The sequence below is a fragment of the Acinetobacter sp. ANC_7511 genome (genome assembly GCF_056779975.1).
Genome location: NZ_JBWYIY010000003.1, coordinates 115,343 through 173,013, shown reverse-complemented (window position 1 = coordinate 173,013; position 57,671 = coordinate 115,343). Strand labels below are relative to the sequence as shown.

Below are 57,671 nucleotides of genomic sequence, written 5' to 3'. Positions count from 1 at the left end.
AAAAGACTTTAATATGCGTTGGGTTGCCTGCATGGTTGGTGATATCCACCGTATTCTTTGCCGTAGTGGGATCTTCTTATACCCTTACGATACCAAAGATCCTAAGAAAGCAGGTCGTCTACGTCTTATGTATGAAGCAAATCCAATGAGTATGCTCATGGAACAAGCAGGTGGTGCTTCGACAACAGGTCGCGTGCGTATTATGGAAATCCAACCGACTGAACTTCACCAACGTGTACCAGTCGTTATTGGTTCAAAAAATGAAGTTGAGCTTGTTACTGCTTATCATCAATAATTTTACAATTGAGAGCCTATTGATTTAGGCTCTCATGGAAGTCAAACTGAATGGCCATTATCTTTTTAGAATCTAAAGACAACCCGAAAATTAAACATTTACGTGGTTTAATTGATCAAAATAGCTACCGTAAAAAGCAAGGCCAAACTGTTCTAGAAGGCACACATTTGTGCTTAGCTTGGTTAGAAAAAAATCGTAAATTGAATTCGATTTTTACCACTGAAAAAGCAATGGAACACGCCGATTTTGACGAAATCGCGCAACACTATACAGGCTCAGTGTTTGTTATTAGTGAATCACTCTATAAAGACATTAGCACGCTAGGAACTACCTTAGCATGTTTAGCGATTGTAGATTTACCAACTCAACGTGATGCTCTAGATTATACTCAAGACACTTTAATTCTTGAAAATGTTCAAGATCCAGGCAATGTGGGTACATTACTTCGTTCAGCTGCGGCTGCAGGTATTGAACAAATTGTTTGCACCAAAGGTTCAGCATCTTTGTGGTCTCCTCGCGTATTACGAGCAGGAATGGGTGCGCACTTTTCATTAAAAACCTATGAAAATGTTGCGCTTGAAGATGTGCTGTCTCAATTCAGAATTCCCGTGTATGTCACGAGCTCACATGAATCAGAAAGTTTATATGCAAAAGACTTAACTCAAGCTTGCGTATGGGTACTGGGCAATGAAGGTCAAGGCGTTTCGGAATATGCCCTAGCGCATGCTTCAGCAATTACCATTCCCCAACCGGGTGGTCAAGAATCATTAAACGTTGCAGTTGCCGGATCGATTTGTTTCTTTGAAATGGTACGCCAACGGATATGATTCGTTAAAATATATTAACGGAATCACTGAAAATAAAAAAATCTATTAAACTGCTAAAAAATAGTTGCTTAGATTGTCAACCTACCATTATGTTTTGACGTTATATAAGTAACGATTAGAAAATAATGGTGGGTACCCAATGACGGGATTTTCCATCTCTATGGATTTAGCACCAAAAAAAGTCAAGCCTGAAGATTCGAGTGTTCTTTTGAATACGGCTGAACAACGTCTTAAATATTTTATGCAAGACGTCACTGGGCGTGCATTGGTGATGATGGAAAGCGCAACTCAAGGACACAATGGCATTGCTATGGATTTAGTCCAAGAAGCTTTTATATCTTTGCATAAATCATATGCTGATAAATCCACTGCAGAGTGGTATCCCCTTTTCTATACCATTTTAAATAACAAACTTCAAGATTGGCGTCGTAAAGAATCACGACGGGCTTTTCCATTCTCGTTATTTAAAAAAAATAACCACGATGAAGATGATGACGAAACCATCAATATTGTGGATGAATCAACACCTAATCCGCTGCAATTTCTTGCACAAGAGATGGCTGTTGAGGAGATTCAAAATGCAATTTCTAAGTTACCTGTTCGCCAACAACAAGCATTTATGTTGAGAGCATGGGAAGGGTTTGATACACAAACCACAGCCGAAATCATGAATTGTTCAGAAGGCAGTGTAAAGACCCATTACCATCGAGCTATACAGGGCTTAAGATCTGCTTTGTCTCACTTAAACCCAAATGACGGGGGATCATCGGATGAATCATGATGAATTTACGAAACAAGTGACTGAAAAATTGAATGTACTGGCATCACAACATCGCAATAAAGCGGTCGTGATGGAGCATGTACTTGATGAGATTAAAGACAAACCCTTATTTTCTCAGTTTATGACTTGGAAAGTTACTGGTTTTGCATTAGCAGCCGCGATCACAGGATTTGTGGTACTTCCAAATGCGTTTGATTTGGAAGAAGCTCCAAGCTCACAACAAGTGATTGTCACCCCTAAACTTTCTCCGCAAATGATGGAAGATCTAGAAATGTTATCTGTTTTTGGTGAGGATAAATCAGCTCATGGCAGCTAAAGGCTTAGCGATTGCACTCTGCACATTAGGTTTTTTACAAACCAGTTTTGCAGGCTATGAACGTTTTTGGATCTTCTCGAAAGACAATAATTCTGAACTTAATGAATCTTGGGAATCGCTTTCTGAAGATGAACAAAAAGCACTGATTAAACGCTATCAAAATTTGAAAGAAATTCCTGAAGAGCAAAGTGTTGTTCTACAACAAAGAATGGATTGGTTTACTAAACTGCCTGAACAAGAAAAAATACAAATGCGCGAAACTTGGCAACAGATGAGCTCAAGTGAACGAAATGATTTGCGTAAAAAAATGATGAACGCGACGACTGCCGAGCAGCGCAAAGAAATACGCGAAACTTATTTAAATAAATATATGCAACAAACCACGATGAAATAATAAACTTTAAAGCCTCCACAAGAGGCTTTATTTTTTAGTTAAAGATATATACCCTCACGTTCAGGCTGATAGAGCACTTTATCAATTTTCACTTTCATTGTTTGCCCATCAGGCTGAGGCCATTCAATTTCTTGTCCTTCAGCCAAACCTAGGATTGCTGCACCAATAGGTGCAATCACATTAACCTGCCCCTTTTCACCTTTAAAGTCATGGGGATATACCAGCACAATCTCTGTAGATTCAGTGGACGGTGCAACCGTTATCAGTACTCTAGCATTCATCGTCACTACATTGGCAGGGATATCTTTAGGCTGTACGACTTCAGCACGAGCCAACTCATTTTCTAAATGCTCCATCGTTGGAGTTACCTGCTTCTGATGTTCCAACATGGTTTCTAAACGATTTAAATCCTGTTCAGAAATAATAATATTTGGATGACTCATTTTCTGCTCCAATTCAAATGTATAACGACAATTGAATAATTAATAGATACATCAGTTATATCAGAACTATCTAAAAATGACAGATTTGACATTTCAACATTCAATAAAAAAGCCCCCTTGAGGGGGCTTTTCTCAAGTCGAAGATTATTTTGCGTAAACTGGGAATTTAGCGCATACAGTCTCAACTTTAGCTTTCACTGCGTTAATGACAGTTTCATCACCTTTAGAATCTAAGATATCCGCGATCCAACCTGCAAGTTCACGTACTTCTGCTTCACCGAAACCACGAGTTGTTACAGCTGGAGTACCGATACGGATACCAGAAGTTACGAATGGAGAACGTGGATCGTTTGGCACAGAGTTTTTGTTCACAGTGATGTGAGCCGCACCTAACCAAGCATCAGCATCTTTACCTGTAATGTCTTGTTTGATGAGAGACAACAAGAACAAGTGGTTTTTAGTTCCACCTGAAACAACATCATAACCGCGTTCGATTAACACTTCAGCCATTGCTTGCGCGTTTTTCACAACTTGTTGTTGATATGCTTTGTATTCAGGAGCCATTGCTTCTTTGAAGCAGATTGCTTTAGCCGCTACAGCATGAACTAAAGGACCACCTTGGTTACCTGGGAATACAGCAGATTGAAGTTTTTTCTCAATCTCTTCGTTTGCTTTCGCAAGGATTAAACCAGAACGTGGGCCACGAAGTGTTTTGTGAGTCGTCGTAGTAGTTACGTCAGCAATTTGAACTGGGCTTGGATAAACACCAGCAGCAACAAGACCAGCAACGTGAGCCATATCAACGAATAGATAAGCGCCTACTTTGTCTGCGATTTCACGGAAACGCTGCCAATCAACGATTTGGCTATAAGCAGAGAAACCTGCAACAATCATACGTGGCTTGTGTTCTACAGCTAAACGTTCTACTTCTTCGTAATCGATTTCACCCGTTTCTGGATTTAAACCGTATTGGATCGCATTATATGTTTTACCAGAGAAGCTAACTTTAGCACCGTGAGTCAAATGACCACCGTGAGCTAAGCTCATACCTAAAACAGTATCGCCTGGGTTAAGAAGCGCTAGATAAACTGCAGAGTTTGCTTGAGAACCAGCATGAGGCTGAACGTTCGCGTAATCAGCACCAAAGAGTTCTTTAGCACGGTCAATTGCCAATTGTTCAATCACGTCTACATATTCACAACCGCCATAGTAGCGTTTGCCTGGGTAGCCTTCTGCATATTTGTTAGTGAGTTTTGAACCTTGAGCTTCCATTACTGCTGGAGAGCAATAGTTTTCTGAAGCGATTAACTCAATATGAGCTTCCTGACGAGCATCTTCACTCGTAATAGCTTGAGCTAATTCTGGATCAAAGTCAGCAATAGAGATATTGGCAAACATTAGCGAGGTCCTATTAATGTAGGGCTTTTAAGCCGTGCTAAGATTGGCGCGTATTGTAACATGAACTTGTTAAATTTCGAGAATGAAGTTTAAAGAGTTTGCAATTAAATTTGATTAATTCTTGTGTGTTTACTCTATTACTATTAAAAACAAATATCTGAATTATGACTATTCTTTTTAAATTTATTCATTTTTAAAAATTATTTTTAACAACCTACAGTCTAAACTTGCAGCGTCAATATCATAGAAAACGAAATTTCTTTAAATGAGCACCTTATCTAAATAATTCCCATAATTTGTTCAATTCAGCATAATTTATACAATTCATTGACTTTATTACTGTGAGCTCAGATTTGAAAATGTTAAATTAATTACATCTTTATCATTTACTTGGACATTTGCATGCAAGCCATTATCTTGGATACTGAAACCCATACATTAAACGGTTTGCCCATAGAAATTGCATATGCTCCTATTCAGATTGAACAAGGCAAATTAAGTCTTGATCGCGAAAAAATCTTTGACCAACTATATAGCATTGGTGACGAAAAAATTTCCTATGCTGCAATGGCGGTTCATCATATTCTTGAAAGCGATTTAGTAGATCAACCCAACTTCAGAACCTTCGAGTTACCTCAAGAAACGACGTATATTATTGGTCATAATATTGATTATGATATTCGAGCTATTCAGCAATGCGGCGTTGAAACAAGTCATATTAAAGCCATCTGTACACTCGCTCTTTCTCGACTAGTTTGGCCTCATGCAGAAGCACACAACATTTCTGCTTTAATTTATATGATTAGTAAAGGCAGTAGCAAAGCTAGAGAGATGTTAAAAGGTGCCCATCGAGCTGACGCAGATATTATTTTGACTGCAAATATCTTAATGCACATTATTCATCATTTGGGTATTCAAAATATTGAAGAACTCTATGAAGTATCTGAAGATGCACGTATTCCTCGTACAATTAACTTCGGTAAACATCGTGGGACAGCCATTGTAGATCTTCCAAGTGATTATGTTTCATGGTTACTAAGACAAGAAGACTTGGATCCCTATTTGAAAAAAGCCTTAGAAAAAACTTTAATTGATACGCTTTAAGCAATATTTCATGACTCTCACTTTGAACCTAAACCTCAAAGTGAGAAATTAACTATTTTTTAATACTTTTAAACGATTAAACTAAAATTTACACCAATAATTAAAATAATATAATCACATGATAATTAAATATTTTTTATTATTTTTATTCATTCAACACTGCCCACCTCATCCGCTATTAGACTAAGGCGAAGTAGAACATCTTTGTCATAAATATATTAATACGATCATACAACAACGGTATAAATAGGTGCCTTATGTCTAAACTCAGCCAAATTCTAGAATTTGATCCTTTAGATAATCCTATGTATCTTAAAAAAGTCGGAAATTGGGTACTCACCTTCTTGCATGCCCATGACCAGGTGGAGAAAATCCAGCTCGCCATTACCAATGTTATTCCGCGTCAAGCAGATGGCTCGTTGCAGCCTCGACGTATTATCATTGAGCAAGCTGATCAAGAACATCAATGGCAAATCAATCACATAGAATGCTTTGATAGCCTTGAAAATAAAGAAGTCCTGCTCAATGCTTCAGAACAAACGGGTGGATCGATCATTCAAGAACTGCTCAGTGAATTTCGAAAATATGATGTTGAGGTCATGTTTAAAGCATAATTCCGATATGAAAAAGCCCGCTTTACGCGGGCTTTATGTTGGAAGGCTAGTGTTAGATTTATTGTTCAACTGAACTCAACTAACTGTCATTAATCCGTCCAACTCGTCAGTAGCGTTGAATATTTACAACCTACTGTGATTTTTAATTTAATACTTTCAATATGTGATGTGAAGTCACTTTAACACTTTTCAACAACTGTATTAAAAAAATACAATTGAACTTTTTTATTTATAGATAAGAATAGGTTTCGCGAATACAGACAAAAACCATATTAAAAAAGTCGACCCTAATGGGTCAACTTTTATTTCTAAATTTAAGCTCAGAATTAAGCCAAATAACGTGAACGATTATTTGAATGATTTACACCGAAACGTCCAGCAAAAATCGTCACAATCAATCCAATCAATAAACCAATGAATGACCATAAAGCAGCTTTTGCAGCAGCTTTAGTCGCATTAGCTGCTTTTTCACGTGCTTGATCTTTTAATTCAGCATATTTTAATTTAGCAGATTGAATATTCGCCTCTAAATCATTAAAGAATTTATCCTGCTGTATAAGGAAATTATTGACAGCTTGATTCACTTCTTGCGGAGTTAGAGATGAATTTTTCGCTAAAGCAGCACTGACTTCAATCTTATTAATAATAGCAGTCACAGATTGTGCACGAGTTTTAATTGTTCTGATAACTTTTGAATAATAGCATCACTGTTATCTGGATGAATCATCAAATCTTTTGCGGCAACCTTAATTTGCTCCTTTGCCCATTCACCCTGCGCTTTTAAGAATTCGGGTTGCAATTCCTCGATCCCTGTTTTGCGTAATGCTTCAGACATCTTTTCATCACTATTTTCAAGCTTTGGTAAAGGAACTAATTCCTCAAAAGCTTGAACTCCGATCTGAGTTAAATTAACGCCACCTTGACCAATTCCTGATGCTACACTACCCGCAGCACTACTGACTGAACTAATCGCACTACCAGTAATTTTTGCTGCGCCGCTAATGGTCATTGCACCAAACCAGATACCTAACAGCAATGAAAGTGACCAGACAATAAAGCCATGGATTGCACCATCAGCTTGAGCAAAGTGACCTGCAACAAATCCACCAATAGCCAACGATACTAACAATGAAATAATTGTCCAAACGCTTAGTGCTATCCCTGAGCCATTTGTAATATCAGTGGTAGATTGTGGATCTAGGAGCGCAAATCCTAATGCAACGCCAAGTAATGAGATTAAAATTGAAATAGCTAATACAACAATAACGCCAGCGAAAATACTCGCCCACGAGATTCGATTTTGGATCAAAACTTTTTCTTCGTACATTGTTGTGCCTCTTATTTGAATTATTCATAATTTATGTGATTTATACGCCAATGCCGCAATTCAAACTTAAGATAGGTCATGTGAATTTTATGTGTCTTATCTATCATTTTAAAGTTTATTTTGAGAATTATTATATTATCATTTGTCAATATTGGTGCATCTCACGATTCAATCGACTCAGATTAACAATTCCGATTAATCATTAAATTTTGATAAAAATTTACTAAAAATATTTTAATCGACAGACTATGTTTTGTTTGAAAAACATAAAAGAAATGGTGCGCTCAGCGGGACTCGAACCCACGCCACAGGCTTCGGAGACCTGTACTCTATCCAGTTGAGCTATGAGCGCATTTTAGGAAGTGCGCACATCATAACAAAAAAAACTCTAAGGTAAAGCAACTATATATCTTTCCAATTTTTAGTGCTCATGCTTTATACAGCGTTTCATCATCAAAACAGAGAATTCTGATTACAAAGCTTGGTTTATTTTTCAAGATCACTCACAATATCTCAACTTTTCACCATTCGAGATATTCATGACTGATGCATTGACCTTAAGGGATTTGTCGAAGACCTATCGAAATGGTTTTCAAGCACTAAAAGGAATTAATTTAGATGTTCCAGAAGGTGAATTTTATGCACTTCTAGGCCCTAATGGTGCAGGTAAATCAACCACTATTGGCATCATCAGCTCTCTTACAAAAAAAACTGCAGGCACTGTCGAGATTTTTGGTCATAACCTCGATACACATCCTTCACAAGCTAAACAATGCTTGGGTGTAGTCCCCCAAGAATTTAACTTTGCGCAATTTGAGAAGACTTTCGATATTTTAGTCACACAAGCAGGTTATTACGGCATTCCAAAAAAAGTTGCTGAAACTCGTGCAGAGGAGTATCTGACCAAATTAGGTTTATGGGAAAAACGTTCTACTCAAGCACGTATGCTATCTGGGGGAATGAAACGCCGCCTTATGATTGCCCGAGCAATGATGCATGATCCGAAACTGTTAATTCTCGATGAACCGACTGCTGGTGTTGATATTGAACTACGTCGCTCGATGTGGGACTTCTTAACAGAAATGAATCAGAAAGGTACATCTATCATTCTCACAACACATTATTTAGAAGAAGCAGAAGTACTGTGTCGCAAAATTGCAATTATTGATCGTGGCGTCATTAAAGAAGACACCACCATGAAGAACTTCTTAAATCAATTAAATGAAGAATCTTTCATTTTTGATTTGGCTGAACCTATAGAACCGATACAACTTGACATTATTGGTGTGAAATTTAATTTGGTTGATCCAGTGACCTTAGAAATTACGCTTGATAAAGCACATAGCATGAATGATCTTTTTCAACTTCTAGAATCACAGAACATTCAAGTTCGAAGTATGCGTAATAAATCAAATCGTTTAGAAGAGTTATTCGTCAAAATGGTCGAAAAGAATCTTGATGGAGCTGCGCAATGAATTTTAACCAACTCGCTGTAGCTTTATATACGATTATCCATAAGGAAATTCGTAGATTTATGCGCATTTGGCCACAAACATTGTTACCACCAGCAATTACCATGTCACTGTATTTTGTGATTTTTGGAAATCTAGTCGGTTCAAGAATTGGGGAAATGGGTGGCTTTACCTACATGCAGTTCATTGTACCTGGTCTAATTATGATGGCTGTCATTACTAATAGTTATGCCAACGTTTCATCAAGCTTTTTTAGTTCTAAATTTCAAAAAAGTATTGAAGAACTGATCATGAGTCCAGTGCCTTTACATGCCGTACTTTGGGGTTATGTGCTTGGTGGTGTTGCTCGAGGCTTATTGGTTGCTATCATTGTGACTGCAATGAGTTTATTTTTTACTGACTTATATATTACCAACTGGTTCGTCACAATTTATACCGTCCTGATTACATCATTACTGTTTGCATTAGGTGGATTCATTAATGCGGTCTACGCAAAGTCATTTGATGATATTTCGATTATTCCCACTTTTGTTTTAACACCGTTGACCTATTTAGGTGGGGTGTTCTATGCAATTTCTGCATTAAGCCCATTTTGGCAAAATTTATCTTTAATTAACCCTGTCGTATATATGGTCAATGCATTCCGTTATGGGATCCTTGGTCATAGCGATGTAAATGTATCTATTTCTTTATTAGTAATCACAGCGTGTTGCGCCGTGCTATATGCGGTCGCTTATCACTTACTCTCCCGTGGTTCAGGAATGCGTGAATAATGAGCGTTGAACAATCTCTTTTAGGCAAAGACACCAACTATCCAACTGAATATCAACCTGAGGTGCTATTTCCAATTGCTCGTGCAGAAGCACGAGCGAAGTACGCACATGTAGACGGTATTCAACAAGGAATAGATTGGTGGCATATTTTTGAAATTTCTTGGTTGAATCTGTCAGGGATTCCTCAAGTTGCGATTGGCCGAATGCATCTTCCAGCTTCATCACCCAATCTCATTGAGTCAAAATCTCTAAAACTATATTTCAATAGTCTTAATTTTGCTCAATTTGAATCTCAAAATCAGTTTATTGAGACAGTCGAGCGTGATCTTTCTAAAGCAGCCAATGCAGAAGTAAGACTTGAATTATTCGATGTTGATCAATTGAATATTGCTCAGCCTGTAGGAATATGTATCGACCATTATGAGCCTGAACGTCTTGAAAACCACCCTGATGCGAGCTTACTCAAACTCGATGCAGTGTCTTCCGAAGAAATCGTTGAAATTCAATTATATTCGCATTTATTAAGAAGTAACTGCCCAGTCACAGGTCAGCCTGATTGGGGCACAGTTTTTTTAAGATATCGTGGCAAAAAACCTTGTTATCGTTCAATTTTAGCTTATATTATCTCCTATCGTCAGCATAATGGCTTTCACGAACAATGCGTTGAACAAATCTACGCAGATATTTGGGAAAACTTTAATCCTGAAAAGTTGATGGTATATGCGACTTATACACGCCGTGGTGGTTTAGACATTAACCCTTGTCGTGTATCGGACTTTGCATGGATGCCAAGCCCAATTCGATTGGCGCGACAATAAATTGAAGAATAGTTGAGGTTATACGATGTCATATTTTGGTTTTATTCCATCTGCATCTTTGTTAAAGAATATTCAAACTGGAATTGAGAAAAAAAATTCAAACGAACCACTTTACCCTTTGCGTGATCAAACTGCACTCGCTATTAATGATGAAATTATCGATGCAATTTTAGTTGAACTTGTACGTCGTTTCCCTGCAAGCGACAAACGAGAAACAGCTGAAAAACTTGCTGGTTATATTAAATCAACAGTATCGGTACTACTTAAACAGTTATTGGGCAAAGCACCAAATGACGTCGTGAGACAATCGATTGAATTCTCTGAAAAGAGTTTATTCAAAGATCCAGAGGGTAATTATCGTGTCGGCGCTCCATTACCTGCTGATCTAGTGACAAACTTAAAAAATAGCTTTGCAGAAGTACGTGCAGGCAATGATGTCAATCGTGCAGTTCTGTCTGAACAATACAAGCAATTCGGTGAAGCTGCAGTTCGTCACTTTATGAATGATTTTAACAAGACTTTAGATTTGGGTATGATTAAACGTAAGGCGTCTGATATCGCTTCTTCAGCGGTCATCAAAGCAGTTCATATTGCTATTGATAAGCTCATTCCTAACTTTACTAAAGAAGAATTGTTAGCTACAGCTGAATATCATGACACGCTATTTATTCAAGAATAAATCAGACTAATCAAAAACCTAGCTTCTGCTAGGTTTTTTTATGTTTTAAAAATAGTTCATCAATATTGAATAAATAAAAGACATAATTCATCCATTTTTACACTTTTTATGTAGGTTTTTGTGAATCCATCACGACCTAATGTTATCTTAATAAACATTGCGATTAATCAAATGATGTTGAACTTTTAATCCTTATCAACACTTATACCTTTGCGTCTACCACCGATAATAATTGGATCTGCTGCTGTTATGTTATTTGAAAATTTTAATGTTAAATTACAACGTATTGGTTTAGCACTCAGTGCGTTTATGGTCACAAGTTTTGTTCAAGCCAATGACTTCGCTCAACATCCTCAATATCAAAATTTTAAACTAAAAACGATGCAGACCTATGATTTGAGTGCTGAGCAAGTTGACTGGGCCATGAATGGATCAAAAAACCTACCAAATATTATCAACATTATGAATCGCCCAGGAGAAAGCAAGCCTTGGTACGAATATAAAAAGAATTTTTTAGCAGAAAGTACAATTCAACGTGGTGTGCGTTTTAAAAATCAATATGCAGACACTTTAAATCGAGCAGAACAGCAGTTCGGTGTTCCCCAGTCCATCATTCTCGGTATTCTCGGCGTAGAGACAGGTTTTGGAGCAAATAAAGGTTCATTCATCACACGTGATGCTCTAGCCACTTTAGGGTTTGGATATGAACGACGTGCACAATACTTTCAAGACGAATTAAGCGCTTTGATTGCATGGTCTTATAAGGACGGCATTCCAGCTAATTCAGTCGTTGGCTCTTATGCTGGTGCTGTGGGCTATCCTCAATTTATGCCAAGCAATATTCCGAAATTTGGTGTGGATTATGACGGTAATGGTCATATCGATCTCAGAAACTCTGCTGTAGATGCAATTGGTTCTATTGCAAATTATCTTGCTCAACATGGTTGGCAACGAGATCAACCGATTGCTTTTGCCGCACGCTACCAAGGAAATAATGCGGATGCCATCATAGCCAAAGACTTAACACAACCTACTCCATATGGTGCATTAAAAGTTCAAGGCATTAGCCCACTCAATCCTATTGTTAAAATAGATGACTTAGACATGGTCAATGTGATTCAACTACAAGAAAATTATGGACCAGCTTATTACCTTACATATCCTAATTTTCAAGTCATTACGACCTATAACCGTAGTCGAATGTATGCAACTGCACTGTGGCTTTTAGGGACTGAAATCGCGAGTAGATAAATATAAATCTACTTGTTTTCACAAAAGTCAATAAATATTTTTGTGATTAAGTTCACTATTTGCACATTTTACATATTTTGTTACACTATTGATTAATTTTTAACCATATTTTGTGATAATTTGTCGTTTTTGTAACTAAAGTGAAAATAAAGCTAGACACTTTTGTATCAGGATGAATATCATCCACTACCGTTAAATGCAGTTGCACAAGTAAATTTACAGACCATTTAGGTTAATTATCAGCAACTTAGATAATTAACTTAGGGTTCCAAGGAGTTAAACGATGCATGCTTCGCTGAAAATGTTATCAATATTAGGTATTAGTTTGGCTTTGTCTCAAACTCATGCCGAGCTGGTTCAATCCTCTTATCTGAATAATGATGTTGACCAATCAAGTCTTGCTTCACGCGTGATTAGCAAAGACTCTACAAGTTTCAATTCGCACTTCTCGAATTTAAACAGTTTAGCAATTACTGAAAGTTCAGGTGATAAAATTCGTCGCGAAACAATCGCAGCGAAAATTCAAGTACCTGTTGAAGAGCCTTCAGTGATTGATAAACTTAATAATGTTGCTTCAAACACTGTTCGTCGTTTTAGTCAAACAGGTGTTGCTTCTTGGTACGGTCGTCAATTTCACGGTCGTAAAACTGCAAGTGGCGAAACATTTGATATGAATGCACTTACTGCAGCGCATCGTAGCCTACCGCTTAATTGCTATATTCGTGTAACGAATAAATCAAATGGTAAAAGCGTCGTTGTTAAAGTAAATGATCGCGGCCCATTTCATGGTAATCGTGTTGTAGATTTATCTTACGGTGCTGCGAAATCTCTTGGTATTACCAATGCTGGTACTGCGCGTGTAAGCATCGAACGTGTGGATGGTCCAAATTCTTAGGTTCTCATGATTCAGCGAAGCATTTAACGACAAGCCACTCATTGAGTGGCTTTATTATTTTTAATTTTTTTTGATGTGACCAATATACAAAAAAGAATCTTGATTTATCATCTTATGTCATACTGTCGTTTATAGAATAAATAAAATTCAAATAATCAGTGAAGGAAATAGGATGAAGACAATTACAGAATGGTTAGATGAATATAGTGATAGCCATCAAAACCCAACCAATAAAACATTACACTGGATTTGCGTACCCACGATTCTATTCTCGATCATTGGCATACTCGCTCATTTCAGCGCATTACTGACTACCCTTTTACTGGTGTTAACACTCATCTTTTATGCAAGATTAGATCTTGTACTCGCGGTTGCAATGGCAGCGTTATTATTGGTCATGTCTTGGCTTATTATTATTCTTCCATTCGGGAAAGGATTCTATATTGCTCTGTTCGTTTTGGCTTGGATAGGTCAATTTTATGGGCACAAAATTGAAGGGAAAAAGCCTTCTTTCTTTAAAGACCTCCAATTCCTTATGATTGGCCCTCTATGGTGTATGGATGCTTACCTAGATAAGATACTACCCAATTGGAAATCACGCCAAATCAGCGCTTAAATTAGCAAATACAGCATGGGTTAAATTAGAATTTAATTTAGCCCGATGTTCATGCTCTAATTAAGTAATTTATGAGATAGAAAAACAGTAAAGTAAAAACTAAATTACTGATAACTTTTTGACTTATTAGCGCAAGCAGTACACAAAATATTGCTGCCCATAAATAGTGATTACTCGACATAACCCTTAATTCTGCTGCTTCATAAAACACAATCGGTACACATATTGCAGTCAACAAACATGGCGCAGAATATTTCAACATCTTTTTCAAAATTCTAGGAAGTGGCACATTTACCCTTGGCTCCAAGAATAAATATCGATTAATAAAGATCATGATCGACAACCCCAGCAAAAGCATCCAGCTCATTTTTAATCCCCTTCTGTTGTTTGCCATTTTTCAACTATCACACTGGCAAACATTCCACATAGACCAGAAATAATTAACGCTGCATTTACTTGGTAAGCTTCTAAAATTAAAGAAAAAATTATGGTAATCACAACACCAACAAGTATTGTAAGATTTTTTATCATTGGCACTATAATTAATATAAGCAGTGCAACGACTGAGAAATCAAGATGCAAATTTGATAAATTAGGAATGAAGTGAGCAAGCACAATCCCAAATAAACTAAATATCAGCCAAAAAATATAAAAACAAAGTCCTGCTCCAAATAAATATGCGAATGATCGTTGTGATTTATTTTTTACTCCAACCGCAAATAATTCATCCGTCAGCAGAAAGCCAAATACAATACGTTTAAATAGTGGAAATTTACTAACATCATTTCGAAAATTAAGCGCGTAAATTAAATGCTGACTCGTCAGAAAAAATATCGTCAGATAGATTGTCATCAGCGAAGCCTGCCCCGAAACCAATCCTAAGCTCACTAATTGTGCAGCACCAGCAAACATAAACAATGACATTGCAAAAGCTTGTATCGCATTCAATCCAGTCTGTATCGCCAAAGAGCCAGCCAACACCCCCCATGGCATGACTGCAATTGCCAACGGCATAATACTCAGCATACCATGTATAAAATTCTTTTTTGTATCACTCATCTTTTTCATCAATACATCTTAATCTGATTCACTTATCGATTATTATCATCTGATGAGTAATGATTGATCTTGAATAATATTGCGGCGCAAATTTAAGGAAAATTAATAGTTCAAAAGATATTGTCTAGGCGTTACACCTATTGCACTTTTAAAATGTCGATTTAAATGACTCTGATCAGAAAATCCAGTGAGTTGTGCAACCTCAGTTATTCGCACCCCCTGCTTAAGCAATTGTTTAGCTTTTTGAATTCTTCTTTGAACAAGCCAACTATGTGGAGGCAATCCCGTATGTTTTTTAAATTCACGTAATAAATGCCATGGGCTTGTATCTACATATGCAGACAACTTGTGTAGAGAATAGTCATGTTCAGGAAAACTACTCATAAGTTCTTTTATTAGTTCAACTTTTTTTCTCATTTCTGGTGTGTTGATTGGACTCAATTTCGCCCGCCCATAGCAATAGATCAATCTGGCCAATGTCGTCAAATAGAGGCTTTCTTTAAGCAAAGTATCCTCGCCCTGCTCAAATAAATCGAATAAAAATACTAGTTGCCTCGCCAAACCCAAATCATGAATCACTGCATCCGAGAACCATGGGACTGCATTCTTGGTTGTAAAAAAATCTCGACTCAGATCTAATATCATTTCAGGTGTTGGGTAAATTGCTCGATATTTCCAACCAGTTTCCACAGCGGATGAACCAGTATGTATTTCATCAGCATTCACCAGAATAATATCGCCTTTAGGTGCGATATGAAGCTTTCCAGAGCGGTAAAAACTTTGTGCCCCATCTTCAATGACACCAATACAATAGCCCTCATGAGCATGTTTTGAAAATTGCTTACGTTGAAATTGAGCTTTTAATAATTCCAATCCGCCCAATTCTTTGAAATGAAGATAATTAGCAGACTCTTGCATCTTTTTTCTGGATATTACGCCTATAAAATTACATAAAAACTATCACGCCTGCATTTTAAATCTAGAATGAAATTGCTCATCTCATATATTTATTTTTATAAAAATTATTGATAACTTCGACCCTGATGCTTTAACCAACCATCAATATGCCGTTTTTGAGGATCATGGTGAGTCCAATGAATTACACCACCCTTGTCGGTATATTCATATTCACCATAGAACTCGACGATATCCCCTTTTTGAATATTCTCAACACGTGGTGCCAAGTCTATATTATGAGCTACCAAAACTGTCTGACCATGATTAAGTTTTAAAATAAATTTCTGATGTCTAGATCCTTCATTATCATCATTTAATATTGCAACAACTTCTCCAGAAGCCCTAACTTGCACATCACTGATCTTTTTTTGAAAAAGTGTCGCTATTTTTGCGGCATCATCATTATCCGCAGAGGATAGTTCTCGTTGGTTAGCATTATTATATTGAGTACTTGCATCTGTAGGATTTAGTGCGTGCTCATTACTCTGTTTTAAATCCTGTTTTAAATCGACACCGAAATATGCTGTGACCAACACTGCAATTAACGCAACAATACTCATTTTTGATTTCTGAGACATATTGATCTCTAAGTTATATTTTTATTTCATCCTAAAGTTTATATCATTTAGACTCATCAAAAAAAAGAAAAAGCCCTTTAAGGGCTTTTTCTTTTTCAAAATAATTGAATCAATTATTTTGCAGCAGCTTGAGCAGCAGCAACTTCTTCAGCGAAAGAAAGTTCAGCTTTTTTCTCAATACCTTCACCCACTTCGAAACGTACGAATTGAGCAACAGTTGTACCTGTAGACTTAAGAACATCAGCAACTTTCTTGTCGTTGTCGATAACGTACATTTGACGCTCAAGAACAACTTCATTTAAGTATTTTTCAACTGAACCAGTTACCATTTTTTCAACGATATTCGCTGGTTTACCAGATTCAATTGCTTTTGCTTCAGCAATTTCTTTCTCTTTAGCGATTAACTCAGCAGAAACACCTTCAGCATTTACAGCAACTGGGTTGAACGCAGCAACGTGCATTGCGATACCTTTACCAGTAGCAGCATCACCAGCAAATGAAACTACAACACCGATTTTTAAACCGTGTTTGTAAACTGCAAGGTTTTCACCTTCAACGATTTGAGCACGACGAACTTGAATGTTTTCACCGATTTTTTGAACAAGCGCAATACGAGCTTCTTCTACAGTTGCACCATCTTCAAGTTTCAATTCAGCAATTTGAGCAGCATCAGTTACATTCGCAGCAAGCGCAGCAGCAGCAACTTTCGCAGAGAAACCAGCAAAGTTTTCGTCTTTAGCAACGAAGTCAGTTTGACAGTTTACTTCTAAAAGAATTGCTTTATTGCCTTCTTGAGCAATTGTAATCGCACCATCAGCAGCAATGTTACCTGCTTTTTTAGCAGCTTTTGCTTGACCAGATTTACGAAGGTTGTCGATCGCTAACTCGATATCGCCACCAGCTTCTGTCAACGCTTTTTTACATTCCATCATTGCTAGACCAGTACGATCACGCAACTCTTTAACCATGCTTGCAGTAATAGCAGTCATGTTATTCTCCTAAATTCGGTCGAGATATGTATCTGTTAACAAAAACGGCCCAAATTAATCATCTGGGCCGTTTTGCTTGATTGATGCTTAAGATGCCACGATTACGTGTCGCAAAAATGACAAATCCGCATCAAATCGCATTAAGCCTCAGGAGCTTCTTTAGCAGCTTCTTCGCCTTTAGCTTGCGCATTAGCTTGAGTTTGAGCGTATTCTTTACCAGCAATAATCGCATCAGCCATCGCAGTAGCGTAAAGAGTTACAGCGCGGATCGCATCATCGTTACCAGGAATAACGAAATCAACGTTATCTGGGTTAGAGTTAGTATCAACGATACCGATTACTGGAATACCAAGGTTCTTAGCTTCTTTGATTGCAATCGCTTCGTGGTCAACGTCGATGATGAACAATGCGTCAGGTAAACCACCCATGTTCTTAACACCGCCAAGAGCACGTTCAAGTTTTTCCATTTCACGAGTACGCTCTAAAGCTTCACGTTTAGTAAGCTTAGCGAAAGTACCGTCAGTAGACTGAGTTTGAAGATCTTTAAGACGGTTGATTGATTGACGAAGAGTTTTCCAGTTCGTCAACATACCACCTAACCAACGGTGATCTACATAAGGTTGACCAGCACGTTGAGCTTGTTCACGGATGATGTTAGAAGCAGCACGTTTAGTACCAACGAACAATACTTTGTTCTTTTTGCTTGCTAGGTTGTTAACAAAGTTCAATGCATCATTTAACGCAGGAACAGTGTGCTCAAGGTTGATGATGTGAATTTTGTTACGCGCACCAAAAATGTATTGACGCATTTTTGGGTTCCAGAAGCGAGTTTGGTGACCGAAGTGCGCACCAGCTTGAAGAAGGTCGCGCATGCTTACGTTGTAATCTGCCATTTTCTTTACCTTAAAAGTTTGGGTTAGGCCTCCATATGTCCGCATTCTCCACCCTTACGGGCACCCAGAGTAATGTGTCGACATATGTGCGGATTTTATTAACCAACATATCATCCGATTAAGTGAATCTATTCACGAAAAGCATTTGATAAATTGGGCGGCTATTTATACCATAGTCACACACAAATTTCCAAAAGTTTTTAAAGATCATGAACAGTACTTATGAAGCACCACGTCGTTTAATTAAATCTGCTGAAGATATCGAAAAGATGCGTGTGGCGGGACGACTAGCGGCAGAAGTTTTGGATATGATCAAACCGCATATCAAGCCTGGTGTGAGTACACTAGAATTGGATACGATTTGTCATGATTATATTGTGAATAAACAAGATGCCATTCCTGCTTGCCTAGGCTATGGTGCTGCGCCTGGTCGTCCTGCATTCCAGCATACGATTTGCACATCAGTAAACCATGTGGTTTGCCACGGTATTCCCTCTGAAAACAAAATCTTAAAGAAAGGTGACATCTTGAATATTGATGTCACTGTGATTAAAGATGGATTTCATGGTGATACCAACATGATGTACATTGTAGGTGGCGAGACTTCTATTCTTGCAGATCGCTTATGCAAAGTTGCACAAGAAGCAATGTATCGTGGTATTGCTACGGTAAAACCTGGTTCGACGATCGGTGATATTGGTCATGCCATTCAAAAATATGTTGAGTCAGAGCGTTTCAGTGTCGTTCGTGAATATTGTGGTCATGGTATTGGCACTGTTTTCCATGATGAACCTCAAGTGCTTCATTACGGTCAACCAAATTCAGGCATGGTTTTAGAAGAAGGTATGACCTTTACAATTGAACCAATGGTCAATGCTGGTGTATGGCAAACTAAACTTCTTGGTGATAAATGGACAGTTGTAACGAAAGATCATAAATTATCTGCGCAATATGAACATACTGTTTTAGTCACTAAAACAGGTGTCGAGGTATTAACTGCTCGCCCTGAAGAGGATTTATCCCGATTTCAATAATTTTAGTTAATTAATAAAGTTAAAAAAGTCAGACCAATTTAAATTGATCTGACTTTTTATTTTGCTAAGTCACTCAATAAGAAATAAATTCACAAACAAACCTAACAAATGTTGGATTTCCTAGAATTAAATTAATGATTTTTATAATTTTTTTTCACAAAAATGAGCAAAAATGCTTTTCAAATTGATTGATTTTATGCTTATATAACTACTAAAGAATGTAAAACAACAACTAGCAACAAAAATGGACAGGGAGTCCCAAATGACGAATAAAGCATTCTGGTGCATGATCGCACCTATTGTTTTTGCATCATCTATAGCGCACTCTGAATCATCATATTTTAGTTTGAAAGATGATGACAGCTTTAAACGCTACTCTATTTCAGTAGGGCCACTTCATGTCATGCCTCAAGGTAAGGCACAACCTCCTAAGATTCGTACTTCGGTACCCGAAGGTCTTGTTGTAGTGAACGGTGATATTGCGATTAGCGATGTAGTACCCATTGTAACCGAAGACACTAGCCCTTTTATTAAATTTGTTTTGGACGCATTAAATTTAGTTCCTGGCGCCAAACTTCCTGCTGCATTAAGTGGTAAATCAAGTGTAAATGGTGTTGAAAGCTGGACTAATTACGGCGCAGGTATGACCGCTGACGATGTCACTACACTCGGAATCATGGTTAATTATCATTTTAACGATAAGATTTCTTTCGAAAGCAAACTCGGAGTTCCTCCTAAAGTTGATATTAATGGTGTTGGAAAAATTCAAGCACCGTTTAAAGCCACATCTACAATCGGAGCTGGAGGCATAACTTTAGATTCTTTACCAATTTATATTGTAGACAATTTAGGGATTACCGACTTAGAAGGACATAATGGCAGTGTTGCAAGTGCTCGTGCGTGGACTCCAATGTGGGAGCTTCAGTATCATTTTGGTGAAACTGGTAAAAATAAATTTAGACCTTATGTCGGTTTAGGACTTATGGTCGCTTACTTCAATGAATTAGAGCTTAATCCTAGTTTGGAAAAAGATTTAATCATTGCTGGGCACCGTATCGCGAATATGAAAAATGGTAAAGCTGGAGATGCTTTACAAAAAGATAAATCCAAGATCACAAGCGATGCAGACCCTAAGGTGAAGCTAGATGCTAAAATTAGCTTTGCTCCTATTGCAACACTTGGCTTCACATATGACTTTAATCCAAATTGGTTTGCAGTTGCGTCAATCAGCTATGCTCACCTCACCGGAACGACCACGATTGAAGTCAGTGACGATAAACTCGGTAAATTATATTCATCAGATATTGACTTAGAGGTAAACCCTATCATTGGTTATGCTGGTGTAGGCTATCGCTTCTAAAACACTTGAGGCATATTGAAGTCACACCCCAATATGCCCAATCCATCACAAATAAAGAAACAATAAGACAATTAATATACATTTTAAAATCCAACTTATATCATAGTTTTCAATAATTTAACAATTGTAAATTAGGATAATAAATTTGATTTCAAGTGAACAAAATGCTTTGCATTTAGACGATTTAATGAATATAAAATGAACTAAAAATTGGACATGGAGTCCTTCAAACAATGAAGAAATTTTTAGTTCCTACAATATTCGTAAGCTCACTCTTTTCTACTCTTAGTTATGCTGAATCAGGATATTTTAGTCTTTCTGATGAGGGTTTTAAGCGCTTTTCAATTTCAGTGGGTGCATTACACGTAATGCCTCAAGGTAAGGCCCAACCTTTTAATGTCAAAACAGTAATCAGCAATGACTATGAATCTAAAGTCGGAGATGTGCGGGCTGAAACTGTAAAAAATAATTTAGACCCAAATCGTGAAAAAAATCCAATTTTGGAAGGTTTTATCAATTTACTTGATTTATTTGGTAGTAAAGTACCTGGTCTTTTAAGTGGCACATCATATATTAACGGTCTTGCAGAGTGGGATAATCCTGGTACTGGTTTAGAAGCTCAAGATGTAACAACTCTTGGAATTATGAGCAGTTATCACTTTACAGATAATTTTTCAGTGGAAATAAAAGGCGGGATTCCTCCTAAAGTTGATATTAAAGGTATTGGCAACATTAAAGCCCCTTTCTCTGCTGATGCAAAACCTTTAGGGGGCGCTTTAGGAAGTCTAAATCTATCGAATAATCTTTTAATCACTAACCTTGAACAATCTTCAAAAGCAGCTGAAGCCCGAGCATGGACCCCTGCTTTTGAATTACAATATCGTTTTGGTGAGACCGGGATTAATAAATTCCGCCCTTACGTTGGCGTTGGATTAATGTACGCTTATTTTAATGAGCTAAAAATGGATCCAGGTATTGAAAAAGATTTAGTCGCCGCTGGGCATATGATCCAAAATATTATTAATCAAAATGCTGGTGCAGCACTCGATAAGAAAGATACCAATGGAAAAATGAAAGTTAATTTAGAAGCAACTGATGTTTTTGCACCTATAGCTACAGTTGGATTCACCTACGACTTTAATGATACATGGTATGCAGTAGCATCTATTAGTTACGCCCACTTGCAGAATGAAACGAAGATCACAGTCGTCAATGAAAATACTGGACAAGAGTTAATCAACTCAAAAGCTGATATCGAGATTAACCCGATATTGGGCTATGCTGGGGTTGGCATGCGTTTCTAAAGCATAGAGTAAGAAAAGAGGCAATTGCCTCTTTTTTTGTAACCAAACAAAAACCAAACATAATTGGCAAATTATTACTACAATGTGTCTGAAAATAAATTTGATAATAAAAATACAAAAATAATCACTTTTTATTTACAGTATTGGACATGGAGTTCCATAATGAAAAAAAAACTAGCTTACTTAGTTGCATCCATCAGTGCGTTAAGTTTTCCAGTCTTCAGTTATGCAGATTCACCTTATTTTAGTTTAAAAGATGGCGATGGCTTTAAACGTTTTTCGGTTTCAGTGGGTGCATTACATGTAATGCCTCAGGGCAAAGCTCAACCGATTAATATTAACACTGCTGTAGCCGAGGGTGAAAACACTCGCGTAGGTGATATCTCTATGAATTCAGTTATTGATAATTTAACTGAAGAAAATACAGGTTTAGCTGATTTAGTTAAATTTCTTGACAACTCAGGACTTAATCAATTACCTAGCCAGCTAAGCGGTACTGCTGATATCTATAATTTGTCACAGTGGAAAGCTGAAGGTACTGGTTTAGAAGCTGATGATGTCACAACACTCGGTATCATGACCAACTATTTTTTCACCGATAATATTTCATTTGAAATCAAAGCTGGTATTCCACCTAAAGTCGATATCCAAGGTAAAGGTCAAATTTATGCACCTTTTAAAGCTACAGCAAAACCAGAATTAGATCTTATTGAGTCAATCCCTGGTGGTATTGAACTTGGAGAAATGTACTTAGAAAAAAATCTACCAATCACTGATTTATCAGCCCACGGTAAAGTTGCAGAAGCTCGTGCATGGACGCCAGCATTCGAATTCCAATATCATTTTGGCAAAACAGGCGTAAATAAATTTAGACCTTATGTAGGGCTTGGTTTGATGTATGCATACTTCAATGAATTGGAAATGAACTCCAACCTTGAAGCTGATCTAATCGCCGCAGGTCATAAAATTGCGAACATCAAATTAGGTGAAGCTGGGAAAGCACTTGATGGAATTGAAAGTACAGCGAATCCTAAAGTTAAACTTGAAGCTAAAGATGCTTTCGCACCTGTAGCTACTGCTGGTTTTACTTATGATTTCAATGATCGTTGGTTTGCAGTCGGATCAATTTCCTATGCGCATCTCAAAGGTGAAACAACAATTACAGTAAACGATGCTGAACTTGGTGAATTAATCAATGCAAAATCAGATATCGAAATTAATCCAATTCTGGGATATGCCGGTATTGGTTATCGATTCTAATTTCCATCAGTCTTCATAAAGCGGCCAAGTGCCGCTTTATTCATTCTAATAACTAAATTTTATTGATTGATAAATTTTTATTCTGTCGTCATGATGCTACTGATCTTTTAAAATTACAAAAAATGCTAAGCGGATTGACCATGTCAGAAACCAAATTTTCAAAACCCCTCATCTTTATGCTCATTGGGAGTGCTTTTATTTTGGCACTCTCCTTAGGTGTCAGACATGGGTTTGGCTTGTATTTAGTTCCAATGAGTCATGAATTTAATTGGAATCATCAAGTTTTTAGTTTAGCAATTGCCTTTCAAAATTTATTATGGGGTGCTGTTCAACCCTTTACGGGAGCGCTAGCAGATAAATATGGGAGTAAAAAAGTCGTTGCCGTAGGCGGGGCCTTATATGCGATTGGACTTGTGATGATAGCATTTAGCTCAACAGGGCTTCTCATCAATCTTAGTCTAGGTTTAATCATTGGTCTGGCTTTATCAGCTACTTCATTTTCTGTTTTGCTCTCTGCTGTCGGACGTGCAGCGCATCCAAGTCGACGTAGTATGGCTATGGGCATTGCCAGCGCAGCAGGCTCTTTTGGTCAATTTATTATGTTGCCAACCACACTTTTACTCTTACAAAATTTTGGTTGGTCATCTGCGCTACTCATCACAGCGATTTTAATTGCATTAATTGTACCCTTGGCTTGGATGCTAAAAGCTCCAATGTATCAAGCGCCTCAAACAGTTGATACGATTGCTAAACCTTCTTTAAGTTTTAAACAAATACTCATAGTTGCCAAAAACCACAAACCTTTTATCTGGTTGGCATTAGGATTTTTAGTTTGTGGATTTCAGGTCGTATTTTTGGGCATTCATTTGCCAGGTTATTTAACTGACCATGGTTTTAGCACCACCACTGGTACTATGTTTTTAGCCTTGGTTGGGCTATTTAATATTGTTGGAACTTACACTGCTGGTTGGCTGGGTGATAAATATTCCAAACCTAAATTGCTCATGTGGTTATATGGACTACGTGGCATCGCCATCATTTTATTCCTCGCATTGCCACTCTCGATCTTTACGATTTATAGTTTTGCCATCATTATGGGTTTATTATGGTTATCAACCGTCCCCCTTACCAATGGTATTGTTGCCAATATGTTTGGCGTTAAATATCTCACCATGCTAAGTGGAATTGTATTTTTCACTCACCAAGTTGGTTCATTTTTTGGAGGATGGTTGGGTGGCTTAAATCATGATATGACAGGCAATTACAATATTATTTGGATGATGTGTATTGCGCTCAGTATCTTCGGTGTATTCATTCATTTATTTGTTAATGAGGAGAATGTCGTCAATGACTAATCGCTTCAATCTGCTCAACATCAGCATATTCATCGGAGTCATCCTTCTGCTTAGTCTATCGATTACTTTGTGGATGAACACTCCTGATTTATTTACATATTTTAATCAAGCTTTTTGCGCACATTAATTCATATAATTTCATGGTTTTGACAGCTCAGTTTTTTAAATTCCTCAATCAAATAATCTAATAAACATCTCACGGCAGGCATCATGCCTTGTCGTGATGTATAGGCAACATGAATAACGCCACGTGGCAACTCCCATTCAGGGACTAATTCTACAAGAGTGCCTTGATTAAGCTCTTCATAAACAAACACTCTAGGTAATGATGCTATTCCAACACTGTTCAACACTGCAGATTTCATGGCAGCAAAATTATCAGTTTTGAGTCTTGGAAAGAATTCTACTTCTTGAAACTTATTAACTGTGTCAAATTTGGATTGAAATCTCCAAATCGATTTTGGGACATGAAAACCTATACTCGGAAGTTGTTCAAGGTTATCCAAATGGATAGGCTCATGAATCTGTTGAATTAATTCAGGCGTTGCCACTAACACATGTTGCCAAGCATCAAGCTCTCGTACAATCAAGTCGCTATCTTCAAGTGGTAAATTTCTCACCCTAACAGCCAAATCAATCCCCTCTTCTATGAGATCAATTTTACGATTTGTTGCGACCAGATGAACTTGAACACGTGGGTAATGTTGCATGAATTTAGCAATCATATTCCCCAATGGAAACTCAACCAAACCAATTGGACACGAGATTCGAATTAAACCTGAAGGCTCGCTCGACAAACTTTGCTCTACAAAATTTTCTGCCGCCTCCACTTGATCCAAAATCTTAATACAATATTCAAAAAATTCTTGACCAACTGCGGTTACGGCAAACTTTCGTGTATTTCGTTGCAATAATCTTACGTGTAAACGGTTTTCCAAATCTGAAATATGACGAGACAACTTAGATTTTGTAATACCTAAAGCTTCACTTGCCTTAGTAAAACCTTGATATTTAACGACTTGCACAAAATAGTAGTAATCATTTAAATTTTGCATAATTGTTTCATTTTTGGAATTATCTGTTGAGAGAATCGCCCTGTAATCTCATCAATATACCTCAATATCATGATTAGAACGATATATAGAGGAATACAAATGACACAAGTTCAGAAAGTCTATACCAGCGATCGAAGCACATGGGTGGGTGATGGTTTTCCAACAAACTCCATGTTACCCATGCATGAAATAGGAAATCATACCAGCCCATTCTTGGTAATGGGTTATACAGGTCAATATCGATTTTCTCCAAGTCACCACCAACGCGGTGTTGGTTTACACCCCCACCGTGGTTTTGAAACGGTGACGATTGTCTATGACGGCGAATTAGAGCATCGTGACTCAAAAGGCAATCATGGAAAAATTGGTCCAAACGAAGTGCAATGGATGACCGCAGGTAAAGGTATTCTGCATGAAGAACATCATTCGGAAGCTTTTGCAAAAACTGGCGGAGTTTTGGATATGGTTCAACTTTGGGTAAATCTACCAGAGCATGCCAAGATGACTGAGCCGAGATATCAGGAATTGACTGAGCAAAATATTCCTGAAGTTTTAACTCACGATGAGCAAACCAAGATTCGTGTTATTGCTGGTCAATATCAAATCGGCTCAACTGTTTATCAAGGACCAGCTCAAACATTTAGCAACATGAATGTTTATGACATTAGACTTAATCATGGAGCACGCCTTCCATTAAATCTTATGCCAAACTGGAATCATCTGATTTTCATCCTTGATGGAGAAGTTGAGATTGATGGTCAGATCTATACAGCCATGCAAACGCTTTATCTTGATCCAACATCAACAGGGGTAGAAATATTTGCTCATCGTACGGCGAAAATTCTTTGCTTAAGTGGTGAACCATTGAATGAACCCATTGTTGCCCACGGTCCTTTCGTCATGAATACTCAGGAAGAAATCGCGCAAGCATTTGATGATTTCAGAAATGGAAATTTTGCTTAATTTAACATCCACAAGCCTTATCATTTTCAAGATAAGGCTTACCCTCATCACTCTTCATTCATTTCAAATACCTGTCATAATCCCCTATTAGACTTAGTTCAAAAACAACATACGATTACAAAATGAAATCAGATACTTTTCCTAAAGTTAGCTTATCAACACTTTTTTTTATTTTTCTAAAATTAGGATGTATTTCATTTGGTGGTCCTGCAGCGCATTTGGTGTTATTTCATCGCACTTTTGTTGATCAACTCAAATGGTTAAGCTCTCATGAATACGGACAATTGGTCGCATTAGCACAATTGTTGCCAGGTCCGACAAGTAGTCAAGTGGGATTATCGATAGGATATTTATCCAAAGGATATTGGGGGGGCTTTATTGCTTGGTTAGGATTTACATTACCTGCCTTCATTCTAATGACTTCATTTGCTATTTTTGGTCAATATGTTTTTTCCGATATACCTCTTGAACTATTTCACGTCATCCATTTGATTGTATTAGCCGTCGTCATTTGGGCTTTTTTACAAATGTTCAAAAGCTTCTGTACTGAAATTTGGCAGTATGTCCTGATGCTGAGTTCTGCTTTTTTTATTTATTTTACACAGTGGAGCTATAGTCAAATTTTCTTAATTTTAGTGTCTGGATTCATTGGCTTAGCTTTTACAAAAAAAGGAAAATCTCAGCCATCACCGCACATCAAAACCACTCAGACATCTCCAAAATATCATTATCTCTGGCTCATCCTGTTTGTCGCTTTATTTATTTTTTTTCCTGCGCTGCAATTTATCTATTCATCAAGCTTGCTTAGAAATATAGAAAGCTTTTATCACACTGCTTCAATGGTTTTTGGGGGCGGTCATATCATCCTGCCACTCATGTATGAAGATTTTGTGCTTACTCAACACATCACTGCGGAACAATTTGACTTAGGCTATGCATTTGCTCAACTTATTCCAGGCCCTTTATTTAGCTTTGCAGGATACGTTGGCACATATTTAGGATTTACCGCATCGCCTTTACTTAACGCTGCGATTGCAACCAGTATAATTTTCCTGCCCTCATTTCTGCTTATTTTCGGCACGCTCCCTTATTGGTCAAAATGGGTCAAAAACAAAAAGATTGCAGCAGCCGTAGCTGCTATTAATGCAGCGGTCATCGGATTATTACTCTGTTTAATTGCTCAAATGGCTGAAAAACATCTACATTCGATTTATGATTTTATTTTTATCGGCATTGTCATTCTTTTACTGAGATCAAAAATCCCTGTCATCATCTCTTTATTAGCGAGCTTTGTTAGCTATGGAGCTTTATTGTATTTTGTAATTTAAAGATCAAACTTAAATGCAAAAATAAAAAAACTCGCAAGCCTGAACTTGCGAGTTTTTTGTCATCACGTCGCCTTAAAACAAGCGATTCATCCCGTTTAACGTTGCTACGCGATAAGCTTCAGCCATCGTTGGGTAGTTAAACGTTGTCTCAACAAAATACTTGATGGTGTTGTTCGGACTATTCATCACGGCTTGACCAATATGAATAATTTCAGAAGCATTATTACCAAAGCAATGCACACCTAAAATTTCTAAGGTTTCGCGATGGAACAAAATCTTTAACTCACCCACTGTATCACCCGTGATTTGTGCACGAGCGAGGTGACGGAAAGACGCCTGACCAACTTCATAAGGAATTTTTTCTTCAGTTAATTCCTGCTCAGTTTTACCAATTGATGAAATCTCTGGAATGGTATAAATACCAGTAGGGATATCAACCACGGGTTGGATACCTTGTTCACCGCTCATAATCGCGCCAGCACAACGACCTTGGTCATATGCAGCTGAAGCTAGAGACGGCCAACCAATCACATCACCCGCAGCATAAATGTTTTCAACTTCAGTTTGATACTGCTCGTTCACTGATAGTTGTCCGCGGCTGTTTGGTTTGATGCCAACATTTTCCAAGCCAAGACCATCTGTATTACCAGATCGACCATTACACCATAGAATTGCATCAGCTTTAATTTTCTTGCCACTTTCAAGATGCAACACCACATGATCATCAAATGTTTCTAAGTGATCAATCTGCTCATTGTGGCGAATCAATACACCTTGTTCACGTAAGTGATATGACAATGCATCAGCAATTTCGTCATCTAAATAGCTCAGTAATTTATGCTGAGTATTAATCAAATCAACTTTGTGATCTAAGCCAATAAAGATAGATGCATATTCACAGCCAATGACACCAGCGCCATAAATAATGATTTTTTGAATTGAAAAATCTAGGTCTAAGATTTTGTCAGAATCAAACACACGTGGGTGATTGAAATCTAAAATTGAAGGACGATATGGACGACTACCTGTCGCAATCACCAACTGTTTAAAAATAATCGTTTCTTTCACACCTTCAGGCGTGAAAATCACAACCGTATTTTGGTCTTGGATATAAGCACGACCGTGGAAAATATCAATGCGGTTACGGTCGTAAAAACGCGAGTGTGTATCCACTTGCTGTTGGATCACTTTATGCGCATTACGGAGCACCTGCTTCATGGTGAATTGTTTCCAATCACCCACTTTTTGGAACATTGGATCACGTTGATAACGGATAATGCTAGAAACCGTTTGACGTAAAGCTTTACTTGGAATGGTTCCTACATGAGTACAGTTACCACCAAGTTGTTCACGCATATCAACTACTGCAACGCGCTTGCCTGATTTGGCAAGTTTCATTGCCGCACCTTCACCAGCAGGGCCTGAACCTAAAACGACTGCATCATATTTGACAAAGGTTCCACTCACGACCTCTTTCTTACGCGGCATTCAATGCTCCTATACAATTATCTCTTCATTTATCTAACTTATATTATGACTGAAAATGCATACATTTGCTGTATTTCAATACCATATATTGCTTGATAGCCACATTTATTTTATGAATATCGTTTTTGCCCAATTTATGCATAAATTCGCTATAATAAGAGACCTATTTTTAATATTTCCTCCCGTCACACATTAGTGGAATCGTTGAATATGTCAGAAAACCGTAAACCAGTACAGGGTGAAAAACTTCGTGGCGCTGAGAAAGTCGCACGTATTCCTGTAAAAGTGATTCCTACGGTTGAAGCACCTCGTAAACCAGACTGGATTCGCGTCAAAATGGCTGCACCAGAAGAGGTTCAACGCATTAAATCAACTTTACGTGAACAAAAATTACATACAGTGTGTGAAGAAGCTGCATGTCCAAATCTTCCTGAATGTTTTGGTGGTGGTACAGCAACTTTCATGATTATGGGTGACATTTGTACACGTCGTTGCCCATTTTGTGATGTGGCACATGGTCGTCCGAATGCATTAGACCCAGATGAACCACGCCACATGGCTGAGACAATTGCAAACTTAGGTTTGAAATACGCTGTCATAACATCTGTAGACCGTGATGATCTACTCGATGGTGGAGCGCAACACTTTGTTGATTGTATTAAAGAAGCGCGTGCTTTAAGTCCTAATACATTATTGGAAATTTTAGTACCTGATTTCCGTGGTCGTATGGATGTTGCATTACGCATCATGACGGAATGTCCTCCAGATGTGTTTAACCACAACATTGAAACCGTACCACGTTTATACAAAGCAATGCGTCCAGGTTCAGACTATCAACATTCCTTAAATCTTCTTAAAATGTTTAAAGAATACTGCCCAGATATTCCAACTAAATGTGGCTTGATGGTAGGTATTGGCGAAACTGAAGAAGAAGTTCTCTCACTTCTTGATGACCTCAAAGCACACGATGTTGACTATGTAACGATTGGTCAATATTTACAACCATCGAAAGAACATGCACCAATTGATCGCTTCGTCACACCTGAAGAGTTCGAACGCTATACAGCACATGGGCAAAAATTAGGCTTTAAAAATATTTGGGCTGCACCAATGGTACGTTCAAGTTATTTTGCTGATCGTCAATACTATGGCGAACCAGTACCAGCAGTTCGTCGTAAAGCTGATCCTGCAAAGAAAATTACTGTTCAAACAATCGAAGCATAATTCTTCTTACTTTAAAGCCCTCGTATGAGGGCTTTTTTGTTTGTGGTTTTTATAATTCTCAATTACTTATTGACACATTTCTTATCTCTCTTCAGCTTGAATTTTGAATATTTTTCAAACAATCTTATCCAATATAAGTATTAATATGCGTCCGTTTTAGAACTCAACGCTTTCGTTTCACATTTCATGATCCAATATCGCTGTAGATCTGATGTTTGTGCTTTGATTAAATTTACTGTGGGTATTGGCTCCATGACCAAATCATAAATGGAGCAGTTCATAATGTTTTTTATACTCAGTTTAATTATTCTATTTATAACACTCTGGGCTATTTTTTATTTTGAATTCTCAAGAACTTCTGGGGCTATCACACTCACAGTCGTATCTATTTTAGTCGCGTTGATCAGCCCTTGGTCGCTGATACTCGGTATTCCTTTTATCCTAATTTCATTGATTGTCAGTATTGATACGTTAAGGATGAAATTTATTACACAACCTGCCTATAAAGCTCTAGCCAATGCAATGCCAACAATGAGTAGTACGGAGCGTGAAGCATTGGATGCAGGAACCAGTTGGTGGGAAAAAGAATTATTTATGGGGGCACCAGACTGGAAGAAATTTGATCAGTATCCGTACCCCACGCTGTCTGAAGAAGAACAATCATTTATCGATCATGAAGTTGAACAGCTCTGCCAGATGCTGGATGAATGGGATATTCATCATCATCGTAAAGACCTCCCTGAAGAAGTTTGGTCATTTATTAAATCCAAAGGTTTTCTGGGTTTAATTATCCCTAAAGAATACGGCGGTAAACAATTCAGCTCATTTGCTCAAAGCCGTATCATGAGTAAGATTGCCTCACGCTCACTTACCACTGCTGTCAGTTGTATGGTGCCTAACTCTTTAGGTCCAGGAGAATTACTCTTACACTATGGTACTGAAGATCAGAAGAATCGTTATTTACCAGGTTTAGCAAAAGGTGAAGAGATTCCATGTTTCGGTTTAACAAGCCCTGAAGCAGGTTCAGATGCAGGTGCTATTCCTGATACAGGTGTGGTTTGTTATGGTCAATTTGAAGGACAAGAAGTTCTTGGCCTAAAAATGAATTTTTCCAAACGTTGGATTACACTTGCCCCTGTTGCTACGGTGGTCGGTTTAGCTTTCAAATTATATGACCCTGAAGGCTTACTAGGTGATAAAAACAAAACTGAATACGGAATCACATGTGCCCTATTACCAGCTGATCATGAAGGTGTGATTGTAGGAGCACGCCATAATCCAGGTTCACCATTTATGAATGGTACCGTGGATGGTAAAGATGTCTTCATTCCGCTAGATTGGATTATTGGTGGTGTAGAAAATGCAGGTAAAGGCTGGCGTATGCTAATGGAATGTCTGGCAGTTGGCCGCGGTATTTCTCTTCCAGCATTATCAACAGCTGCAGGTGAAATGTGTTATTTAAATGTCGGCGCCTTTGCTCGTGTCCGTCAACAATTCAAAATTTCAGTCGGTAAATTCGAAGGTGTTCAAGAGGTTTCAAGTGATATCGCTAGCGATACCTATATGCTTGAAGCTTTCCGTTACTTAGTCACTTGTGGTTTAAACCAAGGGGGTAAGCCCGCAGTTATGACCGCAATGGCAAAATACTACGCAACTGAGACCATGCGTAAGATTGTTAATCATAGTATGGACATTGTGGGCGGCCGTGCTATCCAAATGGGTCCTCGTAACTTCTTGGCGCTCATGTACCAAGCGATCCCTGTTTCGATTACTGTTGAGGGTGCCAATATTCTGAGTCGCTCACTGATGATTTTTGGTCAAGGTTCGATGCGTTGTCATCCCTATTTATTTGAAGAATTACAACTTTTACAAGCAGAAAATAAAGATGCAGCCTTAAAAGAGTTTAATTACATTCTTTATAAGCATTTCGGTTATACATTCAATCGAACCGCTAAATCATTTGCTTATGGTTTTATAGGTGGATCAACAGAAGGCTCAGCAAAAGCGGATGATTTCAGTCGCCCCTACTACAAAACCATTAATCGTTTGAGTGCTAATTTTGCCTTAGTCGCAGATATGTGCTTAGGCCTCCTTGCAGGTGATATCAAACGCAAAGAAATGCTGTCTGGACGATTAGCAGATATGCATTCACACTTATTTATTGCGACTGCAATTCTTAAATTTTATGAAAATGGTCAACGTACTGAAGCTGAACAACTGCATGCTAAACTCGCACTTGAGAAAGCATTATATGCATCTCAAGAAGCGTTCTATGGTCTGTTTGATAACTTCCCTGTAAAAATTGCCGCAAGTTTAGTCAAACTTATTTGTTTCCCTTTTGGTCGTCCTATTACTCAACCATCGGATGCCTTGAAACTTAAATTAGGTGAACTAATTCTTCAGGAAAATGCTTTCCGCAATGAATTAAAAAAACATGTCTTCTATAGTACTGATCCCGATGATGTCAATGGGCGCATGGAGTCTACATTCCAAATGTTGCTTCAAATTGAGGAATTATGGAATAAGTTTAAAAAGGCTGAATCCAAAGGCCAATTTACAGGTCTGACTTTTGAAGAGCACATTGAGTCTGCTCTTAATGACAAGTTCATCACTCAGGCTGAAGCAGATCAGTTACTTACGTATAACGCTAAACGTTTTGACAGTATGTTGACCGATGTTTTCGATACTGAACTTAACCAGAGTTTAGAACTTGAGAACCCTCACGCTCAGGTGTTGTCAAAATCTACACAATACTAGTCACTCAATTGCTTCTGAAAAAACGATCCTACAGGGTCGTTTTTTATTTTTCATTCCACTTTTTATATTTCATTCCACTATGGTGTTATAGAAAACAACATCAAAATAAGCGAAATTAAATGAAAACAAAATAATGAATCTTTATTCATTTTTTATGATGATGTGATTACAACTAATAAAATAGCTGTCATTAAATTTTGAACATATGAAATTGACACGCATTTGAATCATATAAACTACAGGACAAGGATCAACGCTATGAGTCAAGAAATCGTATTAGTTGCAGGTAGCCGTACCGCTATGGGTAGCTTTCAGGGAGGACTTTCAAGCTTAACAGCCCCGCAACTTGGTGCTGAAGTCATTAAAGCCGTACTTGACCAATCTAAGCTTGCTGCAGACCAACTAGATGAAGTGATTATGGGCTGTGTTTTACCTGCGGGATTAAAACAAGGTCCTGCTCGTCAAGCGATGCGAATTGCAGGTGTACCAGATCATGTAGGTGCAACAACGATCAATAAAATCTGTGGGTCTGGCATGAAAGCCGTGATGCAAGCTGCAGATGCCATTAAAGCTGGCTCGGCAAATATTATTGTCGCTGGCGGAATGGAATCCATGTCGAATGCACCTTATCTCATGGACAAAGCACGCGCAGGTTACCGTATGGGACATGGCAAAGTGATTGATCACATGTTCCAAGAAGGTTTGGAAGATGCTGAAACTGGCTATTCAATGGGTATTCTTGCTCAAGAAATGGCAGATAAGAAAAACTACACACGTGAACAACAAGACGATTTCGCGATTCGCTCCTTAACTCGTGCTCAGAATGCGATTCAAAATAATTATTTCAAAGATGAAATCACCCCCGTTACAGTAAGTTCACGTAAAGGCGATGTCATCGTTGCCCAAGATGAAAATCCATTTACAGCAAAAATTGATAAAATTCCTACGCTACGCCCAGCATTTGCTAAAGACGGTACAATTACTGCAGCCAATGCCAGTTCAATTAGTGATGGTGCATCAGCATTTTTAGTGACTTCTGCTGAACTCGCAACAGCAAAGGGACTTTCAACTTTAGCAACGATTAAAGCTTACGCAACGCACTCTCAACACCCATCAGAATTTACCATCGCACCTGTTGGTGCAATAGAAAAAGTATTAAACAAAGCGGGCTGGACTGTTGAAGACGTGGATTTGTGGGAAATTAATGAAGCGTTTGCGATGGTGACCATGGCAGCGATCGATGCTTTTCATTTAGATCCTGAAAAAGTGAATATCCACGGTGGAGCTTGTGCACTCGGACATCCATTGGGGTCATCAGGTTCACGAATTATTTTGACTCTCATCCATGCATTAAAACGCTTAGGTAAAACAAAAGGTGTTGCCGCACTTTGCATTGGTGGTGGAGAAGCAACTGCGATTGCGATTGAAATCCCAGCTTAATATTTATGCTATAGCGCATCTCAAGATGCGCTTTTTTTATGAGGAAAAAAATGTCAAAACAAGATTATGAAAATGGTTTAAAAGTTCGTACAGAAGTGATGGGAGAAACTTTTGTCAAACGTGCACAAGACAATACAGTTCCATTTACTCAACCACTTCAAGATTGGATTAATGAGCATGCATGGGGTTCAACTTGGCAACGTGAAGGCGTTTTACCGCGCAAGTATCGTTCGTTAATCACGATTGCATTTTTAACAGCCCAAAAAAGCCCAACAGAACTTAAAGGTCATGTACGTGGCGCTTTAAACAACGGCGCAACTGTTGAAGAAATCCAAGAGGTTCTTTTGCACAGCTTGCCATACTGTGGTGCTCCAGCTACCCAAGAAGCATTTAGAGCCGCGTTAGAAGTCATTAATGAATATCAACAAAGCTAATCTCATTGAGCATTCATAGATAAACCGCTTAATCTACATTAAGCGGTATTTAAGGTATTTCGACGGTAGATTTAACTTAATTCAATTTTAGATTGATGTTCAAGCACCTGAACCACAGCTGAAAAATCAGAATCTTGGGCTTTCACTTTTTCAATTTGCATATACTGATTTTGTATAAGTTGCATCGTTGGCAAATCCAAAGCTTGCTCTTGAATTAGATCGGTCGCAATTCCAATATCCTTTTGTAAAAGATCTAAGGAGAAGGTTTTTGGAAATGCACGACTCAAGACACGTTGCGCCATAATATTTTCAGACATTGAACTTTTACCACTAGAATGATTAATACAATTCAATGCACTATTCAAATCTACTCCTTTTGACTTTAATACCGTCAATCCTTCTGCAAGTGCCCATAGATGGGTTGCCATCAACGTATTATTCACCGCTTTAACAGCAAATCCAGAACCACTCTCCCCGACATATTCAATTAATCCTGCAAATGCATGAATAATCGGTTTTGCACGCTTATAAGCATCGAAATCACCCCCAACCATTACCGTCAGTGTCCCTTTTTCAGCACCTATAGTTTGCCCAGAAACGGGGGCATCTAAATATTCAACACCATTAAATTTCAACTGATTTGCAAGTTTTAAAGCACTTATAGGTACACCACTGGTACAGTCGATCCATACGCTCCCCTTGACCGGAGGATTTTGAGCAATAAGCTGTTCGACATCTGCACTGGTGGGTAAGCAAGTGAAAATAAAATCTGCTTTCACTGCTTGATCGACAGAGGTCGCTTTAGTACCAAATGTTTGTGCATGTTCTTCTGCTTTTTCAAAATTACGGTTCCAAACTAAAACTTCAAATCCTAGTTTTGGTAAATGGCTCGCCATGTGCCATCCCATAGCACCTAAACCGATAAATGCAATTTTCATTTTTAATTTCACCTTAAATTTGAGTGTTAGGGAGTGCCGTTGCTTCTGCTGAATGCGGTTTGTTTTCGAGCTCTACTGTTTGCGCATTCTTATCTTCTCGATTTAAGAAAAGATTCAATAAAATAGCCGCTAATGTTGCAGTCCCTATTCCACCCAAATCAAAATGGCCAATTTGTAAACTATAATTGCCTGTCCCCATAATTAAGGTGACAGCAGCAATCAACAGAGTACTGTTTTTGGTAAAATCTACGCGGTTGTCCACCCAAATTTTAGCACCGGCCACTGTAATCAGACCGAAAACAACAATCGAAGCTCCCCCTAATAATGCGACAGGAATCGTACTAATAACCGCGCCAAATTTTGGTGATAGACCTAGCAAAATTGCAAATACGCCAGCAAATAAAAATATGGTGGTCGCATAAATTTTGGTTACCGCCATCACACCAATGTTCTCAGCATATGTCGTCATTCCTGTTCCACCCACTGATGCAGACAAGGTCGTACATACACCATCTGCAAAGAAACCTCGTCCCATATATGGTGAAAGATTACGTCCAGTCATTGCAGATACCGCTTTGAAATGTCCTAGATTCTCTGCAACTAAGATGATCGCTACGGGAGCAATAAGCAGCATGGCATTAAATTCAAACACTGGCGCATGAAAAGTAGGTAAACCGAACCAAGCTGCCTCACTGACTTTAGTAAAATCGATCGCTGTACCAAAACCCAAAACATTGGTGAGTAAAAAATAAATAAAGTAAGAAGCCACTAAGCCAATGAGCAATAACAATCTACGGATCATGCCCTTAGTAAATACGGCGATTACACTAATACAAATAATCGTGATTAGAGCCATCCATGAATCAAACTGATTAGCAGAGACACTTTTGATCGCCACTGGCGCTAAATGCAAACCAATGATCATCACAATTGCTCCAGTCACAATTGGTGGCATCAATTTTTCAATCCATGCTGTGCCAGTTTTCATCACGATCAAACCGATCAAGGCGTACAAAATACCGCATGCAATGGTACCGCCAAGTGCTAAGCCTAAGTTTGGATTTAAGCCAACACCGGTATAACCAGTGACTGCAATGACTGCTCCAATGAAAGCGAAGCTCGAGCCTAAATAGCTCGGCATACGCCCCCCAGTCATTAGGAAAAATAATATTGTCCCAATACCCGTAATAAACATTGTAAGATTCGGATCGAAACCCATCAGTAAAGGGGCAAGTACTGTTGCTCCAAACATTGCAAATGCATGCTGCAGCCCCAATACCATACTTTTACCTGGCGGCAAGTACTCATCTACTTGAACTGCGGTCGTGTCTAGATTTCCTTGGAAAGGTTTAAATTTTGGAAACCATGTTTCTTTTGTGCTCATCGACCTTCTCCTGATCAAGCATGCTGTTTTAGACCATTGGAACTGGCTCGCAATATGCTCGGTTAAAATACATGAGGGCTTTTTCACCCGCTTGCTGTTTCATCCCCTTTACATGGCAGAACAAAACATCATGACTGCCTACCGATAAACTTTGTACGACTTCACAATCAAAACTCACTAGCGCACCTTCTAAAATAGGTGCACCTGTGACTAATGTTGACCAGTCCCCCTTTTCGAAACGTTCTGCCATTGGAGTTTTACCCCCAAACACATTCGATAAATGCTTTTGACTACTGCTTAAAGTATTGACACACAAAACCTGATTACTTTTAAATGTTTCAAATACTGATGCTGATCGATTTAGACATACCAGCAATGTTGGTGGCGTATCTGTCACACTACATACAGCTGAAGCTGTGAAGCCAGCTTTTCCTGCTAGACCAGCTGTAGTAATGACATTGACAGCTGCACCTAAATTCGACATTCCTTGTCTAAAAACCTGTTGGTCAATGTTGAGTGTGGCACTCACTGCCTCGGGTAAATTGATTGATTTCACATTTGCATTCATAGTGTTCTCCATCCCTCATCGCCTAAACAGTCAGGGAGGGACTCATAATAGGTTGATGAAAGCTTTCAAATTAAACATGAGCAATCGAAGCAATTTCGATGAGTGCATCAGGTTTGACTAATCCTGTTTGAACACAATAACGAGCTGGTTCTGCATTCGGAAAATATTCGGCATATACTTCATTCATTGCAGCGTAGTTTGCCCAATCTGTCAGAAAAATATGATTGAAAGTAATGTCTGACATTTTTCCGCCAGCAGTTTCGATGACCTTCTTTATTGTTTCAAGGACATGGCGTGTCTGTGCTGCTACGTCTCCAACATGAACTACATTGTTGTTTTCATCAAAAGGCAAAGTGCCTGAAACATAGACAATGTTGTCTGCTTTAGTTGCTGGCGAATACGGTGCGAGTGGCTTACCTGAACCCACTGGAATAATGACTTCTTTTGACATGACTTATTTCCTAATTTTAAAATTTATAAATATCTATGCGCTTTCAGCGAGTGTTGGTTGATCTGCAAAACTACTGACAAAACTTTCTGTATCCGACACCCATCCAAAGAAGGTTTTTATGTTGTACATACTTGCGACATGGGCTTCTTTTGGCCCTGCTTGATGACAGGCATCGTCTAAAGCCACGCCAAAATATTCTAGAAAGAAGCCATCTCTGAGCGTCGATTCAACGCATACATTGGTCGCGATACCAACAAAAACCAAATTACGAATTCCACGCACTCTGAGCATGCTGTCTAGCGCTGTGTTAAAGAATCCACTATAACGAGGCTTTTCAATCACAATATCTTGAGGAGCTGGCACCAACTCATCAATCAACTCAAAATCCCAATCCCCTTTTGCTAACAATTTGCCTTGTAGCTCAGGACGCTTACGCATGGTCTTCAGTGCATTTGATTTATGAAAGTTTGGTGAATCAATACCACCTGCTTCACGATATTGATTATCCCAACCGTTTTTGAAATAGATCACTTGAATACCAGCATCATGTGCTGCAGAAACTGCCTTTTTAATATTTTCAACCACAGGTTTTGTCGTCGACACATCAAACCCAGCAAGATCTAAATAACCACCTTTTGACGTATACGCATTTTGCATATCAATCACGATTAATGCTGTTTGCTCAGGTGCAAGCACAATATTTTCCGGTTCGGCTTTGAGTTTTACACCCGTACCCGCTTGTGCAGTAAATCCAGCTTCAACGGTATTTTCTAAATGACTCATGCGATTTTCTCCAACACAGGTTCTGAACTCATTCCTTCAACCACAACATGTTCACGACATTTCATAAGCGGCTGAATCCGTTGTCCAAAACTTTCAACACCTTTAACAAAATCATCAAATGTCAGTAAAATGCCTTCAGTTCCTTTTACCTCGCTAATCTCATCTAGCATTTTTGCGATAGTTTCGTAAGAACCCACTAACGTCCCCATATTGATGTTGACTGGTGATACTGATGAAGCCATTTGACGAATATTAGTATCTGCACCAGATTTAGTATCCTTTCCGCCTTGATTCATTAACCAGTTGATCGCTTCAATATCAGCGCCATCGTTATAATGTTGCCACTTCGCCATCGCTTCTTCGTCTGTTTCAGCAGCGATAATCATGAACAAAACGTAGGTTTGAACATCACGACCCGTAATATCTGTTTTTGCTTTTAAACGATCGTTGATTTCTGCATATGCTGTTGGTGTATTAAGCCCTTTACCAAAAACAAAATTGTAATCAGCGTGTTGAGCAGAAAATTCCAAACCTGTATCCGATTGACCAGCGCAGATAATTTTCATCTCTGCTTGCGGGCGTGGGCTAACTCGGCAATCATCCATTTGGAAATGGTCACCTTTAAAATCAGATTTACCTGTTGCCCATAATTCACGCAGAATTTGTACGTATTCAGATAAGTATTCGTAACGCTTTCCGAAATATTCATCACCGGGCCACATGCCCATTTGGGTATATTCTGGCGCTTGCCAACCTGTGACGACATTTAGGCCGAAACGACCATTCGAAATTGAATCAATCGTAGATGCCATGCGTGCAACTATGGCAGGCGGCATCACTAGCGTCGCAGCTGTTGCATAAATTTTTATTTTGCTGGTGACTGCAGCAAGACCCGCCATAAGCGTAAAAGTTTCAAGGTTGTGATCCCAAAACTCAGTTTTACCCCCGAAACCACGCAGCTTGATCATAGACAATGCAAAGTCAAAACCGTAATGCTCTGCGCGTTGGACAATTTTTTTATTTAACTCAAAACTTGGTTTGTATTGAGGAGCATTTTCTGAGAGTAACCAGCCATTATTTCCGATCGGACAAAAGACACCAATTTTCATATCTAACACTCCTAATTTAACGATCAGTTAAATTTGATTTAGTAGGATTAAGCTTTCGAGCTTGTATTAGATATTTAGCAAATGATGTGCCAATTATTATTTCATTATATATTACAACAACTTAATAATCTTATATTTTACCTTATGATAAATTAATCACATAATCCCAATACCCATTACTCCTAAATAACGTCATAAAAAAGTGCACAAGATGTTCCAAAAAAATACCATTTGGTAAAATAATTAAAAAACCCACGATCTCAATCGTGGGTTTTTATATGCAATTGAAAAGTTTCAAATGCTAGAGTGATCGAAGAAATTGAATAAGTGCCTGATTAGTGATATTTGGCTCAGTCACAGTAGAAGCATGTGCACCTACATCAAAAATTGAGCATTGTGCATGTACAAAATTTTTCTGAAGATCAAGAGTCTTATGTACTGGAACCAAGAAATCATCACGATTTGCAATCAAGTGAATTGGAGTTCGTTGAAGTGCGGTGATATGTTCATTCGTTATTTTAAATTCCTTTAAAGCCTTCAGACGTCTCAGTACATTCTCTTTTGGTGGAAAGTTTCGGAGTTGATTATTTTCTGCTTGTTGTATTTGATCGATATTAACAGAGATCCATACAGGTGGATAAAGAAATAATGCTTGAGCTCTAACATATGCCTCTGCACCAGCATTTTGTAATAACGATTCTCGAGCTTCAAAACATTTGAGCGTATGTGGATCTAGTGAGTCCCACGCATTAATACTGGTCAAACTCAACATTTCCAATTTTGTATTTTGAATTAAAACGGCTAACTCCGCTCCAATATGCCCACCTAAAGCATGACCGATAAAATGGAATTCATCGATCTTTAGATCCTCTAAAATCTGTATCACTTGTATTGCCATATCGGTCATTGAATAAGTTGGTGCTAGTAATGCAGCATCTGCATGACATCCTTGTTGATCATATGTAATGACATGAAAAAATTGAGTCAATATATCTAATTGAGGATGCCAAAAATGTCCATGCCCTCCTAACCCTGAAGATAACAACACAAATTGAGCATCAGGATTAGCTTTGCAGTAAAAAACTTGATACGTCATAAATTTTAACTATCGATAAAAAAATATCTACAACTCTTCTGCAATTAACATGCCCAAGCTAATTCAATAAAAAAATTTATTTCTAAAATGCTAAATTTATAATTCTAAAGATAAACAATAATTGTTATCATTTACAATAATTACATACACTCACACTTTCTTACTTTTATGAACAGTACAGAATTCGAACTACCAGGCGAGTTAACACTTGGGAATCAAGTAAAAAAAACTCGTAAGACTACTCAATCAGTTTCTATTAGTTATCGCCTGATGGTGCTCTATCGTTTTTTATTGGCGGGTATTGGAGGTTATTTGCTTGCATCCCTCTCTGCTATCGTGATTGCACAAACATTTAGCACATATCAATCTAGCGCAGCGATGTCAGCAACGCTCATTGCTTTCTGTTTACAGTGTGCAGCGTTTATTTGGGTTTTTATGGTTCACAAAACCAGAAAAGCTACACTGGGCATCGTCTTACCTAGCCTTGCTTTATTTCTCATCTATAAAATCATGGGGAACTAATTCATGAGAAGTGATGCCAAAGCTGAAGGCCCACGCCAGTCTATGTCATGGTTACATACTTGGGCTAGTTTGATACTAGGATGGTTGCTGTATGCCATCTTTGTAACCGGTACTTTGAGTTTTTTCCAAGCAGAAATCAGCACATGGATGAAACCCGAGTATCACCAATCGATTCCAAGCCGATCTCAACTTGAGCAGACGCAAGTGGCTCTGCAATATTTGCAGAATAATCATGCTGATGCAGGGAGCTGGGGAATTCAATTACCCAATGCTCGTCAAAATTACACCACACTGAATATCCGGAGTGTCGGAGAAGATCCCAATGCTCGTCGCGGTGGTGAACGTGTGACGATTGACAGTGCCACAGGTGAAGTATTAGAAGCACGTGAAACCCGTGGTGGTAGTTTTCTGTATCGTTTCCATTTTGAATTATACGGAATGCCACGTATATGGTCACGTTGGATTGTGGGCATAGCAACTATGTTTATGCTTGTTGCAATTATTAGTGGCATCATCACCCATAAGAAAATCTTTAAAGATTTCTTTACCTTTAGAACAGGTAAAGGACAGCGTTCTTGGTTAGACGCACATAATGCAACAGCTGTATTCGCACTTCCCTTTCATATCATGATCACTTTTAGTGGTTTACTTTTATTATTGTTTACCATCATGCCGTGGGGGGTACAGCAAATTTATGACAATCGTGGCGCCTTTCTACAAGACCAACGAAAATCCTTAATTCAAAATCCAGCAGAACCACAAGGGCAGACTCGTACTGATCAACCGCAAGGAAATCAGCGCTCAATGATGAATGCTCGTACAGAAATTGAGGCTCGTGGTACGCAGTCAGCATCAAATGAACATACTAACAACATGGATGGTGAGAGAAAGAATCGAGGTGAAAGTCGACGTACGCGCAACCAAGATCGAAAAGCTGAACCTGCACCACTTACAGATATTGCTCCGATCCTCACTCAAGCTGAAGCGAAGTGGAAAAACAATCCGATTGGTTCGATCACAATTAAAGCACCAAATACATCGAAGGCGACCATTGAGTTACGTGCTTTACACGGCGCAAGTATCGCTCATCGTGGCGTATATGAAACTTTAGACTTCAATGGTGTGACAGGTCAAAACATTACAGATGATTCCGCTCAACTCAAAAATCCTTCTATTCCCAATGGCATTTACAATGTTGTCACTGTTCTACATGAAGCACGAGGAGTTGATTTAGCCTTACGTTGGATACTCTTTTTTTCTGGTATCGTTGGCACGCTAATGGTCGCAACAGGATTAATTTTATGGTGCGTCAAACGTGCACCTCAACAAGCGAAACAAGGTTATAAATCCTTTGGGTATCGTACGGTCGAGATTACCAACATCGCTGCGATTATCGGCTTACCAATTGCTTGTGCAGCTTATTTTTATGCAAACCGTTTTATCCCTATTGATATGGAAATGCGTTTAAACTGGGAAATCCGTACATTCTTTATAGTGTGGCTCTTCACACTGGTTTATGCTGTTTTTCGCACCCATCGCCAAGCTTGGCTTGAATTACTGAGTCTCGCTACCCTGCTTTTTGCTTTACTTCCGCTTTTAAACTTTATCACAGGTGGTCAACCTTTATGGCGTTCTATAGCTCACGGTCAATGGGTTATCGCTTCGTTCGATCTGGCGATGCTAGTTTTAGCAGTAGTTTTTTATTTTGCACTTTACAAAGTTCAAAATCATCAAGGAACTCCATTAAAAAAGAGTCAAGTTTTACCTAAGGTAGAGGGGTAATCACCATGAGCTTTTTTCTCCTCATTTGGGCAGTTTGTACTTTAGGTTTTATAGGTTTAGCCAGTGCAATGCAAAAGCATCAAAAACAAATTTTTGGTCAAACATTGAGTATTAAACACCAGAAAATAGCCTCAATGGTTGGATGGGGATTCCTGTCGTTAGGGCTTATCCTCTGCATGAGCAAAGGACAAGTCAGTAATATGATGAGTTATTGGGTTGGTGTACTGACATTCGCTGCGCTTTTTGTTGCACTTTGTCTGACCTATTTTGAGTCACAAATAAAAAAAATCATTTTGGGCGTATCCTTTATTGGATTCATTAGCTTGATCTTCTCAATCATTTAATACTTTACTTGATAAAAACCGACCCATATTTCATTTCAATATGGGTCGGTTTTTTTCTTCTTAAATTAGCTTTAAACGTGAATCATGCTGAAGTTCTAGCAATTCAAACGTATAATCAACCTCATTTATTATGGCGATTAAGGATCGGTACGCATGGAACTTCGACATTTGAAATATTTCGTCTCAGTTGCCGAAGAACTTAATTTTACGCGTGCTGCAGAAAAACTCTTTATAGCGCAGCCCTCTTTAAGTCAGCAAATTAAAGATCTTGAAGCGGAGTTAGGTACATCCCTGCTGATTCGTAAAAGCAGAAGCTTATCGCTCACAGAGGAAGGAGAAACTTTTTTAAAAGATGCACGTCATATCTTGAAACTTGCTCAAGATGCCAAACACAAGATTCAAATCATGGCGAATACCAAGAGAAATAAATTAAATATTGGCTTTTTACCTGTGGCAGAAATGAAAATTTTTCCCTATGTCATGCCTATTATTCGTGCACAACAGCCTGATTTAGATATTCAATTTCATAGTTTGAGCTGTGTACATCAAATCCAAGCACTTCGTGATCAAAAAATTGATGTCGCATTCACTCGCCAATGTATCGATGATGAGCATATTACCTCTATCGAATTGTTCAGTGAGCCTCTGATCTTGCTGATTCCTCGTCATTCAGCCCATGCGCATTTAGACTGTATTTCAAAACAGGATTTAATTGCCCAAAAATTTATCATGAGCGAGGAAACTGCCTCACCGATTTTGTTCCAAAAAATTCAAAACATTTTTGAAGCTCTAAATACATCTATTCAAGTTGCTCAATACTCGAGTAACATTTTAATGAATATTAATCTTGTAGCGATGCAAGTCGGTTGGACCATTGTTCCAAAATATGTTGAAAGCTTGCTCAGTGAAAATGTCTTAATTAAATCAACTGAAATCGATTTACCGAATATCAGCTTATATTTGAGTTTCAGAAAGCAAGATCAAAGTAAGCATTTGCAAACTGTCAAAAATATTCTTAGCCAACACTTTCATTGTCATATTTTTTAAAAATTTGAACGCTATTTTAAAAATAAAAAACCTGCAAATTTGCAGGTTTTTTTTAGATTAGTCTTAAACTTTTTGATTAAACGCCAAGTTTATCAAATAGTTTTTGGCTGAGCTCTTCGCTCGTCTGAGGAATACTTAAGCCCGCCACAAATTTATCTGGTCTTAAAAATGCCATCGAGTATTGAGTGCGACCAAACCACGCACGAATCGCATGCTCTGTATCCCCAAGTGTCAATATTTCATCATCATGAGCATCAGTTTTCAATTGTTCAGGTGGAACGACTTTAATAAATTTCACACCCAAGGCTTTCCATTTTTGAATACTTGTTGGTGTGAGTCCCCAAGTCGGATCTACTCCCCAAGCAATAATAGCAAAGCCTTGACCAATAAAATCATCCAGTAATTTCACATGACCTGTGCTATCTTGCATTTTAGGTTGAATAAACATTTTACCGATTGGTGATGTCTTATTGACCTGTCCAACCAAAATACCAGATTTATATTGTGGCATTGGCTTAAAGCGCATTTCCAACAAATATTGTTTAACTGGTTTAATGTAATTTAGAACATATGAAATAGCATCACGCGCAGTACCTTGCCATTTTTTAGGCGGAGCTAGCACATGGCCTGCTGTAACAGATAAATCAATCATCGCTTTGGCATGATCATGACGCTCTTCTTGATAAGAATCTAGAACTTTAGCATCTACTTTACCTTGTACGACCATAGCCAGTTTCCAAGATAAATTGAACGCATCACGCATTCCACTGTTATAACCCTGTCCCTGCCATACTGGCATAATGTGCGCTGCATCTCCCGCAAGTAAGATACGCCCTTCTTTAAATCTACTGGCAATACGTGCATTATGGGTATAAACACGATTTCGGATCACATCGATATTTTCAGTGTTTGGTAATACTTTGGATAAAAGTTTAGCCATGTTTTCAGGTTGACTAAGTTGCTCTTGCGTCTCCCCTGGCATCACCATAAATTCAAAACGACGGATACCATGTGGTAAAGCCGCTGACACATATGGACGTACTGGATCACAACATAAGTAAATATGTGGTGTCGCCAATGGATCGTTTGCAATATCGACAACAATCCATTGGTTTGGTGCAGTTTTACCTTCAAAAGGAATATTCAACATACGGCGAACGTAGCTATTACCACCATCACATGCCACAAGATACTTTGCAGTTATATATTCAATTGTTTTATCTTTATTTTGGATTTGAACTTCAACTTGATCTTCAGTCTGCTTAAAACTTTGAAGTTGACGAGAAAAAAGTACTTCCACATCATCAAAACGTTCTAAACCTTCCAATAATTCTGCATCAACATAAGGTTGTACGAATGCGTTACGACGAGGGAAACCAAACTCACGTGTTTTAGGTTGAATATCTGCAAAACAACGGCCTGAAGGCGTAAGAAAACGCATCGCATGATCGGGAGTGGTATGCGGCAATACTTTGTTGATCAAACCAATCGATTGCATTGTTCTTAGAGATTCATCATCAATACCAATTGCACGAGGATAATCAATCAATTGATCGAGCTGTTCAATCACTTTTACTTTTAAGCCCGCAAGGCCAAGGCCGTTCGCCATCGTTAAACCGACTGGGCCTGCACCAAGTACGATCACATCTGCTGAATAAGTGTTGGTCTGTGACATGGTCAATCTCCTCTAATATTCGCATTAGAGAGGATTTTCAGCATAGGAAAAAGTTATGCTAAGGTCTTATGAAATTTAAGAAATTGTCACTTTTACTTCAATTCCATCAAAAAACCTTAATTTATGTCGCACATCTATAGTTTTTACCTATGGTTGAATTTGTAATTCATCTACAAAATATCTCAGTGAATATGCTCAAATCATACTATTCAAGCTTTGGATCAGTTTTACAGTATAATAAGGGAGTAATTTAATATTTTTTTGCTTCGCTTTGAAGCCATGGAATCCCACTATGACGAAACGTGTTACCGTCCCGATTGCTCTCGAAAATCGTGCTCATGCAGGTAATGCCGCTGCTCAATTTGAACTTGCTGAACTTTATATGACGAGTGAACACGATGAAGACATTGCGCTTGCAGAAGAATGGGCTTTACGTGCTGGTCAATTGGGTCATGTCGAAGCGATGTACTGGTTAGGGGAAGGTTATACCCATTATGCGAAAGAAGTTTTAGAAGAAGATCCTGAAGATGCAAAACTAAACTTTGAGTACGGTTTTAACTGGCTCACGCAAGCAAGTAAACATCAACATGCTGCTGCGATTTTAGAGCTCGCAGGTTATTACCGTCGTGGTAATGTGGTCGAAAAAGATGTACAAAAATCTGTTGAATTGGTGACTCAAGCCGCTGAACTTGGTGATACTCAAGCAATGCGTGATTTATCTGCCATCTATGCACATGGTTTAGGTGTGGATGTAAACGAGGAAAAAGCTGATTATTGGCAGGAAAAGGCTCAATCAAGCACTTAAGAGAAATCACGTTTTCTTTGCATCAAAAAGCCTTCATGATTGAAGGCTTTTTATTGAGCTACTTTAGATCTTTTTAAACTATAACATACCTTAAAATAGCAACATACTTTAAGATATTAATTAACTTCAGCGATGATGGCTTGTCTACAAATCCCATCTACTGCCCTTTGCTGTTCAAATACTTTTTTCGGCATTGCTTCAAAGCTATCAAAAAAGCAGATTTCTTCTTCATTGATGTCATATACCAATGAATGATTACCAATGCCTTCTAAAGTATCGTAATACACGATCACAAACTTATTGGCATCAAATGCGATTTGAATATCTTGATAGCTGATTGCGGGGGATATTTTTAGCGCAAGTTTTTCAGCTTCTAAATAACTTAGCTTTTCTTGCTCTTGAAGTGCATTGTCTTCATCTGTGGTAAATTCCACATCTAAGCCAAATTTTTTAAGTCCCACAGCTAGACCGATCGTGGTCGTTCCATCACCCTCTACATAACCACACACTTCTTTAAGTTGTTCAATATCTGGGTCTAACCCAAGATGTTGAAAGAGCATCCATACGGCATAAATACCAGCATTGGCTTCTAGATTGGCGAGTTCTTCGGGAATTTCCATCAAAAATATATATTATTTATTGAGCTATCAATTATAACAAATAATCTTCTTCAAAATTTAAGAAATTAAATACAAAATTCAAGCTCACTCATCTAAAAGTTTCAAAAAGTCTGGACATTGTAAATGGTCATCGTATGGACATTTTTCAACGTGTGTCAAAATTAAGAGTAAGTTATTTAAAGTCTCAATTTTATCTTTGATTTCGTTTTTTGCTTCCCTAACTTGATCTCTTTTAATTTTAATTTTTTCATGATCAATTGCCATATTTTTAATTTGGCTCAGCGTCATACCACCATTTTGGAAGATCTTGATTAATGAGATATTCTGTATTGCTCGGGATGAATACTGTCTTCTAAGCCCTTTCCTTCCAATAGATCGAATAAGTCCTTTTGATTCATAAAACCTAATCGTGGCAGTTGAAGTATTTGTCCGATCAGCTAGATCACCTATATCTATTTCCATTAATGCACCTTGACTTCAAGTTAGCTTTAAGTTGCACACTAGCATGACTTAAATTAGAGAGTCATCCTTTCATGAATATTTTAATTTACATTTTAGCTTTAGGCCTAAGCGCTACTTTAATTATGGATTTTTTAGGTTGGGCAAGAGCGATGATTTTTAAAATCCCCTCATTTAACTATGCTTATTTGGGTAGGTTTTTCTTTTTAGTTAAAAATAAAAAATACGTATACAGAAATATTACCGAAGCCCCTGTACACAAATTTGAATACATTACGGGTTGGGTATTTCATTATATAACCGGTATTTTTTTCGCTTTAATTTATACTTATATCGATAATTCACATACTACTTTGGAAGCTTTTATATCTTCTATTTTATTTGGACTTTCAACTGCTATTATCCCATTTTTGGTGATGCAACCTATTCTTGGATTTGGTTTCTTTGCGAGTAAAACGCCCAATCAATGGATCAGCATAAAAAATAGCTTAGTGGCACATTTAAACTTCGGAATCGGTTTATTTATAGCCCAAATTATTCAATCCTACATTTTCTCAACATTACACTAATGAAAGCTTGATAGATTGAATGATAAAAATTTTAAATTAAATTTCTAATACGTTGCCAAAATAAATCAATCAAAGACAAAATTATTCGAATTTGTGATGAAAAAATCGATCGGAAGGGAGAATCTGTAGGTTTGTCATTTTATGCTTTCTTTTCAAATAAAAATAATGACCCCGATGCACTCATGGAAGTAGCTCATTGGTGGATCATGAAACATAAACTTGACCACTTTGAAAAAGCACAGAAAATAAAATCTCTAATATCATCGGAATCTGAAGTTGACGCGATTTAATTGAAATACTTTGAATCACCAATAACCAACTTAACATTGGAAATTCGCAAGTTTATAAGTACAATACTGCCCTAGTCGAGGGATGCTGCGACGTTTTACAAGTACAAAATGTAAAAGCGCCAGGCTCGACGATCGGTCAATCTGCTCAGATGGACCAACAACGGCATCCGCGAACATAATGATCAATTTTTGTTTTTTATAAGGAGATCGTGATGAACGCGGTTAATGCTTCATTTACAGATTATAAAGTTGCCGATATTTCACTTGCTGACTACGGCCGTAAAGAAATCAAACTTGCAGAAGCTGAAATGCCAGCCCTTATGGGTCTGCGTAAGCGTTACTCTGCGGCTAAACCACTTGCTGGTGCTAAAATTTTGGGTTGTATCCACATGACAATCCAAACAGCTGTTCTTATCGAAACTTTGGTAGAGCTTGGTGCTGAAGTTCGTTGGACATCTTGCAACATTTTCTCAACTCAAGACCACGCTGCGGCAGCTATTGCAGCTTCTGGTGTTCCAGTATTTGCTTGGAAAGGCGAAACTGAAGAAGAATACATGTGGTGTCTTGAACAACAAATTAATGTAAATGGTACGCCTTGGGATGCCAACATGATTCTGGACGACGGTGGTGACTTAACTGCGCTTGTTCATGAAAAATACCCAGAAGTACTCGCAAAAATTCACGGTATTACTGAAGAAACAACAACAGGTGTTCAACGTCTTCTCGAAATGTGGAAAGACGGTTCATTGAAAGTGCCTGCGATCAACGTTAACGATTCAGTCACTAAATCTAAAAACGACAACAAATACGGTTGCCGTCACTCTCTAAACGATGCCATCAAACGTGCAACTGACATGCTGTTATCTGGTCGTCGTGCACTTGTAATTGGTTACGGTGATGTAGGTAAAGGTTCTGCGCAATCGCTTCGTCAAGAAGGCATGATCGTACGTGTTTCTGAAATCGATCCAATCTGTGCAATGCAAGCCTGCATGGACGGTTACGAAGTAGTTTCTCCATACAAGAATGGCGTACAAACAGGTAAAAAAGAAGACGTTAACGCTGACCTTCTTCAAAATACTGACTTAATCGTAACAACGACTGGTAACTACCACGTTTGTGACGCTGCAATGCTTGATACATTAAAAGCAGGTGCAGTAGTTTGTAATATCGGTCACTTTGACACTGAAATCGATACCAACTACTTACGTGGTTATAAATGGGTTGAAGTTAAACCACAAGTTCACCAAGTATATCGTTCAGAAAATGAAAATGATTACCTCATTCTTCTTTCTGAAGGTCGCTTAGTAAATCTTGGCAATGCAACTGGTCACCCATCACGCGTGATGGATGGTTCTTTTGCGAACCAAGTTTTAGGTCAAATGCACTTGTTCGCAGAGAAATTTGCTGATCTTCCTGAAGATCAAAAACAAGCAGCGATTCGTGTTGAACTTCTTCCTAAGAAATTAGATGAAGAAGTTGCTGCAGCAATGGTTGCAGGTTTCGGTGGTGTTCTGACTCAATTAACTCAAGAACAAGCGGACTACCTTGGGGTTGCTGTTGAAGGTCCATTCAAATCTGACGCTTATAAATACTAATCTTTGAACAAGCAGGCTGAACAGCCTGCTTTTCTTTGAATTCTATTTTGCTGAAATAAGTACAAAGGATTTGAACATGTCTAAACAGATTCCAATTTCTTTTGAGTTTTTCCCAACCAAAACTGATGCAGGTGCGGAAAAACTTAAAGTTGTTCACCAAGAACTGCAGTTGCTGAATCCAGAGTTTTTCTCTGTGACTTATGGTGCAGGTGGTTCTACACGTGAACGTACACTTTCGACTTTAGCTGATTTTAATGGCAAAGGCACGCCTGTTGCTCCTCACCTCTCTTGTATTGGTGATAGTAAAGAACGTATCGCTGAACTTTTAGATTTATATAAATCTCAAGGGATTGACCGTATTGTTGCACTACGCGGTGACTTACCTTCCGGTCAAGTTGGCTTAGGTGAATTACCGTATGCTCAGGATTTAGTACGCTTTATCCGTGAACATTCGGGTGACCACTTCCAGATTGAAGTTGCAGCTTACCCTGAAATGCACCCACAAGCAGATAGCTTTGATTTAGACATTAAACGCTTTTGTGAGAAAGCCAATGCAGGTGCAAATGCAGCCTTAACTCAATTCTTCTTTAATCCAGATGCGTATTTTTACTTTGTAGAGCGCATTCAAAAAGAAGGTGTGAATATTCCTGTGGCACCTGGCATTATGCCAATTACCAATGCAAGCAACTTAATTCGCTTTGCAGATGGTACAGGTGCTGAAATCCCTCGTTGGATTCGTAAGCAACTGGCAGCCTATGGTGATGATACTGCATCAATCAAAGCCTTTGGTCATGAAGTGATTGTAAAGCTATGTGAACGCCTCATTGCTGGTGGTGCACCAAGTCTGCATTTTTATACGATGAACACCACTGATCCAACTCGTCAACTTGTAAAAGACCTCGGTCTAGCATAAGTCTCCTGACTTCTTTTATCGACAGCTTAGGTTCAATTTATTTGATGTAAGGACTGAAGATAAAAGAAGTTTTTATTTTACCGATTTTAGAGTAATGCACATGCCTCGTTTTTTTATTGAAGCAGAACTTAATGTAAATACAACAGTTGAACTGACTGAAACTGTATTTCATCATTGGGTCAAAGTTTTACGTGCACAAGTCGGTGAAAAAGCGACCTTGTTTAATGGTCAAGGTGGCGAATATCAAGTTGAATTAACTGAAGCCAATAAAAAAACAGCCTCGGTTCTAGTTCAAGAATTTAACCCAGCCAATCGCACACCAAACTTTAATGCCTTACTTGGTCAAGTAATGAGTAAAGGTGACCGCATGGATTATGCTATTCAAAAAGCGGTTGAGTTAGGCGTATCTGAAATTCAACTTCTCACCTCTGAACGTTGCGAAATGCGTTTAAAGTACGACCGTGATCAGAAAAAACTTGATCATTGGCAAGGTGTAGCAATTGCAGCTTGCGAGCAGTGTGGAATGAATATTGTTCCAAAAATATTAGCTCCACTCCCTTTGGCACAATGGTTAAATAGCACACTCCCTGAAACGAAATTAGTCTTAGCCCCCAATAAAGATGAGGTCGATGTGTTAAATGATGCCTCCTCAAATATAACGCTACTCATTGGTCCAGAAGGTGGATTAAGTGAAGCTGAAATCCAATCTGCAAATCAGCATGGATTTATCAATTGGTGTATTGGTGAACGTGTTTTACGTACAGAAACTGCACCAGTGGTTGCTTTATCGATCTTAAATTACAAATTTTAATAAATATTTTCTCAAAATTCCGTGATTTAACTCACAATAGAATTGATTTTCTTCCAATTAGACAGTACTTTAAGGAGAAAAGAGTTGTCGCGCTAAATTTATATTTTTTTAAGTTCGTACTCAAAAATAATACAAATAAAGTAGAAAGAAAATTAAGGTATTGCCAGTTATGAGTGAAGTTCAGGGAGAGCATGTTTCCAACTCTGTACTCGATAGCCAGATCAAAAGTGCGACTTCTAATTTGCATTTTTTTTTAGCGTGGGTGCTCTTTGCCTGCATCTATAATCAACTTATTTACTTCTTTTATTTCAAAAGCTTTTCAATACCTTATACCATTTGGCTCATTATATTTACCGCCATTCTTTTAATCTGTTTTTGCTTTACCCTCTTTTTTAAAAAATCTAATCAAATTAGTATTTTTAACTTAGACATGTGGGCACAATTGGTTTGCTTAATTACTGGAGCTGGTCTAGCTATTGGTATTTATACTGTATTACAGCTTATCCCCGAACATAATCCAGAAGTCAAAGATATACATATGTTGACTTTAGCTGGGTTAATGTTATCTATTGTTTATACTTTTGCTATTGTATTTTTATCACAGCGGTTAAGATACTTCCTTTATGTTTTTTTGCCTTCAGCTTCGGCCATAGTCCTCTCCAATTTCCTTTTTTTAGATAATACTCCTGATGTTTTTAGTTTAATCTTTAATATTTGGTTTGGTGTATTACTTATTTGCGCTCTCCTTACCCATAAGATGTACCGCCGTCTTGGAATATTAAATAGTCACAATAAATTCTATTTATCTGAATCTAGAAAACATCTTATGGAGTCATCACTTCTCCAAGAAAAGCTAAAAAATGAGATTGAAAAATCCAAAGAAATTGAAAGCCAATTACAAATGCATAATCAATTACTCGAACAAAAAGTAATTGAACGAACCTACGATATTAATAAGATCAACGATCGACTGCAGCACCATCAAGCTAACCTTGATTTTGCGCATGAAACTGCTGGAATTTCATCTTGGCTATGGAATATTGAGAAAAGAACCATTGAAATTTCAGGCATTAAATATGGTAATCAGGTTTTACATTACCAAAGTGCAACTGATCAAATTAACGAGTTTATTCACCCAGAAGATCAAGAAAATTATCGTAAAGAGCTCCGTAAACATTTAAGAGGAAATACTGAACGTTTTGAAGCACATTATAGAACTAAAGTAAAAGATCAGTGGTTCTGGATTAAAGATATTGGTCGAGTTATTACACGTGATCCTGAAAATAATAAACCTCTTAAAATGGTGGGTATTTTCCAAGACATTGAAAGTGAAAAAAAAGCACAAGAAAAATTGAAATTAGCTTCGAATGTATTTAATCAAGTGGCCCAAGGAGTTTTCGTTTTAGACAATAACTTGTGTTTTTTAGAAGTTAATCCTTATTTTAGTGAATTGGTCAACATCCCACCGCAGGATATTATCTCAAAACACATCTTTGATATTACCAAATCTTCCACATCCCAACTCAGCCAACATCACGCCGATATAACTCAAACGGTGTTACTCACCGGACAATATGATGCTGAGGTCACAGAAGAATTTATTTCAGGAAAGATATTAACCTTGTGGCTGCATATCAATGCAGTTCGTGATGATAAAAATAGAATTTTAAATTATGTAGGCATCATTTCAGATTTGACTGAACGGAAACAAAATCTTGAAAGAATGGCCTACTTAGAGAATTACGATCTACTTACAGATTTACCTAACCGTGTTTATTTTAATTTACAGTTACACCAGTATCTAATTAGTAAATCTAAAATTCTGAGCCATTTTTCTATTATTCGTCTTAACATTGATCGATTTAGACATTTTAATGAGTTTATTAATCATCAAACTGGAGATGAAGTTCTCAAAGAAGTTTCCCGAAGACTGAAATATACCTGTTCTAAAGCTGTTCTGATTTCATATTTAAATAATGATGACTTTGCTATGATTTACAACTTAAATCATAGTCATTACACGATCCAACAAGTCGTCGATCAGATCCTTGAGGCCTTTGAAATACCCTTTATCATCGATGGGCAAGAACACATGATTCATGTCTCACTGGGTATCGCAATTTACCCCAATCATGGTAGACAAATTGGTAGCTTAAATAGTCACGCGGAAAGCGCTTTAACAGAAGCAAAAAAACTAGGGGGCAGCACAGCCTATTATTATGACAACAAGCCTGAATCCATTTTTGGCAGTGATATTGAGCTCGAAAGAGATTTACGACTTGCTATAAAAAATCAGGACTTAGAAATTTACTATCAACCTAAGATAGAAAGTAAAACGATGCAAGTGAGCGGCTTTGAAGCGTTAATCCGCTGGAATCATCCAAAGTACGGCATCATCATGCCAGATCGTTTTATACCGATTGCTGAAATGACTAGTCTGATCTCAGATATCGGAAAATTTGTTATTTTCCAGACATGTAAGCAACTTAAAATATGGCATGAATTAGGTTTTGATAAGTTACAAATTTCTATTAATGTCGTGGCGCAACAGATCCATCGTGGGGAATTTCTCAATTTTATTGATCAAGCCGTGCTTAAATACTCACTCAAACCGGAGTTTATAGAGTTTGAACTTACCGAGTCATCATTGTTAGATAAATCATCTCATGTTTTTGATTTGTTAGACCAAATTAAGGATAAAAATTTCTCAATTGCCTTAGATGACTTTGGAACAGGCTATTCTTCACTTGCATATCTTGCCGACTATCCTATTGATACACTCAAGATTGATCGCGCCTTTATTTCAAAGATTGGCACTCGTAAAAATAATGCTATTGTCGATGCAATTATTTCAATGGGGAAAACGATGGGGATGAAATTAGTTGCTGAAGGTGTTGAGGATATCGAGCAAATTGAATATTTAAAAAAACAAGGTTGTGATTATTTCCAAGGTTATTATTTTTCGAGACCATTAAATAGCGCTGATAGCACTCAATTTCTGCAAAATGAATATCAATTCTCAAAAATTAAATAAAGGCTAGACCAAAGTCCTAAATATGTATGAAATTTCGACTTTTAACTGTGATCAATGTGCAACTAGTGGTATATTCGAACCGATATAACCAAAAAACCAGCAAGGCTGGAACATTGTAATAACTGGGATTCAGATGGACGATCAATCTTTAAAACAGCAAGCACTCTATTACCACGAATTTCCAACGCCAGGAAAAATCAGCGTTACTCCGAGTAAGCAACTCGTCAACCAACATGATCTAGCATTAGCATATTCCCCAGGTGTTGCAGTGCCATGTTTGGAAATTGAAAAAGACCCTTCTAAAGCAGCGCTTTATACTGCACGTGGTAACTTAGTCGCAGTCGTCAGTAATGGTACTGCAGTACTCGGTTTGGGTAATATTGGTCCCCTCGCCTCTAAACCAGTGATGGAAGGTAAAGGCGTCCTGTTTAAAAAGTTTGCAGGCGTTGATGTTTTCGATATCGAAATTGCAGAAAACGATCCAGATAAAATCGTAGATATTGTTGCTGCTCTTGAACCGACTTTCGGCGGTATTAACCTCGAGGACATTAAAGCTCCAGAATGTTTCTATATTGAACAGAAACTTCGCGAGCGTATGAATATCCCAGTTTTTCATGATGATCAGCATGGAACATCAATTATTGTAGGTTCAGCGCTTTTAAATGCTTTGCAATTGAACGGCAAAAAAATTGAAGATATCAAGATCGTCGCTTCTGGAGCAGGTGCTGCAGCACTATCATGTCTAGATCTTCTTTGTGCGCTTGGTGCTAAAAAAGAAAATATCATTGTTGCTGACTCTCGTGGACTCTTAACAAAAAAACGTGAAGGTTTAGACGAGTCTAAAAAACGCTATGTTCAAGATATCGAAGGTTCTCAGATTGGCGACGTAATTGCTGGTGCAGATATGTTCCTTGGTCTATCAGCTGCGGGTATTTTGACTAAAGAAATGGTCAAAGTCATGGCGAAGGATCCAATTATCTTCGCGCTTGCTAATCCAGATCCTGAAATTCTGCCTGAACATGCACATGAAGTTCGTGATGATGTCATCATGGCGACTGGTCGTTCAGACTATCCGAACCAAGTGAATAATGCGCTTTGCTTCCCATATATCTTCCGTGGTGCACTTGATGTAGGTGCAACAACCATTAACGAAGAAATGAAGATTGCATGTGTACACGCAATTGCTCGTATGGCACATGTAGAAGCTGATGCTGCATCTTATGGTGAAAAATCTGCATCATTTGGACGTGATTACCTAATTCCACGCCCACTAGATCAACGCTTGATTCTTGAAATTGCGCCTGCTGTTGCAAAAGCTGCGATGGATTCTGGTGTAGCGACTCGTCCAATCCAAGATTTCTCCGTGTATCATCAGCGTCTTTCTGAGTTCGTTTA

At 38.1% G+C, this 57,671-nt stretch carries 59 protein-coding genes and 1 tRNA gene (2 of these 60 running past the window's edge); 37 read left to right on the top strand and 23 right to left on the bottom strand.

The features are described 5' to 3' along the window. From AC1M9L_RS03415 to AC1M9L_RS03395, 5 genes are all read left to right on the top strand, one after another. Positions 1–295, top strand: partial view of a class 1 fructose-bisphosphatase gene (locus AC1M9L_RS03415; RefSeq protein ID WP_035265714.1) — the 3' end only. Its footprint begins 680 nt before the window's first position; only the last 295 of its 975 coding nucleotides appear in the window; its start codon lies beyond the left edge, outside the window; the stop codon is at positions 293–295. 50 nt (positions 296–345) lie between these two features. Then, positions 346–1,122: a TrmH family RNA methyltransferase gene (locus AC1M9L_RS03410; protein ID WP_481591335.1), complete on the top strand. Its 777-nt coding sequence runs from the start codon at positions 346–348 to the stop codon at positions 1,120–1,122. Between the two features lie 160 nt (positions 1,123–1,282). Further along, positions 1,283–1,903: an RNA polymerase sigma factor gene (locus AC1M9L_RS03405; RefSeq protein WP_171260669.1), complete on the top strand. Its 621-nt coding sequence runs from the start codon at positions 1,283–1,285 to the stop codon at positions 1,901–1,903. Then, the gene (locus AC1M9L_RS03400; RefSeq protein ID WP_481591334.1) at positions 1,893–2,219 is read left to right on the top strand and encodes a hypothetical protein; all 327 of its coding nucleotides are present in this window, start codon (positions 1,893–1,895) and stop codon (positions 2,217–2,219) included. Before AC1M9L_RS03405 ends, AC1M9L_RS03400 begins: the two co-directional genes overlap by 11 nt. Next, positions 2,209–2,613 (top strand): DUF3106 domain-containing protein, encoded by a 405-nt coding sequence (locus AC1M9L_RS03395; RefSeq protein ID WP_481588469.1) that lies wholly within the window; start codon positions 2,209–2,211, stop codon positions 2,611–2,613. Before AC1M9L_RS03400 ends, AC1M9L_RS03395 begins: the two co-directional genes overlap by 11 nt. Positions 2,614–2,651: 38 nt before the next feature. Here the strand turns inward: AC1M9L_RS03395 and rnk are convergent, their stop codons facing one another. After that, on the bottom strand, positions 2,652–3,056 hold the full coding sequence (gene rnk, locus AC1M9L_RS03390; protein WP_481588470.1) for a nucleoside diphosphate kinase regulator: 405 nt from the start codon (positions 3,054–3,056) through the stop codon (positions 2,652–2,654). A 144-nt stretch (positions 3,057–3,200) separates the two neighbouring features. Then, positions 3,201–4,454 carry a serine hydroxymethyltransferase gene (glyA, locus tag AC1M9L_RS03385; RefSeq protein ID WP_035265704.1) on the bottom strand — a complete coding sequence of 418 codons (1,254 nt, stop codon included), beginning with the start codon at positions 4,452–4,454 and terminating at the stop codon, positions 3,201–3,203. 402 nt (positions 4,455–4,856) lie between these two features. On the opposite strand from glyA, the gene AC1M9L_RS03380 reads away from it, so the two are divergent. Then, positions 4,857–5,558, top strand: coding sequence for a putative quorum-sensing-regulated virulence factor (locus AC1M9L_RS03380; protein ID WP_180027533.1), 702 nt, complete (start codon positions 4,857–4,859; stop codon positions 5,556–5,558). A gap of 257 nt (positions 5,559–5,815) precedes the next feature. Then, positions 5,816–6,172 carry a hypothetical protein gene (locus AC1M9L_RS03375; protein ID WP_180027532.1) on the top strand — a complete coding sequence of 119 codons (357 nt, stop codon included), beginning with the start codon at positions 5,816–5,818 and terminating at the stop codon, positions 6,170–6,172. Positions 6,173–6,498: 326 nt separating this feature from the next. On the opposite strand, the gene AC1M9L_RS03370 is transcribed toward AC1M9L_RS03375, so the two are convergent. The 3 genes from AC1M9L_RS03370 to AC1M9L_RS03360 all read right to left on the bottom strand — a co-directional run bounded on the left by AC1M9L_RS03370 (position 6,499) and on the right by AC1M9L_RS03360 (position 7,851). After that, the gene (locus AC1M9L_RS03370; protein WP_481591333.1) at positions 6,499–6,828 is read right to left on the bottom strand and encodes a hypothetical protein; all 330 of its coding nucleotides are present in this window, start codon (positions 6,826–6,828) and stop codon (positions 6,499–6,501) included. Continuing rightward, on the bottom strand, positions 6,825–7,499 hold the full coding sequence (locus AC1M9L_RS03365) for a hypothetical protein (RefSeq protein ID WP_481591332.1): 675 nt from the start codon (positions 7,497–7,499) through the stop codon (positions 6,825–6,827). The genes AC1M9L_RS03370 and AC1M9L_RS03365 overlap by 4 nt, the downstream gene beginning before the upstream one ends. A gap of 276 nt (positions 7,500–7,775) precedes the next feature. Next, a tRNA-Arg gene (locus AC1M9L_RS03360) sits at positions 7,776–7,851 on the bottom strand. Between the two features lie 187 nt (positions 7,852–8,038). On the opposite strand from AC1M9L_RS03360, the gene AC1M9L_RS03355 reads away from it, so the two are divergent. From AC1M9L_RS03355 to AC1M9L_RS03325, 7 genes are all read left to right on the top strand, one after another. After that, positions 8,039–8,974 (top strand): ABC transporter ATP-binding protein, encoded by a 936-nt coding sequence (locus AC1M9L_RS03355; RefSeq protein WP_180027530.1) that lies wholly within the window; start codon positions 8,039–8,041, stop codon positions 8,972–8,974. Next, positions 8,971–9,744 (top strand): ABC transporter permease, encoded by a 774-nt coding sequence (locus AC1M9L_RS03350; protein WP_092766033.1) that lies wholly within the window; start codon positions 8,971–8,973, stop codon positions 9,742–9,744. Before AC1M9L_RS03355 ends, AC1M9L_RS03350 begins: the two co-directional genes overlap by 4 nt. Further along, entirely contained in the window at positions 9,744–10,562 is an 819-nt protein-coding gene (gene queF / locus AC1M9L_RS03345) for an NADPH-dependent 7-cyano-7-deazaguanine reductase QueF (protein ID WP_481591331.1), read from the top strand. The genes AC1M9L_RS03350 and queF overlap by 1 nt, the downstream gene beginning before the upstream one ends. Positions 10,563–10,587: 25 nt before the next feature. Further along, positions 10,588–11,241 carry a hypothetical protein gene (locus AC1M9L_RS03340; RefSeq protein ID WP_481591330.1) on the top strand — a complete coding sequence of 218 codons (654 nt, stop codon included), beginning with the start codon at positions 10,588–10,590 and terminating at the stop codon, positions 11,239–11,241. A 309-nt stretch (positions 11,242–11,550) separates the two neighbouring features. Beyond that, positions 11,551–12,492 (top strand): lytic murein transglycosylase B, encoded by a 942-nt coding sequence (gene mltB, locus AC1M9L_RS03335; RefSeq protein ID WP_481591345.1) that lies wholly within the window; start codon positions 11,551–11,553, stop codon positions 12,490–12,492. A 283-nt stretch (positions 12,493–12,775) separates the two neighbouring features. Then, positions 12,776–13,387 carry a septal ring lytic transglycosylase RlpA family protein gene (locus AC1M9L_RS03330; RefSeq protein ID WP_035265690.1) on the top strand — a complete coding sequence of 204 codons (612 nt, stop codon included), beginning with the start codon at positions 12,776–12,778 and terminating at the stop codon, positions 13,385–13,387. Between the two features lie 172 nt (positions 13,388–13,559). Further along, positions 13,560–14,003 (top strand): Mpo1 family 2-hydroxy fatty acid dioxygenase, encoded by a 444-nt coding sequence (locus AC1M9L_RS03325; protein WP_481591329.1) that lies wholly within the window; start codon positions 13,560–13,562, stop codon positions 14,001–14,003. 49 nt (positions 14,004–14,052) lie between these two features. Here AC1M9L_RS03325 and AC1M9L_RS03320 read toward each other — a convergent pair whose 3' ends face one another. From AC1M9L_RS03320 to rpsB, 6 genes are all read right to left on the bottom strand, one after another. Beyond that, positions 14,053–14,370, bottom strand: a complete 318-nt coding sequence (locus AC1M9L_RS03320; RefSeq protein WP_092766028.1) for an AzlD domain-containing protein — start codon at positions 14,368–14,370, stop codon at positions 14,053–14,055. Positions 14,371–14,372: 2 nt separating this feature from the next. Then, positions 14,373–15,071 (bottom strand): AzlC family ABC transporter permease, encoded by a 699-nt coding sequence (locus AC1M9L_RS03315; RefSeq protein WP_213032597.1) that lies wholly within the window; start codon positions 15,069–15,071, stop codon positions 14,373–14,375. 93 nt (positions 15,072–15,164) lie between these two features. Further along, positions 15,165–15,980: an AraC family transcriptional regulator gene (locus AC1M9L_RS03310; RefSeq protein ID WP_481591328.1), complete on the bottom strand. Its 816-nt coding sequence runs from the start codon at positions 15,978–15,980 to the stop codon at positions 15,165–15,167. Positions 15,981–16,084: 104 nt separating this feature from the next. Continuing rightward, complete coding sequence (locus AC1M9L_RS03305; protein ID WP_481591327.1) at positions 16,085–16,597, bottom strand: DUF3465 domain-containing protein; 513 nt, start codon at positions 16,595–16,597, stop codon at positions 16,085–16,087. Between the two features lie 113 nt (positions 16,598–16,710). Continuing rightward, the gene (tsf, locus tag AC1M9L_RS03300) at positions 16,711–17,586 is read right to left on the bottom strand and encodes a translation elongation factor Ts (protein WP_035265686.1); all 876 of its coding nucleotides are present in this window, start codon (positions 17,584–17,586) and stop codon (positions 16,711–16,713) included. A 140-nt stretch (positions 17,587–17,726) separates the two neighbouring features. After that, positions 17,727–18,479, bottom strand: coding sequence for a 30S ribosomal protein S2 (gene rpsB / locus AC1M9L_RS03295; RefSeq protein WP_035265684.1), 753 nt, complete (start codon positions 18,477–18,479; stop codon positions 17,727–17,729). Between the two features lie 209 nt (positions 18,480–18,688). Here rpsB and map point away from each other — a divergent pair, with 209 nt between their 5' ends. The 5 genes from map (at position 18,689) to AC1M9L_RS03270 (ending at position 24,792) form a co-directional block, all read left to right on the top strand. After that, positions 18,689–19,513 carry a type I methionyl aminopeptidase gene (map, locus tag AC1M9L_RS03290; protein WP_035265682.1) on the top strand — a complete coding sequence of 275 codons (825 nt, stop codon included), beginning with the start codon at positions 18,689–18,691 and terminating at the stop codon, positions 19,511–19,513. A gap of 262 nt (positions 19,514–19,775) precedes the next feature. Further along, positions 19,776–20,873 (top strand): OmpW/AlkL family protein, encoded by a 1,098-nt coding sequence (locus AC1M9L_RS03285; protein ID WP_481591326.1) that lies wholly within the window; start codon positions 19,776–19,778, stop codon positions 20,871–20,873. Positions 20,874–21,106: 233 nt separating this feature from the next. After that, positions 21,107–22,177: an OmpW/AlkL family protein gene (locus AC1M9L_RS03280; RefSeq protein WP_481591325.1), complete on the top strand. Its 1,071-nt coding sequence runs from the start codon at positions 21,107–21,109 to the stop codon at positions 22,175–22,177. Positions 22,178–22,336: 159 nt separating this feature from the next. Then, the gene (locus tag AC1M9L_RS03275) at positions 22,337–23,437 is read left to right on the top strand and encodes an OmpW/AlkL family protein (RefSeq protein ID WP_481591344.1); all 1,101 of its coding nucleotides are present in this window, start codon (positions 22,337–22,339) and stop codon (positions 23,435–23,437) included. A gap of 140 nt (positions 23,438–23,577) precedes the next feature. Then, a complete protein-coding gene (locus tag AC1M9L_RS03270; protein ID WP_481591324.1) occupies positions 23,578–24,792 on the top strand; it encodes an MFS transporter in 1,215 nt (404 codons plus the stop codon). A 128-nt stretch (positions 24,793–24,920) separates the two neighbouring features. On the opposite strand, the gene AC1M9L_RS03265 is transcribed toward AC1M9L_RS03270, so the two are convergent. Then, entirely contained in the window at positions 24,921–25,847 is a 927-nt protein-coding gene (locus AC1M9L_RS03265) for a LysR substrate-binding domain-containing protein (protein WP_481591323.1), read from the bottom strand. Between the two features lie 99 nt (positions 25,848–25,946). On the opposite strand from AC1M9L_RS03265, the gene AC1M9L_RS03260 reads away from it, so the two are divergent. Both AC1M9L_RS03260 and chrA read left to right on the top strand, forming a co-directional pair. Then, positions 25,947–26,810, top strand: a complete 864-nt coding sequence (locus tag AC1M9L_RS03260) for a pirin family protein (RefSeq protein WP_481591322.1) — start codon at positions 25,947–25,949, stop codon at positions 26,808–26,810. A 122-nt stretch (positions 26,811–26,932) separates the two neighbouring features. After that, positions 26,933–28,138, top strand: coding sequence for a chromate efflux transporter (chrA, locus tag AC1M9L_RS03255; protein ID WP_481591321.1), 1,206 nt, complete (start codon positions 26,933–26,935; stop codon positions 28,136–28,138). Positions 28,139–28,210: 72 nt separating this feature from the next. On the opposite strand, the gene sthA is transcribed toward chrA, so the two are convergent. Further along, entirely contained in the window at positions 28,211–29,626 is a 1,416-nt protein-coding gene (gene sthA, locus AC1M9L_RS03250) for a Si-specific NAD(P)(+) transhydrogenase (protein ID WP_035265673.1), read from the bottom strand. A 210-nt stretch (positions 29,627–29,836) separates the two neighbouring features. Here sthA and lipA point away from each other — a divergent pair, with 210 nt between their 5' ends. The 4 genes from lipA (at position 29,837) to AC1M9L_RS03230 (ending at position 35,481) form a co-directional block, all read left to right on the top strand. Beyond that, the gene (lipA, locus tag AC1M9L_RS03245; RefSeq protein WP_180027518.1) at positions 29,837–30,850 is read left to right on the top strand and encodes a lipoyl synthase; all 1,014 of its coding nucleotides are present in this window, start codon (positions 29,837–29,839) and stop codon (positions 30,848–30,850) included. Positions 30,851–31,132: 282 nt separating this feature from the next. After that, entirely contained in the window at positions 31,133–33,607 is a 2,475-nt protein-coding gene (locus AC1M9L_RS03240) for an acyl-CoA dehydrogenase (protein WP_481591320.1), read from the top strand. A gap of 258 nt (positions 33,608–33,865) precedes the next feature. Next, a complete protein-coding gene (locus tag AC1M9L_RS03235; RefSeq protein ID WP_481588487.1) occupies positions 33,866–35,047 on the top strand; it encodes a thiolase family protein in 1,182 nt (393 codons plus the stop codon). Positions 35,048–35,097: 50 nt separating this feature from the next. Continuing rightward, a complete protein-coding gene (locus tag AC1M9L_RS03230; protein ID WP_179998434.1) occupies positions 35,098–35,481 on the top strand; it encodes a carboxymuconolactone decarboxylase family protein in 384 nt (127 codons plus the stop codon). Positions 35,482–35,552: 71 nt separating this feature from the next. Here the strand turns inward: AC1M9L_RS03230 and AC1M9L_RS03225 are convergent, their stop codons facing one another. From AC1M9L_RS03225 to rutD, 7 genes are all read right to left on the bottom strand, one after another. After that, on the bottom strand, positions 35,553–36,419 hold the full coding sequence (locus AC1M9L_RS03225) for an NAD(P)-dependent oxidoreductase (RefSeq protein WP_481591319.1): 867 nt from the start codon (positions 36,417–36,419) through the stop codon (positions 35,553–35,555). A 13-nt stretch (positions 36,420–36,432) separates the two neighbouring features. After that, positions 36,433–37,803 carry a pyrimidine utilization transport protein G gene (gene rutG, locus AC1M9L_RS03220; protein WP_481591318.1) on the bottom strand — a complete coding sequence of 457 codons (1,371 nt, stop codon included), beginning with the start codon at positions 37,801–37,803 and terminating at the stop codon, positions 36,433–36,435. Positions 37,804–37,831: 28 nt separating this feature from the next. Further along, complete coding sequence (gene rutF, locus AC1M9L_RS03215) at positions 37,832–38,371, bottom strand: NADH-dependent FMN reductase RutF (RefSeq protein ID WP_257219888.1); 540 nt, start codon at positions 38,369–38,371, stop codon at positions 37,832–37,834. Between the two features lie 70 nt (positions 38,372–38,441). Continuing rightward, the gene (rutC, locus tag AC1M9L_RS03210) at positions 38,442–38,822 is read right to left on the bottom strand and encodes a pyrimidine utilization protein C (protein WP_481591317.1); all 381 of its coding nucleotides are present in this window, start codon (positions 38,820–38,822) and stop codon (positions 38,442–38,444) included. Positions 38,823–38,855: 33 nt separating this feature from the next. Continuing rightward, complete coding sequence (gene rutB / locus AC1M9L_RS03205; RefSeq protein ID WP_035265662.1) at positions 38,856–39,605, bottom strand: pyrimidine utilization protein B; 750 nt, start codon at positions 39,603–39,605, stop codon at positions 38,856–38,858. Then, a complete protein-coding gene (rutA, locus tag AC1M9L_RS03200) occupies positions 39,602–40,714 on the bottom strand; it encodes a pyrimidine utilization protein A (RefSeq protein WP_481591316.1) in 1,113 nt (370 codons plus the stop codon). The genes rutB and rutA overlap by 4 nt, the downstream gene beginning before the upstream one ends. Positions 40,715–41,015: 301 nt before the next feature. Then, positions 41,016–41,810, bottom strand: a complete 795-nt coding sequence (gene rutD / locus AC1M9L_RS03195) for a pyrimidine utilization protein D (protein ID WP_481591315.1) — start codon at positions 41,808–41,810, stop codon at positions 41,016–41,018. Positions 41,811–41,978: 168 nt separating this feature from the next. On the opposite strand from rutD, the gene AC1M9L_RS03190 reads away from it, so the two are divergent. From AC1M9L_RS03190 to AC1M9L_RS03175, 4 genes are all read left to right on the top strand, one after another. After that, positions 41,979–42,332 (top strand): hypothetical protein, encoded by a 354-nt coding sequence (locus AC1M9L_RS03190; RefSeq protein WP_481591314.1) that lies wholly within the window; start codon positions 41,979–41,981, stop codon positions 42,330–42,332. 3 nt (positions 42,333–42,335) lie between these two features. Beyond that, positions 42,336–44,114, top strand: a complete 1,779-nt coding sequence (locus tag AC1M9L_RS03185; protein ID WP_481591313.1) for a PepSY-associated TM helix domain-containing protein — start codon at positions 42,336–42,338, stop codon at positions 44,112–44,114. A 5-nt stretch (positions 44,115–44,119) separates the two neighbouring features. Then, the gene (locus tag AC1M9L_RS03180; RefSeq protein ID WP_092766011.1) at positions 44,120–44,458 is read left to right on the top strand and encodes a DUF3325 domain-containing protein; all 339 of its coding nucleotides are present in this window, start codon (positions 44,120–44,122) and stop codon (positions 44,456–44,458) included. A gap of 153 nt (positions 44,459–44,611) precedes the next feature. After that, complete coding sequence (locus AC1M9L_RS03175) at positions 44,612–45,505, top strand: LysR substrate-binding domain-containing protein (protein ID WP_481591312.1); 894 nt, start codon at positions 44,612–44,614, stop codon at positions 45,503–45,505. A 76-nt stretch (positions 45,506–45,581) separates the two neighbouring features. On the opposite strand, the gene AC1M9L_RS03170 is transcribed toward AC1M9L_RS03175, so the two are convergent. Beyond that, complete coding sequence (locus tag AC1M9L_RS03170) at positions 45,582–47,180, bottom strand: bifunctional 3-(3-hydroxy-phenyl)propionate/3-hydroxycinnamic acid hydroxylase (protein ID WP_481591311.1); 1,599 nt, start codon at positions 47,178–47,180, stop codon at positions 45,582–45,584. Positions 47,181–47,472: 292 nt separating this feature from the next. Between AC1M9L_RS03170 and AC1M9L_RS03165 the strand changes: the two genes are divergently transcribed. Next, on the top strand, positions 47,473–47,985 hold the full coding sequence (locus AC1M9L_RS03165) for a tetratricopeptide repeat protein (protein WP_035265647.1): 513 nt from the start codon (positions 47,473–47,475) through the stop codon (positions 47,983–47,985). Between the two features lie 116 nt (positions 47,986–48,101). On the opposite strand, the gene AC1M9L_RS03160 is transcribed toward AC1M9L_RS03165, so the two are convergent. Next, on the bottom strand, positions 48,102–48,605 hold the full coding sequence (locus tag AC1M9L_RS03160; protein ID WP_481591310.1) for a cysteine peptidase family C39 domain-containing protein: 504 nt from the start codon (positions 48,603–48,605) through the stop codon (positions 48,102–48,104). Positions 48,606–48,689: 84 nt separating this feature from the next. Then, positions 48,690–49,067, bottom strand: a complete 378-nt coding sequence (locus tag AC1M9L_RS03155; protein ID WP_092766006.1) for a MerR family transcriptional regulator — start codon at positions 49,065–49,067, stop codon at positions 48,690–48,692. Positions 49,068–49,138: 71 nt separating this feature from the next. Between AC1M9L_RS03155 and AC1M9L_RS03150 the strand changes: the two genes are divergently transcribed. The 7 genes from AC1M9L_RS03150 to AC1M9L_RS03120 all read left to right on the top strand — a co-directional run. Beyond that, the gene (locus tag AC1M9L_RS03150) at positions 49,139–49,633 is read left to right on the top strand and encodes a DUF2938 family protein (protein WP_481591309.1); all 495 of its coding nucleotides are present in this window, start codon (positions 49,139–49,141) and stop codon (positions 49,631–49,633) included. Positions 49,634–49,680: 47 nt separating this feature from the next. Continuing rightward, entirely contained in the window at positions 49,681–49,923 is a 243-nt protein-coding gene (locus AC1M9L_RS03145) for a DUF6500 family protein (RefSeq protein ID WP_481591343.1), read from the top strand. Positions 49,924–50,135: 212 nt separating this feature from the next. After that, a complete protein-coding gene (gene ahcY / locus AC1M9L_RS03140; RefSeq protein ID WP_481588499.1) occupies positions 50,136–51,518 on the top strand; it encodes an adenosylhomocysteinase in 1,383 nt (460 codons plus the stop codon). A 76-nt stretch (positions 51,519–51,594) separates the two neighbouring features. Then, entirely contained in the window at positions 51,595–52,431 is an 837-nt protein-coding gene (gene metF, locus AC1M9L_RS03135; protein WP_035266512.1) for a methylenetetrahydrofolate reductase [NAD(P)H], read from the top strand. A gap of 100 nt (positions 52,432–52,531) precedes the next feature. After that, complete coding sequence (locus AC1M9L_RS03130) at positions 52,532–53,242, top strand: 16S rRNA (uracil(1498)-N(3))-methyltransferase (protein ID WP_481591308.1); 711 nt, start codon at positions 52,532–52,534, stop codon at positions 53,240–53,242. Between the two features lie 169 nt (positions 53,243–53,411). Then, entirely contained in the window at positions 53,412–56,276 is a 2,865-nt protein-coding gene (locus tag AC1M9L_RS03125; protein ID WP_481591307.1) for an EAL domain-containing protein, read from the top strand. 133 nt (positions 56,277–56,409) lie between these two features. Further along, positions 56,410–57,671 carry the 5' portion of an NADP-dependent malic enzyme gene (locus AC1M9L_RS03120; protein WP_481591306.1) on the top strand. Its footprint extends 1,018 nt past the window's final position, so only the first 1,262 of its 2,280 coding nucleotides appear in the window; its start codon is at positions 56,410–56,412; its stop codon lies beyond the right edge, outside the window.

Coding starts and splice junctions, on each gene's coding strand:
- glyA (WP_035265704.1), bottom strand. CDS start 4,454: ATGTTTGCCAATATCTCTATTGCTGACTTTGATCCAGAATTAGCTCAA.
- rnk (WP_481588470.1), bottom strand. CDS start 3,056: ATGAGTCATCCAAATATTATTATTTCTGAACAGGATTTAAATCGTTTA.
- AC1M9L_RS03315 (WP_213032597.1), bottom strand. CDS start 15,071: ATGAAAAAGATGAGTGATACAAAAAAGAATTTTATACATGGTATGCTG.
- AC1M9L_RS03395 (WP_481588469.1), top strand. CDS start 2,209: ATGGCAGCTAAAGGCTTAGCGATTGCACTCTGCACATTAGGTTTTTTA.
- map (WP_035265682.1), top strand. CDS start 18,689: ATGAACAGTACTTATGAAGCACCACGTCGTTTAATTAAATCTGCTGAA.
- AC1M9L_RS03330 (WP_035265690.1), top strand. CDS start 12,776: ATGCATGCTTCGCTGAAAATGTTATCAATATTAGGTATTAGTTTGGCT.
- AC1M9L_RS03355 (WP_180027530.1), top strand. CDS start 8,039: ATGACTGATGCATTGACCTTAAGGGATTTGTCGAAGACCTATCGAAAT.
- lipA (WP_180027518.1), top strand. CDS start 29,837: ATGTCAGAAAACCGTAAACCAGTACAGGGTGAAAAACTTCGTGGCGCT.
- AC1M9L_RS03340 (WP_481591330.1), top strand. CDS start 10,588: ATGTCATATTTTGGTTTTATTCCATCTGCATCTTTGTTAAAGAATATT.
- AC1M9L_RS03320 (WP_092766028.1), bottom strand. CDS start 14,370: ATGAGCTGGATGCTTTTGCTGGGGTTGTCGATCATGATCTTTATTAAT.
- queF (WP_481591331.1), top strand. CDS start 9,744: ATGAGCGTTGAACAATCTCTTTTAGGCAAAGACACCAACTATCCAACT.
- chrA (WP_481591321.1), top strand. CDS start 26,933: ATGAAATCAGATACTTTTCCTAAAGTTAGCTTATCAACACTTTTTTTT.
- AC1M9L_RS03175 (WP_481591312.1), top strand. CDS start 44,612: ATGGAACTTCGACATTTGAAATATTTCGTCTCAGTTGCCGAAGAACTT.
- AC1M9L_RS03230 (WP_179998434.1), top strand. CDS start 35,098: ATGTCAAAACAAGATTATGAAAATGGTTTAAAAGTTCGTACAGAAGTG.
- ahcY (WP_481588499.1), top strand. CDS start 50,136: ATGAACGCGGTTAATGCTTCATTTACAGATTATAAAGTTGCCGATATT.
- AC1M9L_RS03380 (WP_180027533.1), top strand. CDS start 4,857: ATGCAAGCCATTATCTTGGATACTGAAACCCATACATTAAACGGTTTG.
- AC1M9L_RS03185 (WP_481591313.1), top strand. CDS start 42,336: ATGAGAAGTGATGCCAAAGCTGAAGGCCCACGCCAGTCTATGTCATGG.
- AC1M9L_RS03325 (WP_481591329.1), top strand. CDS start 13,560: ATGAAGACAATTACAGAATGGTTAGATGAATATAGTGATAGCCATCAA.
- AC1M9L_RS03240 (WP_481591320.1), top strand. CDS start 31,133: ATGTTTTTTATACTCAGTTTAATTATTCTATTTATAACACTCTGGGCT.
- rpsB (WP_035265684.1), bottom strand. CDS start 18,479: ATGGCAGATTACAACGTAAGCATGCGCGACCTTCTTCAAGCTGGTGCG.
- AC1M9L_RS03180 (WP_092766011.1), top strand. CDS start 44,120: ATGAGCTTTTTTCTCCTCATTTGGGCAGTTTGTACTTTAGGTTTTATA.
- sthA (WP_035265673.1), bottom strand. CDS start 29,626: ATGCCGCGTAAGAAAGAGGTCGTGAGTGGAACCTTTGTCAAATATGAT.
- AC1M9L_RS03160 (WP_481591310.1), bottom strand. CDS start 48,605: ATGGAAATTCCCGAAGAACTCGCCAATCTAGAAGCCAATGCTGGTATT.
- rutA (WP_481591316.1), bottom strand. CDS start 40,714: ATGAAAATTGGTGTCTTTTGTCCGATCGGAAATAATGGCTGGTTACTC.
- AC1M9L_RS03235 (WP_481588487.1), top strand. CDS start 33,866: ATGAGTCAAGAAATCGTATTAGTTGCAGGTAGCCGTACCGCTATGGGT.
- AC1M9L_RS03155 (WP_092766006.1), bottom strand. CDS start 49,067: ATGGAAATAGATATAGGTGATCTAGCTGATCGGACAAATACTTCAACT.
- AC1M9L_RS03400 (WP_481591334.1), top strand. CDS start 1,893: ATGAATCATGATGAATTTACGAAACAAGTGACTGAAAAATTGAATGTA.
- AC1M9L_RS03190 (WP_481591314.1), top strand. CDS start 41,979: ATGAACAGTACAGAATTCGAACTACCAGGCGAGTTAACACTTGGGAAT.
- rutC (WP_481591317.1), bottom strand. CDS start 38,822: ATGTCAAAAGAAGTCATTATTCCAGTGGGTTCAGGTAAGCCACTCGCA.
- AC1M9L_RS03375 (WP_180027532.1), top strand. CDS start 5,816: ATGTCTAAACTCAGCCAAATTCTAGAATTTGATCCTTTAGATAATCCT.
- AC1M9L_RS03265 (WP_481591323.1), bottom strand. CDS start 25,847: ATGCAAAATTTAAATGATTACTACTATTTTGTGCAAGTCGTTAAATAT.
- AC1M9L_RS03285 (WP_481591326.1), top strand. CDS start 19,776: ATGACGAATAAAGCATTCTGGTGCATGATCGCACCTATTGTTTTTGCA.
- AC1M9L_RS03410 (WP_481591335.1), top strand. CDS start 346: ATGGCCATTATCTTTTTAGAATCTAAAGACAACCCGAAAATTAAACAT.
- AC1M9L_RS03280 (WP_481591325.1), top strand. CDS start 21,107: ATGAAGAAATTTTTAGTTCCTACAATATTCGTAAGCTCACTCTTTTCT.
- AC1M9L_RS03365 (WP_481591332.1), bottom strand. CDS start 7,499: ATGTACGAAGAAAAAGTTTTGATCCAAAATCGAATCTCGTGGGCGAGT.
- rutF (WP_257219888.1), bottom strand. CDS start 38,371: ATGAATGCAAATGTGAAATCAATCAATTTACCCGAGGCAGTGAGTGCC.
- AC1M9L_RS03150 (WP_481591309.1), top strand. CDS start 49,139: ATGAATATTTTAATTTACATTTTAGCTTTAGGCCTAAGCGCTACTTTA.
- AC1M9L_RS03305 (WP_481591327.1), bottom strand. CDS start 16,597: ATGTCTCAGAAATCAAAAATGAGTATTGTTGCGTTAATTGCAGTGTTG.
- rutD (WP_481591315.1), bottom strand. CDS start 41,810: ATGACGTATCAAGTTTTTTACTGCAAAGCTAATCCTGATGCTCAATTT.
- mltB (WP_481591345.1), top strand. CDS start 11,551: ATGGTCACAAGTTTTGTTCAAGCCAATGACTTCGCTCAACATCCTCAA.
- AC1M9L_RS03130 (WP_481591308.1), top strand. CDS start 52,532: ATGCCTCGTTTTTTTATTGAAGCAGAACTTAATGTAAATACAACAGTT.
- rutB (WP_035265662.1), bottom strand. CDS start 39,605: ATGAGTCATTTAGAAAATACCGTTGAAGCTGGATTTACTGCACAAGCG.
- AC1M9L_RS03170 (WP_481591311.1), bottom strand. CDS start 47,180: ATGTCACAGACCAACACTTATTCAGCAGATGTGATCGTACTTGGTGCA.
- AC1M9L_RS03310 (WP_481591328.1), bottom strand. CDS start 15,980: ATGCAAGAGTCTGCTAATTATCTTCATTTCAAAGAATTGGGCGGATTG.
- AC1M9L_RS03350 (WP_092766033.1), top strand. CDS start 8,971: ATGAATTTTAACCAACTCGCTGTAGCTTTATATACGATTATCCATAAG.
- AC1M9L_RS03260 (WP_481591322.1), top strand. CDS start 25,947: ATGACACAAGTTCAGAAAGTCTATACCAGCGATCGAAGCACATGGGTG.
- AC1M9L_RS03405 (WP_171260669.1), top strand. CDS start 1,283: ATGGATTTAGCACCAAAAAAAGTCAAGCCTGAAGATTCGAGTGTTCTT.
- AC1M9L_RS03165 (WP_035265647.1), top strand. CDS start 47,473: ATGACGAAACGTGTTACCGTCCCGATTGCTCTCGAAAATCGTGCTCAT.
- metF (WP_035266512.1), top strand. CDS start 51,595: ATGTCTAAACAGATTCCAATTTCTTTTGAGTTTTTCCCAACCAAAACT.
- AC1M9L_RS03270 (WP_481591324.1), top strand. CDS start 23,578: ATGTCAGAAACCAAATTTTCAAAACCCCTCATCTTTATGCTCATTGGG.
- AC1M9L_RS03225 (WP_481591319.1), bottom strand. CDS start 36,419: ATGAAAATTGCATTTATCGGTTTAGGTGCTATGGGATGGCACATGGCG.
- AC1M9L_RS03125 (WP_481591307.1), top strand. CDS start 53,412: ATGAGTGAAGTTCAGGGAGAGCATGTTTCCAACTCTGTACTCGATAGC.
- tsf (WP_035265686.1), bottom strand. CDS start 17,586: ATGACTGCTATTACTGCAAGCATGGTTAAAGAGTTGCGTGATCGTACT.
- rutG (WP_481591318.1), bottom strand. CDS start 37,803: ATGAGCACAAAAGAAACATGGTTTCCAAAATTTAAACCTTTCCAAGGA.